This window comes from Streptomyces sp. NPDC046876 (assembly GCF_040645035.1).
GTDB lineage: Bacteria > Actinomycetota > Actinomycetes > Streptomycetales > Streptomycetaceae > Streptomyces.
In genome coordinates this window covers 1-56836 of sequence record NZ_JBEYXK010000031.1, presented here as the reverse complement: position 1 = coordinate 56836, position 56836 = coordinate 1, and the positions used below count along the sequence as shown (strand labels likewise).

Here is a 56836-nt window from a genome sequence, read left to right as displayed (position 1 = left end):
ATGTGCTGCTCGGGGTGCGGGGTGCCCGGGACGATGACGATGTCCGGGCGGGTCACCTCGTCCAGGCCCTTGTCGGCCACCAGGGAGAGCTGGTCGGTGTCGTTGCGCACGGGGCCGGGGTGCTCGGCGACGAACACGGTCTCCGCGCCGGGGAGGCGGCCGAGGGTTTCGTAGGGGCCGATGGCGTCGAGTGTGGTGAGGCCGTTGTAGAGCAGGACGGCGATCTGCATGTCTCCTCCGGAGCGGGTCGGGTTGGACGGGTGGCGGGGTGCGTGGGTGCACGTTTGTCTGCGGCGCCGTTGCGGGGGCGCTGCCCCCGGGTCCCCGCGCCTCAAACGCCGGCGGGGCTGGATCGGCCGAAGCGGCGGCGGTATTCCGTGGGGGGTTGGCCCAGGGCTTTGACGAAGGCGCGGCGGAGGGCTTCCGGGGTGCCGTAGCCGCAGGCCCGGGCGATCTGGGCCACGCCCTCGGCGCTGTCCTCCAGCAGCCGCCGGGCGTGCTCCACCCGGACGCGCTCCACGTACCGGCCCGGTGTCACACCGGTCTCGGCCTGGAAGGCGCGGGCGAAGTGGCGGGGCGAGAGCCGTGCGCGGGCGGCCAGGGCCTCCACGCTCAGGTCCGCGCCGGGGTGTTCGGTGATCCAGTGCTGGACCTCGCGCAGCGGCTCGCGCCGGGCCGTCTGGGCCGCCAGCTGGGCGCTGAACTGCGCCTGGTTGCCGGGGCGCCTCAGGAAGACGACCAGCTGGCGGGCGATCTTCAGGGCGAGCTCGCGGCCGTGGTCCTCCTCCACCAGGGCCAGGGCGAGGTCGATGCCCGCCGTGACGCCGGCGGAGGTGGACACCGGGCCGTCCCGGACGTAGATCGGGTCCCGTTCGATGGTGACGCGCGGATACCTCTGGGCCATGCGGTCGCACATGCCCCAGTGCGTCGTGGCGCGGCGGCCGTCGAGGAGGCCGGCCTCGGCGAGGATCAGCCCGCCCGTGCACACGGACACCAGCCGCTGCGCTCCACCCCCGTGGGTGCGCAGCCAGTCGGTGAGCCGCGGCTCGAAGTCCCCCGTGAAGCGGCCGCCGGGCACGATCAGGGTCGTCGCCGGGCCGGGGCGCTCGCTCTCCAGGTCCCCGTCCGGGACCAGGGTGAGCCCGCTGCAGGTGCGGACCGGGGCGCCGCCCGGTGAGGCCGTGCGGATGGTGTAGCCCGCCTCGCCGGGGAAGCGGGACACCGCGGCGAAGACCTCCACGGGACCGCTCACGTCCAGGCTCTGGAGCCCGTCGTAGAGGACGACGAGCACGTTTCGCGACGACATGACCCCATGGTGTGAGAGCGGGCGGATGGCTGCAATGACGGGGATCCCACCTTTACTGCCATGGCGCGGGGGCGCGGATAGGATTTGCGGACCATGACTGCAACCCTCGTCGCCAAGAACCTGACCGCCGCGCACGGCGAGCGCACCCTCTTCGCCGATCTGGACCTGGTCGTCGCGCCGGGCGACGTCATCGGCCTCGTCGGCGTGAACGGCGCCGGGAAGTCCACCCTGCTGCGCCTGCTCGCCGGCCTGGACACCGCCGAGAGCGGCGAGCTGCGCCTGTCCCCGCCCGGGGCGGCCGTCGGCCATCTGCCGCAGGAGCCGGAGCGCCGCCCGGAGGAGTCCGTACGGGACTTCCTGACCCGGCGCACCGGTGTGGCCGCCGCCCAGGCGGCGCTGGACGCGGCGACGCAGGGACTGGTGGACGGCACACCGGGCGCGGACGACGCGTACGCCACGGCGCTGGACCACTGGCTGAACCTGGGCGGCGCCGACCTCGACGAGCGGGCCCAGGAGGTCGCCGACGAGCTCGGCCTCGCCGTGAGCCTGGACATGCCCATGACCGGTCTCTCGGGCGGGCAGGCGGCCCGCGCGGGCCTCGCCTCGCTGCTGCTGTCCCGCTACGACGTGTTCCTGCTCGACGAGCCGACCAACGACCTCGACCTGGACGGGCTGGAGCGCCTGGAGCGCTTCGTCACCGGCCTGCGGGCGGGTACCGTCGTGATCAGCCACGACCGCGAGTTCCTCGCGCGGACCGTCACCAAGGTGCTCGAACTCGACCTGGCCCAGCAGCAGATCAACCTGTACGGCGGCGGCTACGAGTCGTACCTCGAGGAGCGGGAGCGGGCCCGCTCGCACGCCCGCGAGGAGTACGAGGAGTACGCCGACAAGCGCGCCGCCCTCGAGGGCCGGGCCCTGATGCAGCGCAACTGGATGGACAAGGGCGTGCGCAACGCCCGCCGCAAGGCCACCGACAACGACAAGATCGGCCGCAAGCTGCGCGGCGAGTCGAGCGAGAAGCAGGCCGCCAAGGCCCGCCAGACGCAGCGCGCCATCGAGCGGCTGGAGGTCGTCGAGGAGCCCCGCAAGGAGTGGGAGCTGCGGATGGAGATCGCGGCGGCCCCGCGGTCCGGGTCCGTGGTGGCCACCCTGCGCGAGGCGGCCGTCAAGCGCGGGGAGTTCTCCTTCGGCCCGGCGAGCCTGCAGATCGACTGGGCGGACCGGGTGGCGATCACCGGTGCCAACGGCGCGGGCAAGTCGACCCTGTTGGCGCTGCTGCTGGGCCGGCTGGCCCCGGACTCCGGTGCGGCATCGCTCGGTTCGGGCGTGCTGGTCGGCGAGGTGGACCAGGCACGCGGCCTGTTCCTCGGCGAGGAATCGCTGCTGGAGGCGTTCTGCGCGGCGGTCCCGGACACCGAGCCGGCCGACGTGCGGACCCTGCTGGCGAAGTTCGGCCTGAAGGCGGCGCACGTACTGCGCCCGGCGGCCACGCTCTCCCCCGGCGAGCGCACCCGGGCGGCCCTGGCGCTGCTCCAGGGCCGCGGGGTGAACCTGCTGGTGCTGGACGAGCCGACCAACCACCTGGACCTGCCGGCGATCGAGCAGTTGGAATCGGCCCTGGAGGCGTACGAGGGCACGCTGCTGCTCGTCACGCACGACCGGCGGATGCTGGACGCGGTCCGGGTGACCCGCCGCCTGCAGGTCGCCGACGGCAAGGTCGTCGAGCTCTAGCGGCCGTTACAGCCCGGCGGGCGGGCGGCGGGTGCGGGCCATCCTGCGGGCCACGAAGCCGCGCGGCAGGTGCCGGGCGGCCAGGGCGTACGCCTGGTAGCGCCGGCCGGTGATGCTGACCGGGCGGCGCAGGGCCAGGTCGCGCAGGGCCTTGGCGACGACGTCCTCCGGCTCCAGCCACACCGCCTCGCGCAGGGAGCTGACGTCCATGCCGGCGCGGGCCTGGAACTCGGTGCGGGTGAAGCCGGGCACCACCGCGAGCACCCGGACCCCGTACGGGGCCATGTCGACCCGCAGGGACTCGCTGAACGCGGTGACCCAGGCCTTGGCGGCCCCGTACGTGCCGGTCGGCAGCAGTCCGGCCACCGAGGACACGTTCAGCACGGCCCCGCGGCGCCGCTCGCGCAGCCCCGGCAGCACGGCGTGGGTGAGCCGCAGCGGGACCCTGACGAGCAGGTCGAGCATCCGCTCCTCGTCCTCGACGGGGCTGTAGGGGAACGGTGCGGGCAGGCCGAAACCGGCGTTGTTGACCAGGACGTCCACGGGCCGGGCCGGATCGGCGAGCCGCTCGGCGACCTCGCCGCAGCCGTCCTCGTCCAACAGGTCGGCGGGCAGCACCTCGCAGGCCGTGGCGAACTCCCGGCCCAGCTCGCGGGCCACGGCGTGCAGGCGGTCCTTGTCGCGGGCGACGAGGACGAGGTCGCAGCCCCTGGCCGCGAAGCCGCGGGCGAAGGCCGCACCGAGGCCGGCACTGGCCCCGGTGATCAGAACGGTGGTCAAGGCGGCGTCACTTCCCGGAGTCGTGGTGGTTCGGCAGGGCGAAGGCGATGGTCGCCGGCGAGGCATAGGCCCGGGCCACGTCGACGAGGAAGCGGGCCTCGTCCTCCAGCGCGCCGTCCTCGCCGGCGGTCTGCACCGCGGCCGGCAGCTCCCAGGCGGAGGCCTGCCCGGGCTGCTGCTGCCCGGGCAGCCCGGCGAGCTTCGCCGCGCGCGCCTCCTTCAGTACGCAGGCCAGCTCGGCCGCTGTGCGCCGCTGCTCGGGGATCCCGCTCAGGCCGATGTGGTTGCGGGCGCGTTCGGGGATGCCGGGGGCGACGTACTCGCCGAGGATCAGGATCGCGTCGCGGGTCTCGATGACCTTGCGGTACACCAGCAGGTTGCGCGGGAACGGCGGCCACAGCAGCTCCAGGAACCGGCCCGCCCGGGGCTTGGTGAGGGCGACGTGCGGGACGGCGCGGACCAGGTCGTGCCACAGCGGCCACAGCCGCCAGGCGGTGGCGATGTCCGCAGTGCTGCGGCGCAGGGCGAACACGGTCGGCACCAGGATCGCGGCGGCGCGCAGCAGCCCGTGCAGGTTCATCATCAGGGGCAGGGCGGGCATGGCCCAGGTGCTGCCGAACAGCGCCTTGAAGAGGTAGGCGATCCAGAACAGCCCGGCCAGGGCGGTCCCGAGGCCGAACAGCAGCAGGCCGGCCGCGAGGCCGCGGCTCTCGGTGCGGCGGCTGTAGCGCCAGCACAGGAAGACGCAGGTGGTGTTGGCGAGCGTGTGCGCGGCGATCAGGAACAGCCAGTAGGCGAGGGAGGGGACCGGGTCGCCGTGCGGGGGCATGGTGTGCGTGCCGTGCCGCGGCGCCCCCATGTCGAGGACGACGAGGACGGTCAGCCAGGCCACCGTGCCCATCCAGGCGGCGAGTTGGAGGGTGCGGCCGCGGGTGGTGGCGGCGACGAAGTAGACGACGGCACCGGCGGACAGCACGCCGATGAGGTTGCGGACGAGGCCGACGGTGTGCGCGTACGTCTGGTCGCGCATCGCGTACGTGACGACGGCGGGCAGGTTCAGGGTCATCGCGGCGGCCGCGGTGGCCACGGCGAGCCACAGGCCTCGCTGCTGCGGGGAGCGCAGGGCGCCGGGGGCACGCAGCAGGACCGCGATCCACAGGCAGACGACGCTGGGCACGGCGAGCCGGTCGCCGAGTGCCAGGAGCTCAGCGGCCACGGTTGCCCCACTCGTACCCCATGGCAGACTCCAGCCGGGCGAGGGTGCCGCTCGCTTCGGCGGCCGCCTGCGGGCAGGGGGCGGCCGTGCGGATGCGGATCATACTGGCGAGCATCTCCGCCTCCTGCTCCTGGCGGGTGGTGTAGTTGGTGCGTCCGAGGACGACGGGGACCTGGCCGTCGTTGTCCTCGCCCTCCAGCGAGTGGTGGCCGAACAGGATGTGCCCGAGCTCGTGGAGCACGATGTGCTCGCGGTGCAGCGGGGTGGTCTGGGCCTCGTAGAAGACGTAGTCGACCCCGGCGGTCCCCACCCACAGGCCGCAGACCCCGGACTCCGCCGCCTCCTTGGGGAGCGGGTGCAGCCGGATGGGGCGGCCCCGCTGTTCGGCTATGCGGGCGCACAGCGCGTCGAGGGAGAACGGATGGGTCAGATCCAGATGGCCGAGAATCTTCTCGCACCTTTTGCGGAGGCCGAGTTGCGAGTGGCGCATGTGATCCCTCTTCGGACCCTTTCGCGGGCAGCGTCGGTAGGCATGAGCAGGCATGGGCATGACGTCCTGTGCCATCAAGAAGGCCTCGGAGGAGTGCGGTCCTGAGGGGAAACGGAAGCCCGTCCGCCTGACGACGAACGGGCGTTCCACCATGCCTACCGATCTTCTGCGGCAATTGGCAAGACAAGACCCCAGGTGGGGGCCCTATTCGGCCAAACCTGCCGACCTCCCGCGCGCGTTGTGGTGACGAGGAACCGCCGCCCCCGTGGTCACCGCCGCTCCCGGCGCCGCTACCGCTTGCGGCGGTTCTCGGGGGTGCCGGTGAGGCCTGCTCGGCGGAGGGCGTCGGCCATGGCGCTGTTCGCGGGTGCGGGGGCGCCGCCGGCCTGGCCCTGGCGTCGGGCGCCCTCGCCCTGGCCGCCCTGGCCGCCCTGGCCGCCCTGGCCGCGGGCCTGGCCGCGGTTCTGGCCGCTCTGGTTGCCGCGCTGCTGCGGGGGCCGACCGCCGCCGCGGCGGTCCTGGCGGTCCTCGCGCTGGCGCGGTGCAGCGGCGCCGCCCGCGCGGCCGGCCTCGTCCTCCAGGCGCAGGGTGAGGGAGATCCGCTTGCGCGGGATGTCCACGTCCAGCACCTTCACGCGGACGATGTCGCCGGGCTTGACCACCTCGCGCGGATCCTTGACGAAGTTCTTCGACAGCGCGGAGACGTGCGCCAGGCCGTCCTGGTGGACGCCGATGTCGATGAAGGCGCCGAAGGCGGCCACGTTGGTGACGACGCCCTCCAGGATCATGCCGGGGGCCAGGTCGCCGATCTTCTCGACGCCCTCCTTGAACGCGGCCGTCCTGAACGCGGGGCGCGGGTCGCGGCCCGGCTTCTCCAGCTCGCGCAGGATGTCCGTCACGGTCGGCAGGCCGAAGGCCTCGGTGACGAACTGCTCCGGCTTCAGGGAGCGCAGCGTGCCGGTGTTGCCGATGAGGGCCGCGACCTCGCTGCCGACGGTCTTGGCCATGGTGCGGACGACCGGGTACGCCTCGGGGTGCACGCTGGAGAAGTCCAGCGGGTCGTCGCCGCCGCGGATCCGCAGGAAGCCCGCGCACTGCTCGTACGCCTTCGGGCCGAGCCGGGCCACGTCCTTGAGCGCCTTGCGGCTGCGGAAGGGGCCGTTGGCGTCACGGTGGGCCACGATGTTCTCGGCGAGGCCGCCGCTGATGCCGGAGACCCGCGCGAGCAGCGGCGCGGAGGCGGTGTTGACGTCGACGCCGACGCCGTTGACGCAGTCCTCGACCACCGCGTCGAGGGAGCGCGAGAGCTTCACCTCGGACAGGTCGTGCTGGTACTGCCCGACACCGATCGACTTGGGGTCGATCTTGACGAGTTCGGCGAGCGGGTCCTGCAGGCGCCGGGCGATCGAGACCGCACCGCGCAGCGACACGTCGAGGTCGGGGAGCTCCTGCGAGGCGAAGGCGGAGGCCGAGTACACGGAGGCGCCCGCCTCGGAGACCATCACCTTGGTCAGCTTCAGCTCGGGGTGGCGGGAGATCAGCTCTCCGGCGAGCTTGTCCGTCTCACGGGAGGCGGTGCCGTTGCCGATGGCGACGAGCTCGACCGCGTGCTCCTCGGCCAGGCGGGCGAGTTTGGCGAGGGCCTCGTCCCACCGGTTGGCCGGAACGTGCGGGTGGATCACGTCGGTGGCCACGACCTTGCCGGTGGCGTCCACGACGGCGACCTTCACACCGGTGCGGAAGCCCGGGTCCAGGCCGAGCGTTGCGCGGGTGCCGGCGGGGGCCGCGAGCAGCAGGTCGCGCAGGTTCGCCGCGAAGACCCGTACGGCCTCGTCCTCGGCGGCGGAGCGCAGCCGCATCCGCAGGTCGATCCCCAGGTGCACCTGGATCTTCGTGCGCCAGGCCCAGCGGACCGTGTCGGCCAGCCACTTGTCGCCGGGCCGGCCGCGGTCGGCGACCCCGAAGCGCCGGGCGATCATGCCCTCGTACGAGGAGGGGCCGGGCGCGGCCGCGTCCTCGGGGGCCTCCGGCTCCAGGGTGAGGTCGAGGACGTCCTCCTTCTCGCCGCGCAGCATGGCGAGGACGCGGTGCGAGGGCAGCGCGGTGAACGGCTCGGCGAAGTCGAAGTAGTCGGCGAACTTGGCGCCTGCCTCCTCCTTGCCCTCGCGGACCTTCGCGGCGAGCCGGCCGCGGCCCCACATGCGCTCGCGCAGCTCGCCGATGAGGTCGGCGTCCTCGCCGAAGCGCTCGGTGAGGATGGCGCGGGCGCCCTCCAGGGCGGCGGCCGGGTCGGCCACGCCCTTGTCGGCGTCGACGAACGCGGCCGCGGCGGCGGCCGGCTCCACCGACGGGTCGGCGAGCAGGCCGTCGGCGAGCGGCTCCAGGCCGGCCTCGCGGGCGATCTGGGCCTTGGTGCGCCGCTTGGGCTTGAACGGGAGGTAGATGTCCTCCAGCCGGGCCTTGGTGTCGGCCGCGTTGATCCGGGCCTCCAGCTCGGCGTCGAGCTTGCCCTGCTCCCGCACCGACTCCAGGATGGCCGCGCGCCGGTCCTCCAGCTCGCGCAGATACCGCAGCCGCTCCTCGAGGGTGCGCAGCTGGGCGTCGTCGAGCATCTCGGTCGCTTCCTTGCGGTAGCGCGCGATGAACGGGACGGTGGAGCCGCCGTCGAGCAGCTCGACTGCGGCCTTGACCTGCCGCTCCCGTACGCCGAGTTCCTCGGCGATCCTGCCTTCGATGGACGTCGTCACGATCGGTCCCGCCTGCCTTCGTTGTGCACTGGACGGCTGCCCATTGTGGCAGGTGGCGGTGACGGCGTACGGGAGCCCCGCGCCGGTCGGCGGTCCGGCCGTCAGGCCGCCTTGCCGAAGGCGTCGGAGGGGAAGGCGCCCGCGGCGACGGCCGTCGCGACGAAGCCGCCGCCGAGCTCGGCGAGACGGGCCAGGCCCCGGGCGCCGAGGTGCTCGTACGGGGCCGCGTCGAGGCGGTCGGTCTCGGTCTCCAGGCGCTCGCGCACCGCCTTGCCCTCGGCGGTGAGCTCGCCGGCGGCGTCGAGGATGCCGCGCGAGCGCAGCCGCTCGACGGCGGCGTCCAGGTCGGACTGCTCCCAGCCGCGGATGGCCTTGATCCACTTGGCGGTCATGCCGCGGCCCGTGGCGGAGTGGCTGACCAGGGCCTCCAGCGGGTCGAGGCCGGCGAGCAGGAGGGCGGCGACGTGGCCGTCGCCGCGGTGCTCGCGCAGCAGGGTGGTGGCGTACCACAGGCGCAGGTGCGCCTCCTCGGGCACGGGCAGGTCGGCGTGGGCGGAGTAGAGGGTGCGGGCGTGCCGGGTACAGGCCTCGGTGGCGCGCAGGGCCAGCTCGGCGGCCTCGGCGAGCTCGGCGGACTTCACGGTCTCCTCGCCGAGGAGGCGGCGCAGGGTGCGGTCGGCGGCGCGCAGGCGGGCGGCGACGGCCTGCTCGGGCGTGATGGTGTCCCAGACGGCGGGCAGGTGCCGGGCCAGGAAGTCGTGGCGGTAGTTGTAGAAGGTGGCGGTCACCGTGCCGGCGCCGACGGCCCCCAGGGCGGCCGCGCGGGAGGCGAGGGTCGCGGTGGAGCGGTCCGTGACGCCGAGGGCGGCGAACTCCTCCGGGAGCTCCGGCGAGAAGTACACGGTCGAGTGGAGCGGGTTGATCGCGGCGTGCCACGCGTGGCGGGCGGCGTGCTCGGGAAGCGTCATGCCGGCCAGGTTACCGACTGCTCAGTATGTAGAACAGGCCGGATCCCGCCGGGCCACCTCGGCAGCCCTCGGCAGCCCTCAGCGGCCGCTCGGCGGCCCGCAGCGCCCCGCCCGGAGCGCGCTTTCCGGCCGTTCTCCCGCGCGGCCCCGGCCCGGAGGCGGCCGGTCCGCTGCCCCGGATGCGGCTTCTGCGGGCAATGGTCACGGGGGCTCCCCGCCCCCGGCCCCCTCCGGCCGGCGGCCCGCACGCCCCGGTCCTGCCCCACCGGCCCGTGGCGGCCGGGCACCCGTGTGACGGCCGAATGGCGATCGTGTGACAGCAGGGACCATGGACATGACGTGGGAGGCGGGGGGTGAATACGGTCGAACGGAACCGTCTCCTCTACCCCTTGGAGCCTTCGTGTACCGCAAAGTCATCGCCCCGAGCGTGCTCGCCGCCTCCCTTCTGCTGGTGATCCCGGCGTCGGCTGCGGGCTCGGCCGCGGGCGCGCCGGGTATCGGCGACTCCTACTACCCGGCCAGCGGCAACGGCGGATACGACGTGTCCCACTACGACCTGCGGCTGAAGTACGAGCCGAAGACGGACCTGCTGGAGGGCACCGCGACCCTGCTGGCCACCGCCAAGCAGGACCTGTCCCGCTTCAACCTGGACTTCGGGCTGAAGGTCAGCGAGATCCGGGTCAACGGCGCCAAGGCCAAGTTCGCCGCCTCCGGTGCGCACGAGCTCGAGGTGACCCCCGCCCAGGCGCTGCAGAAGGACCGCCCGGCGACCGTCGTCGTCAAGTACGCCGGAAAGCCCTCGGAGTTCAAGGTGGACGGCTGGTCTGCCTGGCAGCGCACCCCGGACGGCGGCGTCGCCGCGCAGGAGCCCGACTCGGCGGTCTGGTGGTTCCCGAGCAACGACCACCCGCTCGACAAGGCCACTTTCGACGTCTCCATCAGCGTCCCGGACGGCACGCAGGCCATCAGCAACGGCGTCCTGCAGTCGCAGAGTTCGCGGCTGGGCTGGACCCGCTACAACTGGCGCTCCAACAAGCCGCAGGCCACGTACCTGGCCACCCTCGCCATCGGCAAGTTCGACATCACCACCGACAAGACGGCGAACGGGCTGCCCATCGTCAACGCATACAGCAAGGACCTCGGCGACAACGCGGGCGCGGCGCGCGCGAGCGTGGAGCGGACCGGCGAGGTCGTCGAGTGGGAGGAGTCCGTCTTCGGGCCGTACCCGTTCAACGCGCTGGGCGGGTACGTGCCCAACGTGCCGAGCGGCTTCGCGCTGGAGACCCAGACCCGCCCGTTCTACAGCCCCCGCCAGTTCGCGAACGGCGCGAACGTCTCGGTCGTCGTGCACGAGCTGGCCCACCAGTGGTTCGGCGACAGCGTCTCCGTCGACAACTGGAAGGACATCTGGATCAACGAGGGCTTCGCCCGCTACAGCCAGTGGCTGTGGTCGGAGAAGGAGGGCGAGGGCACCGCGCAGGAGCTCGCGGACTGGGCGTACCAGCTGCGGCCGGCGGAGGACCCCTTCTGGCAGGTCAAGCCGGGTGACCCGGGCCCGGACAACCAGTTCCACGGGGCCGTGTACGACCGCGGCGCGATCGCCCTGCAGGCGCTGCGCAACGAGGTCGGCGACGAAACGTTCTTCCGGATCCTCAAGGGCTGGCCGACCGAGCGGGCCTACGGCAACGCCAAGGTCGGGGACTTCGTCCGGTACGCGGAGAAGATCTCGAACAAGCCCCTGGCGCAGTTGTTCGAGACCTGGCTCTACACCCCCGGCAAGCCGGCCTTCGCCCCGCCGGCCGCCGCGAACGGCAAGGCCCGCTCCCTGCAGGCCCCGGCCGCCGAGCCGGTGGAGCCCAAGTCCTGGAAGAAGATCGCCGAGACGAACGCGATCCACGACAGCGAGCACGCCCGCGGCCACGGGCACTGACCCAGGCATTGACTCAGACGCGGGCCCGGCCGGCGGACCGGGCCCGCGTCCTGTGCCCCGCGCCGGCGTCCGCCGTTCCCCTTACGAGGCGCCGGCGCGCCACCGGGACCGCGCCTGCCGGGCGATCGGCAGGTACCGCAGCCGCTCCGGCAGCAGCGGTACGAGCAGCCGCACGGCCGTGCTGAAGCGGCGCAGCCGGCGCTCCTGGGCCTCGGTCCACTCCAGGCCGATCGCGGCCCGGGCGTCGGGCGGCATGTAGCCGACGGTGACGAACGCCCGGAAGTGCAGGAACGCCGCCCGCAGCACCGGCCACGCCAGCCGCAGCAGCAGCCGTACGGGCAGGGAGCCGCCCGCGGGCCGCGGCAGCGGCACGTCCGTGGCGACCAGCTCGCGGGCGACCTTCGTCGGCTCGATCTCCTCGGCCAGCATCCGCCGGTAGTACGGCCAGTACTCCTCGATGCTCTGCGGCATGTCGCGGTCGTGGAGGCCCAGGATCCGGCCCACCTGGAGCCATTCCCGGTACAGCTGCCGCTCCTGCGCGGGGGTGAAGCGGCGCAGCAGGTAGCGCCCGGCGTAGAGGTAGATCGGGAATCCGGTGGCGTGGACCCAGGCGTAGCAGGCCGGGTCGAGGGAGTGGTAGCGCCGGCCGCGCGTGTCGATGCCCTGGATCTCCTTGTGCAGGCGGCGGACCCGGCGGCCCTCCTCGGCGGCCCGCTCCCCGCCGTACACCCACAGCTGGACCGAGCGCAGCGAGCGCTCGCCGCGCCCCCACGGGTCGGTGCGGAACACCGAGTGCTCGTCGACGCCGGCGCCGATGGCGGGGTGGGCGACCTGCAGGGTGAAGGCGGCGGGCAGCATCAGCAGCGCCCGGATGTCGCCGGAGATGGTCCACAGCACCCCGCCGGGGGCGGGCGGCCGCGGCTCGCCCCGGCGCGCGGCCGCCCCCGCCCGCCCGTGTTCCCGCTCGGCCGGCTGCCGTGTGGTGCTCATGTGGATCCCCCTGGACGTGGTGCTCTGTTCATCCAGTATGCCCGGAAGATCACCGTCGGCAGAGGACGGGGACGGCGGACGGCGGACGGCGGACGGCGGAGGTGATCAGTGCGGCGGAAATCCGCTGGAACCCCGGGCGGCCGCGGTGCTGTCATGGCCCGCATGCGAGCTGACATCCCCGTGGTGGACCGAGGGCAGTACCCGCAGGCGGTGACGCCGTGGGAGCAGGAGGCGTGGCGCACGGCGGTGTTCGACTGGGCCGGGCGGGAGCTGGCCGCGCACGGGCTGCACGAGAGCGGCCCGCGCGCGGTGCGGCTGCGGCCGTGGTCGGTGCTGGTGCGGCTCACCGTCGAAGGAGACGGTGGAGGCAACGGCGCGGCCGTGTGGTTCAAGGCCAATCCGCCCGCGAGCGCCTTCGAGGCCGGGCTGGCCGAGGCCCTGGCCGGGTGGGTGCCCGAGCACGTGCTGCGGCCGCTCGCGGTCGACCAGGGGCGCGGCTGGTCGCTGCTGCCCGACGGCGGCCCCCTGTTCCGGGAGGTGCTCGACCGCGGGCCCGCCGACCCGGGCGCCTGGGAGGAGCCGCTGCGACGGTACGCGGCGATGCAGCGCGCGCTGACCCCGTACGCCGGGCGGATCGAGGCCCTCGGCGTCCCGGCCGCGCACACCGCCGCCCTGCCGGAGGTCTTCGACCGGCTCCTCGACGCGAACACGGTGCTGGAGCCCGGCCCGCGCAGGGCGCTGCACGCGCTGCGGCCCCGGCTGGCGGACTGGTGCGCCGAGCTCGCGGGCACCGGCATCGCCGACACCCTCGACCACGCGGACCTGCACGAGAGCCAGCTGTTCGCGCCGCGGCCGGACCGCTTCACCTTCTTCGACTGGGGCGACGCGGCCCTCTCGCACCCGTTCTGCAGCCTGCTGGTCCCGGCCCGGGCGGCCCGCGAGCGGTACGGGCCCGGGGTGCTGCCCCGGCTGCGCGACGCCTACCTGGAGCCGTGGACGGGCGCGGGCGCCACCGCCGCGGAGCTGCGGCGCGCGGTGTCGCTGGCGTACCGGCTGGGGGCCCTGGGCCGGGCCTGCTCCTGGGGCCGGGTCTTCCCGGGGCCGGGCGGCGGCGACTCGACGGGTGACGACTCCACCGGGGGTACGGACAGCGCCCGTTGGCTCCTGGAGCTGCTGACGGAACCCGCCCTGTAGGTCGCCGTACGACGATCCGCGCCCGATGTCCTCGGGCCGGACAGAAAGTCTTGTCCCGGGTGTTACCCAGAGGTAACCGCGGCTGCTTGGATGTGCGGGTCGATCTCCCCCACCGCTGATGGAGAGCCCATGCCGCACACCAAGCCCAGCCGTCGCCGCACCGCCGCGGCGGCCGTCGCTTCGGTCGCCGCCGCCGCGCTGGCCGCCACCACCGCGCCCTCGGCCCAGGCCGCCGAGAGCACGACGGCGCCCCGGCTCAGCGTCCTGACGTACAACGTGTTCCTGATGAGCAAGAACCTCTACCCCAACTGGGGTCAGGACCACCGGGCTTCGGAGATCCCCAAGGCGTCCTTCTTCCAGGGCAAGGACGTGGTCGTGCTCCAGGAGGCCTTCGACAACGGGGCGTCGGACGCGCTGAAGTCCAACGCCTCGGCGCAGTACCCGTACCAGACCCCGGTCGTCGGCCGCAGCAAGAGCGGCTGGGACGCCACGGGCGGCTCCTACTCCTCCACCACCCCCGAGGACGGCGGCGTCACGATCCTCAGCAAGTGGCCGATCGTCCGCAAGGAGCAGTTCGTCTACAAGGACGCCTGCGGCGCCGACTGGTGGTCCAACAAGGGCTTCGCCTACGTCGTCCTGGACGTGAACGGCACGAAGGTGCACGTGGTCGGCACGCACGCCCAGTCCACCGACTCCGGCTGCGCCGCGGGCGAGGCGGCCGAGATGCGGGCCCGGCAGTTCAGGGCGATAGACGCCTTCCTGGACGCCAAGAACATCCCGGCGAACGAGCAGGTCATCGTCGCGGGCGACATGAACGTCGACTCCCGCACCCCCGAGTACGCCTCCATGCTCGCCAATGCCGACCTCGCCGGCGCCGACACGCGCACGGGCCACCCGTACTCCTTCGACACGGCCCTCAACTCGATCGCGAACTACCGCTACCCGACGGACCCGCGCGAGGACCTGGACTACGTCCTGTACCGCAAGGGCAACGCCCGCCCGGCGGGCTGGGAGAACAACGTGGTCAAGGAGGACGCGGCGCCCTGGACGGTCTCCAGCTGGGGCACCTCCTACACCTACACCAACCTCAGCGACCACTACCCGGTGATCGGCCGCTGAGCCCCGGGCGCCTCCGGCGGGCCGCCCGCCCGCCGGAGGCGCCGTTCCCGGACTACGGGGCTTCGTACGGCTCCTCGTACAGCCCGTCGATCAGCTCCCCGTACTTCTCCCGCACCACCCGGCGGCGCAGCTTCAGCGAGGGCGTCAGCTCGCCCGACTCCGGGCCCCACTCCTCGGTCAGCAGCCGGTACCGCTTGATCTGCTCGGTGCGGTTGAGCCGGGCGTTGGCCGCCTCGACGGCGCGGGCGACCTCCTCCCGCACGGCCGGATGGCGGCCGAGCTCGGCGAGCGAGCCGGTCTCGATGCCGCGGGCCGCCGCCCAGGCCGGGGCCAGCTCGGCGTCGAGGACCAGCAGGGCGACGAGGTACGAGCGGCCGTCGCCGTGCACGAGGGCCTGCCCGATCAGCGGGTGCTCCTTGACGGTGTTCTCCACCAGCGCGGGCGAGACGTTCTTGCCGTTCGAGGTGATGATCAGCTCCTTCTTGCGGTCCGTCAGCCAGAGGAACCCGTCCTCGTCGAGGCGGCCGACGTCCCCGGTCGGAAACCAGCCCTCGGCGTCGTGCGCGCCCTCCACCGAGCCGTCGGGCCGCAGGTAGCCGCCGAAGACGGTCTCACCGCGGGCGAGGATCTCCCCGTCCGCGGCGAGCCGCAGTTCGAGCCCCTCGATCGGCCGGCCGACCGAGCCGAGGCGGAAGGCGTCGGGGCTGTTGACGGTGCACACGCCGGAGGTCTCGGTGAGCCCCCAGGCGTCCATGATGGTGATCCCCCAGCCCGCCCAGAAGCGCACCACGTCGATCGGCATCGGCGCGGTGGCGCTGGCCGTCCACACCAGGCGGTCCAGCCCGGCCAGGCCCAGCAGCGGGTCCAGGACCCGTTCCTTGGCCCGCGCGTACGAGGCCTCCAGCGCGGCGGGCACCGCCTCGCCCCGCTCCCGGTGGCCGGCGCGGGCCCGGGCGAGGCCGTTCGCCCCCTCGATGGCCTCGCGCTGCTGCGCCGGCAGTTGCGCGAGCACCGCCCGTACGGACGCGGCGAGCTTCTCCCACACGCGCGGCACCCCGAAGAACTGGACCGGGTGCAGCTCGCGGACGGCGAGCGCGACGGCGGCCGGGTCGGCGACCAGCCGGACGTGCGCGGCCCGCAGCAGCGGCAGGTAGATGCCGAGGATCCGCTCGGCGATGTGTGCGAACGGCAGGTAGCAGATGTGCTCGGCGTGCTCGGGCAGCTCCACGCGCCGGTCGAGGCGGACCGACTGCAGCAGGATGTTGCGGTGGGTGAGGCGGACGCCCTTGGGGTCGCCGGTGGTGCCCGAGGTGTAGACGACGGTCAGCGGATCCCCGGGCCGGGTCTCCTGCCAGGCCTTCTCGAAGGCCTCGGCGCGGTGCAGCCGCGCCCCGCTCGCGTAGAGGGAGGCGTACGTGCCGTGCCGGCCGGCCTCGGCGGCCTCCGCGACCACGACCCGCTCGAGCGGCACGCCCGGATCGTCGAGCAGCGGCTCCCAGCGGGCCAGCTCGCGGGCGCCCTCGACCAGGGCGGTGCGGGCGCGGCTGTGGCGGGCGATGTGGGCTATCTGCTCGGGCGCGGAGGTCCCGTACACCGTGACGGGGACGGCGCCCAGGTGGACCAGGGCGAGGTCGGTCAGCCAGTGCTCGGGCCGGTTCCCCATCATGATCAGGACGTGCTCGCCGCGCTCGACGCCGAGGGCCGCGTACCCGGCGGCGAGGACGGCGACGCGGCGGCGGACCTCGCCCCAGCCGAGGGTCGTCCAGTCGGCGGAGCCGGGGCCGGTGCGCCACGAGAGGGCGGGGAGATCGCCGTACTCGGCGGCGTTGCGGGCCAGCAGGGCGGGGAGGGTGAGCTCTTCGGGTCGTCCGGGCAGTCGCAGATTCGTGGTCATGGGCACTCCTGGCCGTTTCACATCGTTGGTGCGACAGCAATACTGTTGAACCGCGGTACTGGAACGGGACGTGCTGTTCGGAGAGCGAGGCGACAGACCATGACCAACCGGGTGCCCGAGCCCTCGCTCACCGTCGACGAGCTCGCCGCCCGGGCGGGGGTCACCGTCCGCACCGTACGGTTCTACAGCACCCGCGGCCTTTTGCCCCCTCCCGTGATCGGACCGCGCAGGGTGGGCCGCTACGGGCCCGAGCACCTGTCCCGGCTCGCGCTGATCGAGGAACTCCAGCACCAGGGCATGACCTTGTCGGCGATCGAGCGCTACCTCGACGCGCTGCCCGACGACCTGAGCGCGCACGACCTGGCGATCCACCGGGCGCTGGTGGCGACCTGGGCGCCGGACTCGGCGGAGGAGGCGTCGCGCGAGGAGCTGGAGAAGCGGGCCGGGCGGGCGCTGTCGGACACCGACCTGCGCCGGCTCGCGGCGATGAACGTGATCGCGCCGGGGGGCGGGGCCGGGGGCTTCCGGGTGGACCTGTCCCTGCTGCGGCTGGGGGTGGCGCTGCTGGACGTGCCGATCTCCCACGAGACGATCCTGGCGGCGCGCCGGGTGATGCTGGAGCACGCGCGGGCGACGGCGCACGAGCTGACGCGGCTGTTCCGCGACGAGGTGTGGGGCCCGTTCACGGAAGGGGAGGACGACCCGGAGCGGGTGGAGTCCATGAAGGCGCTGTCGGCCCATATGCAGCCCATGGTGGTGCAGGCCCTGGTGACGGCCTTCCAGCGGTCGCTGCGGGAGGAGCTGAAGGCGGCCTTCACCGGCGGGGAATGAGTCCCTGCCCAACCCCGGTGGGCAGCAGGTAGTTTCGGGGTCATGGCACTGATCCACAGAACCACGATCACCCCGACCAAACTCGAACTCCTCGCCGCCTGGCTCCCGGCGCAGCCCTGGTACGCGGCCACGGGCAGCGCCCCGGAACCGGTCAAGGCCGGCGGGTTCCGGCTCGACGACCCGGAGGGCGAGGTGGGCATCGAGTTCATGGTCGTCACCGACGCCTCCGCCGGTGCGCCCGTGGCCTACCTCGTGCCGATGACCTACCGCGGGGCGCCGCTGGAGGGCGCCGAGGCGGGGCTGGTGGGCACCACGGAGCACGGCGTGCTGGGCAAGCGCTGGGTGTACGACGCCACGCACGACCCCGTGGCCGTCGAGCAGCTCCTCGCCCTGCTGCGCGGCGAGGCCGTACCCCAGGCGCAGAGCCTCACCGACACGCCCGACCCGTCGGTCACCGTGGAGGGTAAGTCCACGGTGCGCCCCGCCGCCCCGGTCCGCCCGCGGCCCACCCACACGCCGCAGGGCACCGAGGTCCTGGCCGACGGGCTGCCGGCGCCCCTGTCGCTGACCCGGGTCCTCCGACCGGGCGGTGCGCAGGACGGCGAGGCCTCGGTGACCGCCGTCTGGACCCTCCCCGACGGCACGGAACACCGCGGCGTCTTCGCCACCCTGCCCTGATTCCAGCCTGCGCGGCGTTTGAGCGCACCGGGCGCGGAGCGCCCGGAACGGGAGCGGGGGCCCAGCCCCACACCGCCGCCCGCCCGGCGCAGTGCCGGGCGGGCGGGGGGCAAGGCTGCCGAAACGGGCGGCGACGGGGCCGCCCGGTCAGTCGGCGTACGTCTCGCCGCGCTCGGCCTTGGCGACCAGCGAGGCCGGCGGCAGGAACCGGTCCCCGTACTCCGCGGCCAGTTCCTGCGCCCGGGCGACGAACCCCGGCAGGCCGCCCTCGTAGCCGTTGATGTACTGGATGACACCACCGGTCCAGGCCGGGAAGCCGATGCCCATGATGGAGCCGATGTTGGCGTCGGCGATGGAGGTCAGGACGCCCTCGTCGAGGCAGCGAACGGTGTCCAGCGCCTCGGAGAAGAGCATCCGCTCCTTCATGTCCTCGAACGGGATCCCGGCCTCCGGCTTGGCGAAGTGCTCGCGCAGGCCCGGCCAGATCCGGGCCCGCTTGCCCGTCTCGTCGTACTCGTAGAAGCCGGCGCCGCCGCTGCGCCCCGGGCGGCCGAACTCGTCGACCATCCGGTCGATGACCGTGTCCGCAGGGTGCGGGGTCCACGAGCCGCCCTCGGCCTCGACGGCCTTGCGGGTCTCGTTGCGGATCTTGCGCGGGAGGGTGAGGGTCAGCTCGTCCATCAGGGACAGGACCTTGGCCGGGTAGCCGGCCTGGGCCGCGGCCTGCTCGATGGAGGCGGGCTCGAGGCCCTCGCCGACCATGGCGACGCCCTCGTTGATGAACTGCCCGATGACGCGCGAGGTGAAGAAGCCGCGGGAGTCGTTGACCACGATCGGGGTCTTGTTGATCTGCCGGACCAGGTCGAAGGCGCGGGCGATGGCCTCGTCCCCGGTGGCCCGGCCCTTGACGATCTCCACCAGCGGCATCTTGTCGACGGGCGAGAAGAAGTGCAGGCCGATGAAGTCGGCGGGCCGCTCGACGCCCTCGGCCAGCCCGGTGATGGGCAGGGTGGAGGTGTTGGAGCACAGCAGCGCGTCGGGCGCGACGACGTCCTGGACCTCCTGGAACACCTTGTGCTTGAGGGCGGTGTCCTCGAAGACGGCCTCGATCACGGCGTCGCAGCCCGCCAGGTCGGCGACGTCGGCCGTCGGCGTGATCCGGGCGAGCAGCTCGGCCCGCTTGGCCTCGGTCGTACGGCCGCGGGAGAGCGCCTTGTCGAGGAGCTTCTCCGAGTACGCCTTGCCCTTGGCGGCGGCCTCGGCGGTGACGTCCTTGAGGACGACCTCGATGCCCGCGCGGGCGCAGGAGTACGCGATGCCCGCGCCCATCATCCCGGCACCGAGGACGGCGACCTTGCGGACCTTGCGGGGCTCGATGCCCTGGGGGCGGCTGCGGCCGGCGTTGACGGCCTGGAGGTCGAAGAAGAACGCCTGGATCATGTTCTTGGCGGTCTGGCCGGTGACCAGCTCGGTGAAGTAGCGGGCCTCGATGGTCAGCGCCGTCTCGAAGTCCACCTGGGCGCCCTCGACGGCGCAGGCCAGGATGTTGCGCGGCGCCGGGTACGGGGCCCCGTTCAGCTGCTTCTTCAGGTTCGCGGGGAACGCCGGCAGGTTCGCGGCGAACTTCGGGTTCGCCGGGGTCCCGCCGGGGATGCGGTAGCCGGGGACGTCCCAGGGCTGCTTGGACTCGGGGTTGGCGTCGATGAACGCCCGCGCCTTGGCCAGCATCTCCTCGGGGGTGGCGGCCAGTTCGTGGACCAGGCCGTTGTCGAGGGCGCGCTGCGGGTTGTACTGGGTGCCCTGGAGCAGGACCTTCAGCAGCGCGTCGGCGATGCCCATGAGGCGGACGGTGCGGGTGACGCCGCCGCCGGCCGGGAGCAGGCCGAGGGTGACCTCGGGCAGGCCGATCTTCGATCCGGGGGCGTCGAGGGCGATGCGGTGGTGGGAGGCGAGGGCGATCTCGTAGCCGCCGCCGAGGGCCGCGCCGTTGATGGCGGCGACGACGGGCTTGCCGAGGGTCTCGATGCGGCGCAGCGAGCTCTTGATCGCGGTGCCGGTGTCGAAGGCGAGCTGCGCGTGCTCGGGGCGCAGCCCGATCATGTCCTTGAGGTCGCCGCCCGCGAAGAAGGTCTTCTTGGCGGAGGTGTAGATGATGCCGCGGATGGAGTCCTTCTCGGCCTCGGCGCGGTCGGCGATGGCCGCGATGGAGTCCTTGAAGGCCTGGTTCATGGTGTTGGCGGACTGGTTGGGGTCGTCGAGGACCAGGGTGACGATGCCGGTCTCGTCCTGTTCCCAGCGGATCGTGGTGGACTCGCTCATGTTCGCTACTTCCGTGTCGGCCGTGTCGGAGGGGATCAGGGGGTGCAGGACGGTTCAGAGGCGCTCGACGACGGTGGCGACGCCCATGCCGCCGCCGACGCAGAGGGTCACGAGCCCGTAGCGCTTGTCCTGGCGCTCCAGTTCGTCGACGACGGTGCCGAGGATCATCGCGCCGGTGGCGCCGAGCGGGTGGCCGAGGGCGATGGCGCCGCCGTTGACGTTGACCTTGTCGAGGGAGACGCCCATGTCCTTGACGAAGCGCAGGACGACGCCGGCGAAGGCCTCGTTGATCTCGATCAGGTCGATGTCGTCGATGGTCAGCCCGGCCTTGGCCAGGGCCTTGCGGGTGGCCGGGGCGGGTCCGGTGAGCATGATGGTGGGCTCGGAGCCGGACACCGCGGCCGAGACGATCCGGGCGCGCGGGGTCAGGCCGTTCCGCTCGCCCGCCTCGCGGGAGCCGATCGCGACGAGCGAGGCGCCGTCGACGATGCCGGAGGAGTTGCCCGCGTGGTGGACGTGGTCGATCTTCTCCACCCAGTGGTACTTCTGCAGGGCGACGGCGTCGAAGCCGCCGAGCTCACCGATGTCCGCGAAGGACGGCTTGAGCCCCGCGAGGGTGTCGGCGGTGGTGCCCGGGCGGATGAACTCGTCGTGGTCCAGGACGACCAGGCCGTTGCGGTCGGTGACCGGGACCACGGACCGGGCGAAGCGGCCCTCCTTCACGGCTGTTGCGGCGCGCTCCTGGGACAGGGCGGCGTACTCGTCGACGTCGCGGCGGGAGAAGCCCTCGATCGTGGCGATCAGGTCGGCGCCGATGCCCTGCGGGACGAAGTTGACGTCCCAGTTGGTCATCGGGTCGTTGAACCAGGCGCCGCCGTCGGAGGCCATCGGGACGCGGGACATGGACTCCACGCCGCCCGCGAGGACCAGGTCCTCCCAGCCGGAGCGCACCTTGGCCGCGGCCATGTTGACGGCTTCCAGGCCGGAGGCGCAGAAGCGGTTCTCCTGTACGCCGGCCACGGTGTCCGGGAGCCCGGCGGCGATGGCGGCGATGCGGGCGATGTCGGAGCCCTGGTCGCCGACCGGGCCGACGACGCCGAGGACGATGTCGTCGATGGTGGCCGGGTCCAGGCCGGGGTTGCGCTCGCGCAGGGCGTCGATGAGGCCGACGACCAGGTCGATCGGCTTGGTTCCGTGGAGGGAGCCGGTGGCCTTGCCGCGGCCGCGCGGCGTGCGGATCGCGTCGTATACGTACGCTTCGGTGCTCACTGGTCAAGCCTTTCGAGGGGAGGTTAGCCGAGCAGGGAACGACCGATGATCTCCTTCATGATCTCGGTCGTGCCGCCGTAGATGGTCTGGATGCGGCCGTCGGTGAAGGCCTTCGCGACCCGGTATTCGGTCATGTACCCGTAGCCGCCGTGGAGTTGCAGGCAGCGGTCGGCGACCCGCTTCTGCAGCTCGGTCGCCCACCACTTGGCCATCGAGGCGTGGACGTGGTCGAGGAGCCCGTCGGAATGGTCGGTGATGCAGCGGTCGACGAAGGTGCGGGTGACGGCGCACTCGGTGGCCATCTCCGCGATCTCGAACCGGATGTGCTGCAGCTTGGCCAGCGGCCGCCCGAAGGCCTCGCGCTCCTTGACGTACCGGGTGGTGATCTCCAGCAGGTGCTCGGCGCCGGCGATGGCGGCCATCGCGATGCCCATCCGCTCCTGCGCGAGGTGGTTCATCAGGTGGACGAAGGCGCCGTTCAGCTCGCCGAGCAGGTTCTCCTTCGGGACGCGGACGTCGCGGAAGAACAGCTCTGCGGTGTCCTGGGCCTTCTGGCCGATCTTGTCGAGGTTGCGGCCGCGTTCGAAGCCCTCCGCCCCCCGCTCGACGACGAGCAGCGACAGGCCGTGCGCCCCGCCCTCCGGCGTGGTCTTCGCGACGACGATCACGAGGTCGGCGAGGATGCCGTTGGAGATGAAGGTCTTGGAGCCGTTGAGCAGCCAGTGGTCGCCGCGGTCCTCGGCGGTGGTGCGGATGCCCTGCAGGTCGCTGCCGGCGCCCGGCTCGGTCATCGCTATCGCCGTGATCGTCTCGCCGGAGCAGAAGCCGGGCAGCCAGCGGCGCTTCTGCTCCTCGGTGGCCAGGTTGACCAGGTACGGGCCGATGATGTCGTTGTGCAGGCCGATGGCCAGCCCGGGCGCGCCGGCCCGGGTGAACTCCTCGGCGATCACGGCGGCGTAGCGGAAGTCGCTGTTCCCGCCGCCGCCGTACTCCTCCGGGACGGCCAGGCCCAGCAGGCCCTGCCGGCCGGCGGCGCGCCAGGCCTCGCGGCTGACGATGCCGTCCTTCTCCCACTGCTCGTAGTGCGGCAGCACCTCCTTGGCGAGGAAGGTGCGCACGGTCTCGCGGAACGCCTCGTGGTCGGCGTCGAAGATGCGGCGTTGCAACGGGGCCCCCTAGAGCCAGCTCTTGACGGTTTCGATCAGCCGGGCCGGCTCGGGGCCGACGGGCGTGATGTTGAGCATGGTGACGCCGGCCTCCCGGAAGGCCTCGATGCGCTCGCGCACGTACCCGGCGGGCCCGCACAGCGTCATGAGCTCGCAGAACTCCTCCGGTACGGCGGCCGCCGCATCGCGCTTGCGGCCGGAGAGGTAGAGCTCCTGGATCTTCCGCGCCTCCTCCTCGTAGCCGTAGGCGACGGCGAGGTCGTTGTAGAAGTTCTTGCCGACCGCGCCCATCCCGCCCACGTACAGGGCGATCTGCGGACGCGCCAGGTCCCGTGCGGCGGCCGCGTCCTCTCCGATGGCCAGCAGGCCGCCGGCCACCGTCTGCAGCGGGCCGAGCGCCGGGTCGCGGCGCGCGGCGCCCTCGGCGAGCGGGCCGCCCCACACGGCGGCGGCCTTCTCCGGGATGAACAGCGTCGGCAGCCAGCCGTCGGCGATCTCGGCGGTCATCGCGACGTTCGCCGGGCCGAGGGAGGCGATGTACACGGGCAGGTCCGGGCGGACGGGCCGGGTGAGGATCTTCAGCGGCTTGCCGTGGCGGCCGCCCTTCTCCGGCGGCAGCGGCATGTCGGTGATGCCGTGGTGGTCGATGGTCTCGCGGCGCCAGATCCGCCGGCACAGCTCGACCGTCTCGCGGGTCCGCCCGAGCGGCCTGTCGTACGGCTTGCCGTGCCAGCCCTCGACGACCTGCGGGCCGGAGGCGCCAAGGCCCAGCATGGCGCGGCCGCCGGAGAGGGCGTCGAGCCCGGCCCCCGTCTGGGCGATGAGGGCGGGCGTGCGGGAGTAGACGTTGACGATGGCCGAGCCGATCTTCATCCGCTCGGTGCGGGCCGCGAGGTAGCCCATGATCGTCGGGGAGTCGAAGCCCCAGGCCTCGGCGACCCAGACGGCGTCGAGGCCGGCCGCCTCCAGCGCCGCCGCCTGGTCGGCGGCCCGGCGCGGGTCGCCGGCGTAGTCGAGCAGCATGGACAGTTCCATCAGGCGCCCTCTCCCTTCCCGGTCAGGCCCGGAACGTCCCAGTCGCGGGCCACGGATGCGGTGTCCGCCCCGGGCTGCGCGGGGCCGCTGCGCAATGAGGCGGGGGTCGCGGAGAACCGGGGGGCGGGGGCGGGCTGGGTGATCCCGCCGAAGTCGGTGAAGGTGTCCCGGGCGGCGAGGTGCGGGTGCTGCGGCGCCTCGCGCAGGGAGAGCACGGGTGCCACGCAGGCGTCGCTGCCCTCGAAGACGACCGTCCACTCGGCGCGCGTACGGGACTTGAAGCGGGCGGCGACGGCCTCGCGGAGCTCGCCCCAGCGGGCCGGGTCCTTGCGGGCGGGGGCCCGGTCGGCGATGCCGAGGAGCGCGGTGAAGGTGTCGTAGAACTGCTGCTCGAGCGCGCCGACGGCCATGTACCCGCCGTCGGAGGTCTCGTAGGTGCCGTAGAAGGGGCAGCCGCCGTCGAGGAGGTTGGTCCCGCGCCGGTCCTGCCAGCCGCCGGCCGCCATCATCCCGTGGATCATGGCGGTGAGGTGGGCGGCGCCGTCGACGATGGCCGCGTCGACGACCTGTCCGGCGCCGCCGGGGGTGCGGGCGTGCTGGAGCGCGGCCAGGACGCCGATGACGAGGTAGAGGGAGCCGCCCGCGTAGTCCCCGACGAGGTTGGCGGGGACGGCCGGGGGCCCGTCCGGGGTGCCGATCATGCCGAGGGCGCCGGTGACGGCGATGTACGCGATGTCGTGGCCGGCGGTGGGGGCGAGCGGGCCGTCCTGGCCCCAGCCGGTCATCCGCCCGTACACCAGGCGCGGGTTGCGGGCGTGGCAGTCGGCCGGGCCGACGCCGAGGCGCTCGGCGACGCCGGGGCGGAAGCCCTCGATGAGGACGTCGGCCCGCTCGACGAGGTCCAGCACGAGGCCCGGCCCCTCGGGGGACTTCAGGTCGACCAGGACGGAGCGCTTGTTGCGGTTGGTGACGTCGTACGCGGGGTCGATCGCGAGGCCGCCCCCGCCGGGGCGGTCCACCCGTACGACGTCCGCCCCCAGGTCGGCGAGGAGCATGGCGGCGAACGGGCCCGGGCCGATGCCCGCCAGTTCGACGACCCGCACGCCCGCGAGCGGACCGGCTCCTGTCACTGCCATCGAGCCCCCAGCGTCCCGTGTGGAGTGTGTGACACAACTGATGTAACACCAGCGATGCTAGGAACGTGTTCCACGCAGCACAAGAGCAAGCGCTTAGCCGTTTGACTCGATCCGCGCGTCGAGCTCCTTGAGGTGCCGCTTGAGGGCGACCGTCCGGTAGCTCTCCTCCACCCACTCGCACAGCACCTCGGCCGACGGCGCCCCCTTCTCCCCCAGCGGCACGGACACCCAGCCGGAGCGCCCCAGGCCGTAGCCGGTCGGCGCCGCGCCGGGAGCCGTCATGGCGTGGCCGTGCAGCGCCTCGTCCTTGAGCTTGACCGACAGCCCGGGAGGCTGGGGGCCGTCGGCGTTGCCCAGGAAGACGAAGATCTTCTTGTTGACCTTCACGACGCAGTCCTCGGGACCCCACGGGAACTCCTCCACCGCCTCCGGCAGCCCCCGGGCAAACTCCCGCACCGCCTCCCACTTGCGCACCGCAGCCTTCACGGAAGACCTCCACTCAGCACAGGTCACGCCCGCTCATCTCGGACAGGCCGGTCCTCACGCTAGCCCCGGCGACCGGCGCCCGCGGGGCAACCGGACCGAAGCCCTCCGCCGTTTGCCCCCCGACCTGGGGAAACCCGCGTGAGCGATGTCGGCGGGGCTATGTACTCTGAGCGGGCTTCAGCCCTTGATCAAGGGCTCAACAACTTTCATCTGGGGGGGCTCGGTGTCCTACCGCCGACTCGCAGCATCCGCCGCCGTACTCGCGGCCGGCGTCTCTCTCATCCCGGGCATGGCCCACGCGGCCGACCCGTCCACGGGCCAGGCCAAGCCGCACGGGGTCGCCAAGCCGGACCTGGCCAAGGTCGCGCGCTCGGAGTCGACCACCTTCGACAGCCCGGCCGACCGCTCGGTCAAGCCGGCCCCGGCGGACGGCAAGGGCAAGGCCGCCGCGCCGCTGACCGCCGACACCGCCGCCGACATCACGGTGGGCCTGAAGGCCTTCACCATCAGCGCGCACGGCCTGGAGGTGGACACCACCGCCAACGGCACCACCAACCCGGTCTCCATCGGCTTCGACTGGGGCGACGGCACCACCGGCCAGGACAGCGGCACCGGCGGCCAGACCACCACCACGCCGCACCAGTACGCCAAGCCCGGCGGGTACACGATCAAGGTCACGGTCACGGACCAGGTCACGCAGGCCTCGTCCGTCAACCAGATCGCCGTCTGGACCTCGGGCTCGCACTACACCCCGTACGGCCCGACCCGCCTGCTCGACACCCGCAACGGCACCGGCGCCCCGCAGGGCAAGGTGCCCGCCTACACCGCGACGCAGCTGAAGATCGCCGGCAACGGCGCCATCCCGTCGAACGTGACCGCCGTGGTCCTCAACCTCACCGTCACCAACGCGACCAGCGGCGGCCACATCACCGCCTACCCCAACGGCAGCGACCGTCCGACCACGTCGAACGTGAACTTCGCCCCCGGACAGACCGTGCCGAACCTGGTCATCGTGCCCGTCAAGAACGGCTACGTGGACCTCTACAACGGCGGCTGGGAGTCGGTCGACCTCATCGCCGACGTCACCGGGTACTTCACCAAGTCCGCCTCCAGCGGCTACACCCCGCTGACGCCGCAGCGCCTGGTCGACACGCGCATCGGCCAGGGCACCTCCAAGGGCCAGGTCCCGGGCTACGGCACCTTCACCACGCAGGTCGCCGGCACGGGTTACGTCTCGCCCGGCGCCACCGCCGTCGCGCTGAACGTCACGGTCACCAACCCCAAGAGCGACGGCCACCTCACCGTCTTCCCGAGCGGCCAGTCCGCCCCGACGGCGTCCAACCTGAACTTCACCACGGGGCAGACCGTCGCCAACTCGGTGATCGTCCCCGTCGGCCCCGACGGCAAGATCAGCGTCCGCAACGGCGCCTGGAACCCGACCGACGTCATCGTCGACGTCGTCGGCTACTACAGCAAGGACAGCACGAACGCGTTCGTCCCGGTCAAGCCGTCCCGCCTGCTCGACACCCGCGACGGCAACACCTGGGCCTACGGTCCGCTGGAGGGCCGCGGCTACATCTACATGCCGCTCTCCGACGGCCTGCCCCACACCAAGGGCTTCGTGCTGAACAGCACGGTGACCAACACCAAGGACAGCGGCTACCTCGCCGTCACGCCGGACCCGAACTCGCTGTACGACTACAAGAACGGCACGGAGGTCTGGCCGCCCACGCCGACCTCGTCCAACCTGAACTGGACCCCGGGCAAGACCGTCCCGAACCTGGTCCAGGCCGCCACCGGCCCGTCCGGAATCATCGACTTCTGGAACCAGAGCGACGGCAACCTCGACCTCATCGTCGACATCTTCGGCGTCTACGAGGACAACTGAGCCACCGGCCACCCACACCGGTAGGCCCTGAGCGCATCGCCCCGGGGACGGCCTTCGCGGCCGCCCCCGGGGCGATTCCGGTTTCGGGAAGATAACGCAGGTGGGGGCCAGTGTTGCGCCGTTCCGACCCTGGGTACTCTGAGCGCACTTTCAGCCCTGACAAGGGGCTCACGAACCGTTTGGGGGGCTCGGTGTCATACCGGCGACTCGCAGCATCCGCAGCCGTACTCGCGGCCGGCGTCTCTCTCATACCGGGCATGGCCCACGCGACCGGCCCGGCCACCGGCGGTTCCGGCGGCGTCAGCCAGCCCGACCTCACCCAGGCCGAGGCGGACACCTCCACCACCTTCACCAGCCCGGCCGGTGACTCGGTCCAGCAGCCGCTGCCGACGGCCCAGGACAAGGCCGCCGACGCGCCCCAGACCGCGCCGCAGACCGCGCCCGCGACGGCCGCCGACAACCCCACCCTCGCGGTGGCGCTGTCCGCCGCCTCGGTCACCGCGCACGGCTTCAAGCTGGACAGCTCCATCACCAGCGCGTCGACCCCGCTCGACGTCACCGTCGCCTGGGGCGACGGGACCACCACCGCCGCCACGGCCTCCGGCACGCAGGTCGTCTCCTCGGAGCACACGTACGCGGAGCTCGGCACCTACACGGTCAAGGTCACCGTCGCGGACAAGGCCGCGGGCACCGAGGTCACCAACGAGCTCAAGGTCACCACCGAGGGCTCCGACTACACCCCCTACGGCCCGACCCGCCTGCTCGACACCCGCAACGGCACCGGCGCGGCCAAGGCCAAGGTCGGCCCGTACAGCTCCGCCCACGTGAAGATCGGCGGCAACGGCGGCATCCCGGCCGGCGTGACCGCGGTGGTCCTCAACGTCACCGTCACCAACACCACCAGCGGCGGCCACATCACGGCCTTCGCCGACGGCGACGACAAGCCCACCACGTCGAACGTGAACTTCGCCCCCGGACAGACCGTCCCGAACCTGGTCATCGTGCCGGTCGGCGCCAACGGCTACGTCAACCTCTACAACGGCGGCTGGGAGTCGGTCGACCTCATCGCCGACGTCACCGGCTACTTCACGCAGTCCGCGTCCAGCGGCTACACCTCCCTCCCGCCGGAACGTTTCGTCGACACCCGCTCCGGCCTCGGCAGCGCCAAGGGCCAGCTCGGCGGACAGAACTCCTTCGGCGTCCAGATCACCGGCAAGGGCCAGGTACCCGCCTCCGGCGTCACCGCCGTGGCCCTCAACGTCACGGTCACCAACCCCAAGGAAGCCGGCCACCTCACCGTCTACCCGAGCGGCCAGCAGGCCCCGACCGCCTCGAACCTGAACTTCACCGCCGGCCAGACCATCGCCAACTCGGTGATCGTCCCCGTCGGGCCCGACGGCCGCATCAACATCCGCAACGGCGCCTGGGCCGGCCTCGACGTCATCGTCGACGTCGTCGGCTACTACAGCCCCGCCTCCAAGGCCGCGTACCTGCCCTTCGCACCGGAACGGCTCATCGACACCCGCGACACCGCCGTCTGGGACGGCCCGCTGGGCGGCCGCGACTACATCTACCTGCCGATCGCCCCCGGCGAGCCCGGCGTCAAGGGCTTCGTGCTCAACGCCACGGTGACCAACACCAAGGACACCGGCTACCTCGCCGTCACCCCGGACCCCAACTCCATGGACGAGTACGACACCGGCAACGCGGCCTGGCCGATTCCGCCCACCTCCTCCACCCTGAACTGGACGACGGGCAAGACCGTCCCGAACCTGGTGCAGGCGAGCACCGGCTCCCACGGCATCATCGACTTCTGGAACCAGAGCGACGGCAACCTCGACCTCGTCGTCGACGTCTTCGGCGTCTACGAGGACAACTGAACCACCGGTTCCGAACCAGAGGTTCCGAACACCAGAGGGTGCACCACTGAACCACAGCGCCCCGGGAACGGTTGCCCCCGCAGCCGCTTCCCGGGGCGCTGCCCCGTATCCATCCGTACGCCACGGGCAAGCGAGGAGCCACGATGACCGCACCGACCCCGCTCAGAACGCCGGCCGCGCAGGAACGCCCCTACGACGTCGTACTCTTCGGCGCGACCGGGTTCGTGGGAGCACTGACCGCCGCCTACCTCGCAGCCCACGCCCCCGCCGGCTGCCGCTGGGCCCTCGCCGGCCGCGACCGAGGCAAGCTGGAACGCCTGCGAGACGACCTCGCCGCCCTCGACCCCGCCTGCGCCCACCTCCCGCTGCTGCAGGCCGACTCATCGGACCCGGCCGCCGTACGCGAGCTCGCCGCCTCCACGCGCGTCCTCGCCACCACGGTGGGCCCGTACGTCCTGCACGGCACGGAGCTCGTCGCCGCCTGCGCCGAGGCCGGCACCGACTACGTCGACCTCACCGGCGAACCCGAGTTCGTGGACCGCACGTACGTCGAGCACGACGCCCGGGCCCGCGAGACCGGCGCGCGCCTCGTGCACGCCTGCGGATTCGACTCCATCCCGGCCGACCTGGGCGCGTACTTCACCGTGGGACAGCTGCCGCAGGGGGTGCCGCTGCGCGTCGACGGGTTCATGCGGTCCAACGCCATGTTCTCGGGCGGCACCCTGGCCTCCGTCCTCACCGCCCTCGGCCGCGGCCCGCAGACCCTGGCCGCGGCGCACGCCCGCCGGCTGCACGAGCCCCGGCGGCCGGGGCGCCGCGTCCGGGGACCGCTCGGCGCGCCGCGCTTCAGCCGCGAGACCGGCACCTGGGCGCTGCCGCTGCCCTCCCTGGACCCGCGCATCGTGACCCGGTCGGCGGCCGCACTGGAGCGCTACGGCCCCGACTTCCGCTACCGGCAGTACGCCTCCGTCAAGCACCTCCCGATGGCCGTGGGCGGCACGGCGGCGGTGGGCGCGACCGCCGTGCTGGCGCAGCTGCCGCCCGTGCGGCGGTGGCTGACCGGCCTGTGGGAGCCGGGCCGGGGGCCCGACGCCGAACGGCGGGCGCGCAGCTGGTTCACCGTCCGCTTCGTCGGCGAGGGCGGCGGCCGCCGGGTGTACACCGAGGTGTCGGGCGGCGACCCGGGCTACGGCGAGACCGCCAAGATGCTGGCCGAGTCGGCGCTCTGCCTCGCGTACGACGCCCTGCCCGAGCGGGCCGGCCAGCTCACCACGGCGGTGGCGATGGGCGACGCCCTGCTGGACCGGCTCCAGAAGGCGGGGATCCGGTTCCGGGTGGCACAGGTGCGGTGACGGCTTGAGCCGAGGCTAGGACGCCTCGCGCAGGGCCCGCCGGCACAGGGAGTCGGAATGCCGGGTGGTCTCCGGGATCCGAAAACGCGGGCTCAGCGCGAGGGCGTGGGCGCAGGCGTTGTCGAGCGAGATCCGGTGGCCGACGGAGACGTACACCGGCTTGATCCCGTCCTGGGTCCGCAGCGCCCGCCCGACGACGGCGCCGTCGGCCGCCAGCAGCGCGGCGGCGTCGCCGCGCCGGGCGCCCGGTTCCTCGTAGGTGAAGGTGAACGGGTTCTTCGCGACGCCCATGCTCGGCAGCCCGGTGACCACCCCGAGGTGGCAGGCCAGCCCGAAGCCGCGGGGATGGGCGAGGCCGTAGCCGTCGCAGACGACCAGGTCGGGGGCGGCGGTCAGCGCGTCGAGGGCGGCGAGGACGGTGGGGAGCTCCCGGAAGGCGAGCAGCCCGGGCACGTACGGGAAGCTGACGTGCCCGACGGCGGTGCGCTCCTCGACCACCTCGAGGGTCGCGGCGTCGAGGACGACCGCCGCGGCGGCGACGAGGTCCCGCTCGTCGTCGTACGCGACGTCCACACCGGCGACGAGCCCGCGCCCCGGCGCCGGACCGGGCTCGTCGAGGACGAGCAGATCGCGCAGTTCGTCTTGTATCGCCCGGGCCTCGGCCTCGCTGGCGGGGATCTTCACACTCGTCATGATGGTCCGAGAGTAACCTGACGATCATGTTCGTCATGGAGCTCACGTACACCGCCCCGATCGAAGACGTCGAGGAGGTGCTGGACGCCCACATCGCCTGGCTGGACAGCTACTACGCCGCGGGCGTCTTCCTCGCCTCGGGCCGCAAGGTCCCCCGCGAGGGGGGCGTCATCCTGGCCGCGGGCGTCTCCCGAGCGGAGGTGGAACGCATCGCGGAGGAGGACCCCTTCACCACCGCGGGCGTCTGCAGCTACCGCATCACGGAGTTCATCGCGACGAAGACGTCGGGCGACCTGGCGGCGGTGAGGGAAACGCTGGCGTAGCGGGCGGGGGCGGACTGCTGGACGGGGACCTGGGGTGAGGGGGTCACGGTGGGGCGGGGTCGGGGAGTGTCCGGGGGCGTCCCGGCCGCCCATTGTCCTTTCGGTTCGCGCCGGCCTGTCAAGGGCGCTCCCTGCGGTCGCGTCGCTTCGCGATGGCCTACGGCCACCCTTGACAGGCCGGCGCGAACCGAAATGCCAAAGAGCTGCCGGGAAGCCCCCGAAGGATGGCCAGGGGGTCAAGTCCAGCCCCAGCCCTCGTCAGAGAGACCACTCCGGGTCCCGAGGTGCAGAATCCTTCCTCCCAGGACCACCCACCATGCCCGGGACCGGGCATACGGGAAGCCGAGCCCCAACCCCGAATCCGGCCGCCCTCCGAGGCCAAAGGGCTCCAACCTGCACGAGACATCCAGGAGATGACCGTCAGGAGCGGGGAGACGCCCCAGATCGCTACGCGCTCCTCTTTTCTCGGCGTCCGACGGCCGTCCGGGGCTGGTAGCGCAGCAGATCGCTACGTGGTCCCTGACGTCTCAGCGGCGAACGGCCGTCCGGGGCCCCTCATCGGCCACCGGGGGTCGGACCATCGGCGCCAGCCCAGGGAGTGGTGGGATCGGCCACACACCAGTGAGCGGGGACGGTCAGCGGAGGGGGCTACGGCGGGGACGATAAAAATCTCCGTGCGGTCAACCCTCCACTCGTGGGCGGCTTATGAGCGACCCCAGACCGTCCGCAGTCGCCAAGTCCCGGGCAGCGCGTAGCGATCTATTGCGCCTACCAGCCCCGGACGGCCGTCGGACGCCGAGAAAAGAGGAGCGCGTAGCGATCTGGGGCGTCTCCCCGCTCCTGGCGGTCATCTCATTGAAGTCTGGTGCGGGTTGGAGCCCCTCGGCTGCGGAGATGCGTCTCAGGCGGGCCTTGGGGGCTCGGCTACCCGCATGCCCGGCGCCGGGCGGGGTGGTGATGTGGGGGAGGAAGGATTCTGCACATCGGAACCCGGACTGCCCTCTCTGGCGAGGGCGATTGCCGGATTGTTCCCCCTGGCCATCCTTCGGGGGCTTCCCGGCAGCTCTTTGGCGTTTCGGTTCGTGTCGGGCTGTCAAGGGTGGCCGTAGGCCATCGCGAAGCGACGCGACCGCAGGGAGCGCCCTTGACAGGCCGGCGCGAACCGAAAGGACAATGGGCGGCCGGGACGCCCCCGGACACTCCCCGACCCCGGTCCACCGTGACCCCGTCACCCACCGCACCGTCCAGCGGCCTGTTTCAGGGTGCGCTGCCGTCCGCGCCCGGGCCCCGCGGCCCCGCGCCGCCGAGCGGGCTTCCCCCCTCCGGCCCCCGACCGACGGACCGCCACCGGTCCGCTACACCCCACCACTCCACCACCCCACCGCCCATCCGGAGCACCCATGCACCCCACCCCCCGCCCCGCCACCCCCGCCGACATTCCCGAGCTCATCCGGCTGCGGGCCGTCGCGCTCGCTGCGCTCGGTGTCGAGCCCGGGGGTGATGATGCGGCCTGGCGGGACGTGGCCCGGGGGTGGTTCCTCGAGCGGATCGAAGAGCGCTCCGACGTGCACTGCCTCGTCGTCGGCGGGGAACCGGGGGAGCCCCTCTTCGCCACCGGGATGGCCTGGGTGACGTACCACCTGCCCCGCCCCCAGTACACGGACGGACGGCGCGGCTACCTCGACGGCATCGTCACCGACGATGCCGCCCGTGGGCAGGGCCACGCCCGCCGGATCGTCGACGGGCTCGTCGCGTGGCTGAACGACAACGGGATCCACTACATCCAGCTGCACGCCAGCTCCGCCGGCGAGCCCGTCTACAAGGCGGCGGGCTTCGTGCCCGGCCACTTCCCCGGCATGGACCTGTTCACGACGCCGACCGACTGATCACCCCCGACCGGCTACCACCGCACCTCCAACCGCCCCACCCTCCCCTTCTCCCCCGCCGCCCAGCAGCCCCCGTCCCCCGCGCAGTCGACCGTGTCGAACGACCCCGGCTCCAGCCCCCGCCAGCTGCGCCCCCCGTCGGTGGTGACATCGGTTCCGGTGGGCCCCACCGCGAGGGCCACGGCCGAGCCGCCGGTGTGCGGGAGCCAGGCCGCCCCCGAGCGGTAGGCGGGCGGCGGGGTGGCGGCAGGGCTCCAGCTGCGGCCGGCGTCGGCCGAGACGGCGGCGGCCTGCGGGGAGGGCTGGCCGGTGCGGTAGTCGCCGCCGACCGCGAGGCCCGCCGTACGGTCGCGGAAGGCGAGGGCGAAGACGCCCCGGGCGGGGTCGCCCGCCGGGATGCCGGACTCGGTGGCCTGCCAGGTGCGGCCGCGGTCCGCCGAGTGCAGGATCCGGGCGACCGGGCCGCCGCCGGTGGCCAGCCATGCGTCGCGCGGCCCGGAGCTCACCAGGCACTGGCCGCTCGCCGCGAAGCCCGCCTCGCCGGGCAGCGCCTCCGGCATGCCCGTGCTCGGCAGCACCTGCCAGCTGCGGCCGCCGTCGTCGGTCGACAGGATGCGGAACCTGCCGTCCACCGGGTCGCTCACCGCCAGCCCGTGGCGGGAGTCGAAGAAGGTCAGACAGTCGTAGAAGGCGCGCGGGTCGGGGTTGCGGTACGCCTCGGTCCAGGTCCTGCCGCCGTCCTCGGTGCGCAGCACCCGCGAGGCCTCGCCCTCCCCGATGGAGAGGGCGACCGCGCGCCGCGCGTCGAAGGCCTCGATGTCGCGCAGTTCCAGGCCGTCCGCGGCCGCGCCCGGCGGGGAGACGTCCTGCCAGCTGCGGCCGCCGTCCACGGTGCGCAGCACCGTGCCCTTGGAGCCGGCCACCCAGGCCGTGCTGCGGCTGACCGCGGCGAGCCCGCGGAAGCGGGCGTCCTTGCCGGTCGCCTTGAGGGCCCAACCCACGCCTGCACCCCCGGCCCCGGCCCCGCCCCCGCTCCCGCTCCCCGCGCCCGAGCCGTCACCCCGTAATTCCTGTCCGAATTCCCGCCCCGCGCCGCCGCCGTCGGCCGCCTGTGCCGGGGCCGCCAGCCCACCCATCGCCAAGGCTGCCGCGAACATGCCAACTCCCAGAAGTCTCATGGCGCCGGAAGCTAATGCACCCCGGATTCGCCGTCCAGGGTGCGTCCCGGCCGCCGCGTTCCTACCGTGGCCCCATGCCGCCTACACAGCCCAAGGCCTACCGGGGCAAGCAGATCACCGTCACGTACGACACGAGCCGCTGCCTGCACGCCGCCGAGTGCGTACGCGGCCTGCCCGAGGTGTTCGATTCGGGAAAGCGCCCCTGGGTGCAGCCGGACGGCGCCGATCCGGAGCGGGTCGCGGAGGTGGTCCGGCGCTGCCCGTCGGGCGCGCTCCAGTACCGGCCGGCCGACGGGCGGGCCGACGGGCGGGCAGCCGGGTCGGCCGAGCCGCCGGACCGGCCGACCACGGTCGTGCGGTCCGCCGCCGGCCAGCTCGTGGTCCGCGGCGAGCTGCGCGTGACGACCGCGGACGGGACGGTCCGCAGCGAGACGAGGGCCGTCCTTTGCGCCTGTGGAGTGAGCGGGAATCAGCCGTTCTGCGATCACTCGGGAGCCTGCGGCGCGGACTGAGGAGCCTGCGACCCATCCCCTCGACGGTCACTCTGTGCGATCAAACGGACGCGTTCCAGCCAATCGGTGACGCAACTCACGTCATCGGGCGTGCACGGATTTGCCGATTGCGGCGTCTATCCGGTTGCCGGGTTTCACCCCACACCCGGCTGCAGATCCGCCGCAAGGGAGCGAGCCTTGATCACTGTTATCGAGCAGGCCGTGCAGGCACGTCTGGTAGCCACCGCGCCGAAGGTGGAGACCGTACCCGTCACTCTCTGCTACGACCGCGCGGATCCGTTCGCCGTGCGCATGGCCTTCCCCGCTCCCGCCACCCTGGAGGGCATCGAGGTCTCCTGGACCTTCGCCCGCGAGCTGCTGGAGTCCGGGCTCGACCGCCCGACCGGCCACGGTGACGTGCGGGTGCGGCCGTACGACGCCGACCGGACCACGATCGAGTTCCACGCGCCCGAGGGGGTGGCGATCGTCCTGATGGCGACGGCCGAGCTGCACCGGTTCCTGGAGCGGGCCGCGGAGGTCGTCCCCCCGGGCCTGGAGCACCTGTACCTCGACATGGACCACAGCCTGGCCGAGCTGATGCGCTATCCCCACTGACCCGACGGCACGGCATTAATCGCTTGCGGGCGGCTCCGGCCGCCCGTAGCTTCGTCGGCGCCCCATCCCCGCCGAAACGGAGCAGGACATTGCTCTTCTGAGGTCCGAGACAGCGACCGACGCAGGCCGCAGCGCGCCCACCGGGCCGAGCGTGCAGCGCGAACACCGCGCCCCTCACGCCCCGCGCCCCTCACGCCCCCGCGCCCCACTCTCTCGCGTCGCCCTCGGCTGTCTCCCCCTGTTGCACGCACACTCACGCAACGTGGAGGCCTCCATGAGTAACGTTTCCTCTTTCATCACCTGCACCGCCCTCTCCTTCGACTGGCCCGACGGCACCCCCGTCTTCGACGGGTTCCACTGGGCCGTGGGCCCCGGACGTACGGGCCTGATCGGGCTCAACGGCAGCGGCAAGTCCACCCTCCTCAAACTCATCACCGGGGAACTCCAGCCTGCCGACGGCCAGTTGGCCGTGGCGGGCACCCTGGGCTACCTGCCGCAGAACGTCACCCTCGACACCGCCCTGCGGGTGGACGAGGCGCTCGGCATCCGCGCGACCCGCGCCGCCCTGCACGCCATCGAGGCGGGCGAGGCGACCGAGGAGAACTTCGCCGCCGTCGGGGACGACTGGGACGTCGAGGAGCGGGCCCTGGCCACCCTCGAGCAGGTCGGCCTCGGGCGGATCGGGCGGGCCGGACTGGACCGCACCGTCGGCGAACTCTCCGGCGGCGAGGGCGTCCTGCTGCGGCTGGCGGCCCTGCTGCTGGCGCGCCCCGACGTCCTGCTGCTGGACGAGCCGACGAACAACCTGGACCTGCGCGCCCGGCGCCGCCTGTACGCGGCGGTCGAGTCCTGGTCCGGGGTGATGCTGCTGGTCAGCCACGACCGGGAGCTGCTGGAGCGGGTCGACCAGATCGCCGACCTGCACGACGGCGAAGTCCGCTGGTACGGAGGCAACTTCACCGCCTACGAGGAGCAGCTCGCCGCGGAGCAGGAGGCGGCCGAGCGGCTCGTCCGGGTCGCGGAGGCCGACGTACAGCGCCAGAAGCGGGAGTTGGCGGACGCCCACATGAAGCTGGCGCGGCGCAAGCGGTACGGCCAGAAGATGTACGACTCCAAGCGTGAGCCGAAGATCGTCATGAACTCCCGCAAGCGGGCGGCGCAGGAGTCCGCCGGCAAGCACCGCATCCTGCACACCGAGAAGCTGGCGCAGGCGAAGGAGCGCCTGGACCACGCGGTGGAGGCGGTACGGGACGATGACGAGATCCGGATCGAGCTGCCGGCGACCCAGGTCCCGCCGGGGCGCCGGGTGCTCACCCTGAGCGGTGTGCAAACGGCCCACGGGGCCGGGATGCCGGGCGAGTGGGAGGTGCGCGGGCCGGAGCGGATCGCGCTGGTGGGCCGCAACGGGTCGGGCAAGACCACCCTGCTGCGCACGATCGCGGGGCTGCTCGAGCCGGAGTCGGGCGAGGTGTTCCGGCACGTGCCGGCGCGGTTCCTGCCTCAGCGGCTCGATGTGCTCGACGAGGAGCTGTCGGTGGTGGAGAACGTGGCCCGGTTCGCCCCGCACGCCTCGAACAACCTGGTCCGGGCGCGCCTCGCGCACTTCCTGTTCCGGGGTGCGCGGGCGGACCGGCCGGCCGGCACGCTGTCGGGCGGGGAGCGGTTCCGGGCGGCGCTGGCGGCGCTGCTGCTGGCGGAGCCGGCTCCGCAGCTGCTGATGCTGGACGAGCCGACGAACAACCTGGACCTGGCGAGCGTGCGGCAGCTGTCGGGGGCGCTGGACGCGTACGAGGGCGCGCTGCTGGTGGCGAGCCACGACGTGCCGTTCCTGGAGTCGATCGGGATCACGCGCTGGCTGCTGCTCGACGGGGAGGTCCGCCCGACCACGGCCGAGGAGGTACGGGAGACCCTCTGGCTCGCCGAGTGAGGCCGCCGGGCCCTTAAAGCCGCTCCGCCTAGAGGGGCGGCGGCGGAAGTAACGCCCAGGCCTTGGTGCCGCCCACCGGGGTGAGGACGGGGGTGAGTCCCCAGTCCCCGCCGCAGGCCTCGACGGCGGCGGCCAGCAGCCACATCCTGCGGCAGCGCCTCGCCCGGCACTCCTCGCTCGCCTCGGGCGAGGAGTGCGCGGGGTGCTGGTCGTAGAGGACGACGCGCAGGGCGCCGAACTGCCAGCGGACGCCGAGCATGACCTCTTTGCCGGGGGTGAACCGGTCGGCGCAGGTGACGAGTTCGGAGGCGGCCAGCTCGGCGGTGTCGCTCAGGTCGGCGAGGCCGTGCCGGGTGAGCAGCGGCCGCAGGGCCGCCCGGGCCCGGCCGGCGCCGCCGGCTCCGCCGGGCAGCGCCATGGAGTAGTTCAGCTTCTGCGCTTCGTACGGAACCCGCCGAGTCTCGTGGTCCGGCCGCAGGCCACGGAGAGTCCCCGTCATCGTGCTGCTCCAGTTCTGGGTGCGCATGGGTCGGAAGCGGCGCGTGGGGGTGGCCGGTCGCTGCGGTTCGCCGCGTGTGAGACGTGCGCTACCGACCGTAGCGCAGGCAGGGCCACACTGCTGCCGCTTGTGCGACGACATGATGATTTCTCGTGCCATTCCCGGATCCGGCTCCGTCGCTCCGCGACGTCAAGGCGGGCGGCGCCGGACCACCTCCCGGCGTGACATTCCCCCCGGCACCTGCCCCGGGCATGCCCGCCAACTGCATAGATAACCGGACGTAACCAGGCATATGAACGGGAGGGGCTTGGCGGCCCCTCACGGTCCGCTTAACCTACGGGGTCGTAGGCTACGGCACCGTAAGTAATTCGCTTTGTCCCCAGGAGCACCCGTGACGATCACCTCTCCCCACCTCGGCAGCTCTCGGGCGTGGACCGACGCCAAGCTGCTGTACGCGCTGGAAGAAGTGGTCGAGAAGGAGCTCAACCGCCACCTGAAGGTCACCAAGGACTGGATGCCCCACGAGTACGTCCCGTGGAGCGACGGCCGGAACTTCCCGGGGTTCTTCGAGGACGGCGAGGCCTGGGACCCCCAGCAGTCCAAGGTCACCGACATCGGCAAGATCGCCCTGGTGGTGAACCTGCTGACCGAGGACAACCTGCCCAGCTACCACCACGAGATCGCGACGCTGTTCGGCCGCAACGGCGCCTGGGGCACCTGGGTGCACCGCTGGACCGCCGAGGAGGGCCGCCACGGCATCGTGATGCGCGACTACCTGCTGGCCTCGCGCGCCGTGGACCCGGACAAGCTCGAGGCGTTCCGCATGCAGCACATGTCGGAGGGCTTCGAGTCCGACAACCGCCACTCGATGCTGCACTCGGTGGCGTACGTGGCCTTCCAGGAGCTGGCGACCCGCATCTCGCACCGCAACACCGGCCACCAGTCCGGCGACCCGGTCTGCGACCGCATGCTGGCCCGCATCGCGCAGGACGAGAACCTGCACATGATCTTCTACCGCAACCTGCTGGGCGCGGCCTTCGAGCTCGCCCCCGACCTGACGATGCAGGCGGTGCGCGATGTCGTCGTGAACTTCCGGATGCCGGGGCACGGCATGCCCGGCTTCGAGCGGATGGCCGCGCAGATGGCCATCGGCGGGGTCTACAACCTGCGCATCCACCACGACGACGTGCTGAGCCCGGTGATCCGCTTCCTGAAGATCATGAGCATCGACGGCCTCGGCCCGGAGGGGCAGCAGGCGCAGGACGAGCTGGGCATGTTCATGGACGGGCTGGACACCGAGGCCCGCAAGTTCGACGAGCGCCTGGCCGCCCGCGCGGCCCGCATGGCGGCCCGCAAGGGCTGACCGGGCCGCGGCCCCCTCGCCGCCCAGGTCCGGCTTCGGCCCGGCCCGGGCCCGGTGCGCCCGCGGGGCTCAGCGGCGCGCGCGCAGGGCCTGGCGCTCGGCCTCGGACAGCCCGCCCCACACCCCGAAACGCTCGTCGTTGGCGAGGGCGTACTCCAGGCATCCGGCGCGCCCCTCGCACGCCCCGCACAGCCGCTTCGCGTCCCGCAGGGACGAGCCCGGCTCCGGGAAGAAGAAGCCCGGGCCCGTCTGCGCGCAGAGGGCGAGCTCGTACCAGGCGGTGCCCGCCGTGGCGGCGGTGGTGGCGGTTGCGGTGGTGTTCATCGACATGCCGGTGATCCTGGCCGCCGGTGATGGACGTCTTCTCAACGACTGATCAACACGCGTTCACGGCCCTGTCGCGGGGGCGCTGGCTATGACGGCGAACCGCGCCCCGTAGGGGTCCGCCAGCTTCGCGAAGCGGCCCACGCCCTCCATGAAGACCGGCGTCAGCCGGACCTTGCCGCCCGTCTCCTCGGCCTTGGCCGCCGTGGCGTCGCAGTCGACGACCTCGAAGTACGGGGTCCAGTAGGGGCGTTCGGCGTCCTCGACCGGGTCCGCCGCGATCGGGACGAGGCCGCCGAAGGCCTCCTCCTCCCCCGCGCCGGCGGGTTTGACCATCGTGTACGAGCCGCCCTCGAACGGCATCTCGTTTATCTCCCAGCCGAAGACGGAGCGGTAGAACTCCGCCGCCGCGGCCACATCGCCCGTGTACAGCTCGGTCCAGCACATCGAGCCGACCTCGGTCACGGCGTCCAGGCCCTTGTTGCGCCGGGGCTGCCAGGTCGCGAACACCACGCCCGCCGGGTCGGTGAAGATCGCCATCCTGCCGAGGTCCATGACGTCCGTCGGCTCGAACACCACGGCGCCGCCGGCCTTGGCCACGGCAGCCGCCGTGGCGTCCGCGTCGGGACTCTGGAAATACACCGTCCAGGCCGAGGGCCCCTGCTCGGCCGTGACGGCCATACCGCCCGCGACCGTCTTCTCGCCCAGGTGGAACACCCCGTACCCGCCGACCTCCTCACCGCCCGGGCGGTAGTCCCAGCCGAACAGCCCGCTGTAGAAGGCGGCCGCGCCGTCCGTGTCGGGTGTGCCGAGGTCCACCCAGTTCGGAGAGCCGGTCTTGTAGTCCGTCGTGAGCATGGCCCGTACTCCTTCCGTCCTCCCTTCCGAGCATGGCATCCGCCACTGACAGCGGCCCGCTCCACAGGGTGAACGACCGTGCGTTCGGTAACATGGCGCCATGGCTGACGGACGCGTGGAGCGCGGCAACCAGACCCGGCGGACCGTGCTCGCGCGGACGATGGACCTCGCCTCGACCGAAGGCCTCGAAGGGCTGTCCCTCGGCCGGATCGCCGCCGACCTGGGGCTGAGCAAGAGCGGCGTGTTCGCCCTCTTCGGCTCCAAGGAGGAGCTCCAGATCGCCACCGTCCGCGCCGCCGTGGCCGTGTTCTCCCGGCAGGTCGTGGCCCCCGTGCAGGAGGAGCCGGCCGGCCTGGCCAAGGTGTGGCGGCTGTGCGAGCGGTGGATGGACTACTCCTGGGACCGGGTCTTCCCCGGCGGGTGCTTCTTCTACTCGGCCGCCGCGGAGTTCGACTCGCGCCCCGGCCCCGTACGCGACGAGATCGCCCGGGCGCGCGCCGCCTGGGCGCACTACCTGGAGCAGCAACTGCGCGAGGCCTCCCTGGCCGGGGCCTTCCGCGAGGAGGCCGAGCCGGTGGACGTGCCGCAGCTGGCGTTCGAGGTCATCGCGCTGATCGAGCTGGCCAACTCGGACTCCCTGCTGCACGACGACCCGACGTGCTACGAGCGGGCCGGCCGGGGCATCCTCGGCCGGCTGCGCGCGGTGGCGGCCGCTCCGGGCGAGCTGCCCGAGCGGCCGCCGGCCTTCAGCGTCCCTGCCTGACGCCGCTCTCCGCACGCTTCGGCGTCTGCGTGCCCTTCGGGGTGCGCACCCGCATCGAGCAGCCGGCGAACGCCGCGGCCAGCGAGGCGAGCGCCGCCATCAGGAAGACGTCGCGCCAGTTGTCCCCCTTCCCGGTCAGCACGGCGGCGGTGCCCGCGATGCCGAGCGCGCCGCCCAGCTGCCGGGCCGTCATCAGCAGCCCGGTGCCGGCGGCGAACCGCTCGGGCGGCAGAGAGGCGGAAGCCGCCGTGGAGAGCGCGGTCAGCACCAGGCCGATGCCGAGGCCGCCCAGCAGACCGGCCGGCAGGAAGACCTGTGCGTACGCGGTGGACTCGTCGAGCCACCCCCACAGCAGCCCGGCGCCCGCGGCGAACAGCAGCGAGCCGGCGGTGACGGCCGCCCACTGCAGGCGGGCGGGCACGCGGCGGCCGACGGCGAGCGCACCGCCCATGGCGAGGACGGCGCCGGGCGTGATCCCGAAACCGGCCTCCAGGGCCGAGTAGTTCCAGCGGGCGATCAGGTACGAGGGCCCGATCAGCAGCCACGCGTACATGGCGGCACCGAACAGCAGCGCCCCGAGGTTGGCCCGGGCGAAGACCGGGTCGCGCCACAGGTCGCGGTCGACGGCCGGGGCGGGGTGGCGGCGCGAGCGGTGCAGGGCCAGGGCGGCGAGCAGGGCCCCGCCGCAGCCGAGCCCGAGCACGGCGGGGTCGGTCCAGCCCCAGTCGCGCCCCTGGGACAGCCCGGCCACGACGCCGCCGATCCCGAGGGTGAGCGCGGCGGTCCCGACGGGGTCGGGCAGGCGGCGCACCGCGGGCGCCCGGCGCGGGACGGTCCGGGCGGCGGACCACCAGACGGCCAGCCCGAGCGGCACGTTGATCAGGAAGATGGCCCGCCAGTCCCACACCTCGACGAGCAGGCCGCCGAGGCTGGGCCCGACGGCGGCGGCGAGCCCGCCCGCCGCGCCCCACACACCGAGGGCGGCGGCCCGCCGCGCGGGCGGGGTGTGGGCCAGGACGAGGCCGAGCGCGGCCGGGATCATGCCGGCGGCTGCCGCACCCTGGAGGGCGCGGGCCAGGATCAGCAGGTCCGAGGACGGGGCGAGGCTCGCCGCGAGCGAGGTGACGCTGAAGGCGAGGACCGAGCCGAGGAAGAGCACGTGCCGGCCGAGGGTGTCGGCGAGGCGGCCGGCGGCGGCGAGCAGCGCGGCGAACACGACCGTGTAGGCGCTGACCACCCAGGTCAGGTGGGCCAGTGACACCTCGGGGAAGGCGCGCCGCAGGTCGGGGAAGGCGACGTTGACGACGGTGGCGTCGAGGAAGGCGAGGAAGGTGACGGCGCAGGCGAGCAGCAGGACCCGCCGCCCGGTGGCAGCATCCTGGGCGTTCCGGGCGCCCTGAACCTCCTGGGCCTCCCGCGCGTCCTGCGCGACCCCGGCGGAAGCGGCCCCGGGCCCGGCGGCGCTCATCGGACCACCGCCGAAGCGGCCACGGCCGACAGCTCGGCCGGACTCTGCGCGGCGACCTGCGCGGCGGCCTGCGGGGCATCCTGCTCGGGGGTCCCCTCCGCCAGGAAGGCGGCCGCCGCGGCGATGACGCCGGGGTCGGCGAGGATGCGCCGGTGGCCGAGTCCGGTCGTCTCGATCAGCCGGGCCCGGTCCCCGTAGGCGGCCGCGATGCCGCGGGACTGCTCGGGGGCGGCGACGTCGTCGTCCGCGTCGTGGACGAGGAGGATCCGCGCCGGGATCTCCTCGGGCCGCAGGCGGGCGTCGAAACGGTCCCGGATACCGGGCTCGCCGGCGAAGAGGCGGTGCTCGACGTGGTGGCGCAGGGCGCGTTCGACGGCGGGCCGCAGCCGCATGCTGCGGCGGAACTCCCTGAGCAGGTACTCGAATTCCCCGACACCGCCGATGGCCACGATCCGCTCGGCCGGAATGCCCTCGCGCAGCGCGAAGAACGTGGAGAGCACGCCGAAGGAGTGGGCGACGACGCCGGAGAAGCCGCCGTGTTCGGCGTGCAGCAGGCGGATGATGGCGCGCTGTCGGCGCAGGTGGGTGGCCCGGCCGCCGGATGCGCCGTGCCCGGGAGCGTCGAACGCGACGACGCTGTGGCCCGCGGCCCGCAGCGCCGCGACGAAGCCGGCGAGGCGCGAGGTGCGCGAGGTCCAGCCGTGGACCAGGAGGACGGGTCTGCCGCCCTCGCCCCAGCGGTACGTGGTGACGGGTATGCCCTCGACGGTCAGCCGGCCGGTGGTGGCCCCGGCCATCACGCCGGCCTCCTCGGGGCGGACTGCAGGGCGGCCCAGAGGCCGGACGAACAGCGCGAACGCCGCCCGTCCAACGAGGCCCGGGGCGAGCCGGGCGGTGGTGTTGAGGGTCGTGCTCAGGAGTGAAGCCATGGGGTGCATGCCCGGTTCTCCGGATCTCCTCAGATGGCGGCCGGACAGGCACCGGCCCCGAACGCCGAGATGCTAGCACGACCGTTCGTGTTGTTTTTGGCTGAAGTGCCGATGGCGTTACTGTCAGACACCCCCACTCACTCCGCGGCGTCGCCCCGCTCGCCCCGCTCGCCCCGCTCGCCCCGCTCGCCCCGCTCGTCCTGCTCGTCCTGCTTGGCCCGGCTCGGTTGGACTCGTTTCGGCTCGCCCGGCATCTTCGGGTAGTCCGGCGGGTAAGGCATGTCGCCGAGGCCCTGGTCGCGCTCCTGCCGCTCGGCGAGTTCGAGGGCGGCCTCCAGGCCGAAGGCGTGTTCGTCCATGTCCGCGTGCAGGTCGCCGAGCTCGGCGTACCGCGCGGGCATGGTGGTGATGTCGAAGTCGCGCGGCTCCGCGGAGTCGAGCTCGTCCCAGCGCAGGGGCGCTGAGACCGGTGCCTGCGGCCGCGGGCGCACGGAGTAGGCGGAGGCGATGGTGCGGTCGCGGGCGGTCTGGTTGTAGTCGACGAAGATCCGCTCGCCGCGCTCCTCCTTCCACCACTTCGTGGTGACCTTGCCCGGCATCCGGACTTCCAGCTCCCGGCCGATCGCGATCGCGCACTGCCGGACCTCGGTGAAGGTCCAGCGCGGCTCGATCGGCACGAAGACGTGCAGGCCGCGCCCGCCCGAGGTCTTCGGCCAACCGCGCAGGCCCAGTTCCTCGAGCACGTCGCGCAGTTCATGGGCGGCGACGACCGCGTGGCGGTAGTCGGTGCCCGGCTGCGGGTCGAGGTCGATGCGCAGCTCGTCCGGTCGGTCGGTGTCCGTGCGCCGCACGGGCCACGGGTGGAAGGTGAGACAGCCCAGGTTGGCGGCCCACAGCACGGCGGCCGGCTCGGTCGGGCAGATCTCGTCGGCCGTGCGCCCGCTGGGGAAGGCGATGTGGGCGGTCGGGATCCAGTCGGGCAGGGACTTGGGGGCGCGCTTCTGGAAGAAGGACTCGCCCTCCACCCCGTCGGGGTAGCGCTCCAGGGTCGTGGGGCGGTTGCGCAGGGCGCGCGTGATGCCGTCGGCGACCGCCAGGTAGTACTGCGCCACGTCCAGCTTGGTGAGGCCCCGCTGCGGGAAGTACACCTTGTCCGGGTTGGACAGCCGTACCGTTCGCCCGCCCGCGTCCAGCTCGATCGCATTCCCGGATGCACCCATGTGCGCCACGGTAGGCGGGCCCGGCCTGGCTCGCATACCGGGCGGAGCCGGACATACCGCCGCAGAATCGATGGCATGGATCTGCCCGTGATGCCACCCGTGAAGCCGATGCTCGCCAAGTCGGTGTCGAAGATCCCGCCGGGCATGCAGTACGAGGCCAAATGGGACGGCTTCCGCGCCATCGTCCACCGCGACGGCGACGAGGTGGAGATCGGCAGCCGGACGGGCAAGACCCTGACCCGGTACTTCCCCGAGCTGGTGGCCGCGCTGAAGGACAACCTCCCGGCCCGCTGCGTCGTCGACGGCGAGATCGTGATCGTCAACGGCGGCCGCCTGGACTTCGACCAGCTCACCGAACGCATCCACCCGGCCGGCTCGCGCGTGAACCTGCTGGCCGGGACGACCCCCGCCAGCTTCGTCGCCTTCGACCTGCTCGCGCTCGGCGACGAGGCGCTCCTCGACGCCCCGCTCGCCGACCGCCGCACCGCCCTCACCCGCGCCCTGTCCACCGCTCGGCCCCCCGTTCACCTCGCGCCCGCGACCACCGACCCCGCCGTGGCGCAGGAGTGGTTCGATCAGTTCGAGGGCGCCGGGCTCGACGGGGTGATCGCCAAACCCCTCGATCTGCCCTACCGGCCCGATGCCCGCGTCATGTTCAAGATCAAGCACGAGCGTACGGCCGACGTCGTCGTCGCGGGTTTCCGTTTCCACAAGAGCGGTCCGATTGTCGGATCGCTGCTCCTGGGCCTGTACGACGCCCGCGGCGCGCTCCAGCACGTCGGCGTCTGCGCCGCCTTCCCCATGAGGCGCCGCGCCGAACTCGTCGAGGAACTCGAACCGCTGCGCATGGCGGACGCCGCCGGCCACCCCTGGGCCGCCTGGGCCGAGGAGGCGGCCCACGAGAGCGCCCGCCTGCCCGGCGCACAGAGCCGCTGGACCGGCAAGAAGGACCTGTCCTGGGTGCCGCTGCGCCCCGAACGCGTCTGCGAGGTCGCCTACGACCACATGGAGGGCGACCGCTTCCGCCACACCGCGCAGTTCCGCCGCTGGCGGCCCGACCGGGTGCCCGAGAGTTGTACGTACGCCCAGCTGGAGGAGGTCGTCGGCTACGACCTGGCCGAGGTGCTCGGGACGCCCGCCTGAAGCCGCTCAGCCCGCGATCAGCTTCTCCCACCGCGCCCGGTCGGGCCCCACCGCGTTCGGCACGTAGTCGGGCCGCGCCTCCAGCCACCGCGCCACCCGGGCCCGTATCCCCGGGTCCGCATAGGCCCGCTCCGGCGGCTCGGCCAGATGCCGCACCCGGGCCCGGGCCCGCATCACCTCGGGGTCCTCCAGCGCGCAGTCGAACAGCGCGGCCACCTCCCGCGCGGTCCCGGTCCGCGCGACCCGCGTCGCGAACCGCTCCCCGATGGCGCCGTCCGCGACCACCTGGAAGTCGAACCACGGCTTCAGGGTGCGCACGGCCCACGCGTGGTGGTCGGCCGCGAAACGCACCGAGCCCGGGTCGCGGCGTACCGTACGGGCCACCCGGAGCGCGGCCCACAGGGCGAGCGAGATGCCCTGCCCCAGCGTGGGATTGGTGTGGGTGATCGCATCGCCGACGGGCACCAGCCCGGCCACCACCGGCCCGCGGTCGTCGACCGGGGCGCTCCACCGGTTGTCCAGGCCGGCCGTCGCGAGCACCCCGGACAGCGGCTCGGCGCCCAGGTCCAGCCAGGCGGCCCCGGGCGGGAAGGCGCGGGCGGCCCTCTCGAAGACCTCGGGATCGCGCAGCGCCGCACGGGTGCTGTCGCGGGTGTGGACGAACAGCGTCACGGCGAACAACCGGTTGTCGGCGGGGAAGACCGCGCACCCGGCGAAGGCCCCGCCGGTCACCGTCCACGGCCGGCGCGGCCCCTCCTCCATCCCGTCGGGCAGCCGGTACCAGCGGCAGAAGTACGCAAGCCCCGTGCGGTGCCGTTCGACGACCGGCGGCCGGCAGCCCGCCGCGGCCAGCCACCGCTCGACGCCCCCGCGCCGCCCGCCCGCGTCCACGACGAGGTCCCCCGGGTAGCCGCCGTGCTGCGTGGCCACCCCGGTGACGCGGACCGGGTCCGAGCCCGGCTCCGTCATCAGCCCGGTCACCGGCTCCCCGTGGCGCAGGACGGCTCCCGGCTCGCCGCGCAGCGCCGTGGCCAGCGCGCTCTCCAGCACGATGCGGCGGGCCAGGAGCATCACGAGGCGCTCGTCGCCGGGCTGCGCGGGCGGCCGTACGGCGAACCAGTCGAGCTCGTGGCGTTCGCGGGCGCCGAGCCGGAGCATCTCCGCGTACACGTCGGGCAGTTCGTCCCGCAGGAGGGTGCGGGCCGCGCCGAGGAGGGCGTGCGGCTGGATCGCCTGCGGGACGCCCGGCCGCTGCCAGCCGAAGAAATCACGGTCGAGGGACGTGCCCGGAGCGCGCGTGTCGCGCTCGAACAGCTCGACGGTGTGCCCGTGCCGCGCCGTGAGCAGCGCGGTCGCGAGCCCGCCCACTCCCCCGCCGATGACCAGCACGTGTGCCATGCGCGCCCCCCTGATCCCCGTGTCCCCGGAGCCCCCGCCCCGGCCCCGGCCCGCTCCCCGTACGCCCGCCGGACCGCTCAGAGCCTGCGCGGCGGGACCCCGGCCGAAACCCGCACGCCCGTCCGGGCGCTCACGGCCGGTCGCCCCGCGCGCGGTACGCCTCGAGGGCGCGCCGCGTCCCCTCCTCGACGAGCTCGGTGTTGATGGCCACCGCGGCCCGTGCGCCCGCCGCGGCCGCGGCGGCCAGCTGGTCCGTCGGGCTCGTCACGTTCCCCGCGGCCCACACCCCCGCCAGGGCCGTCGCCCCGGTGGCCGGATCCGCCTCCAGGCACGTCCCGACCGCCACCCCGTCGCGCGCGACGACCACCACGGGCAGCCCCAGGCTCGCCGCCACCCCGGCGCGCGCGGTGAACCGCGGCGCCACCACCAGCGCCCGGCACTCCACGGCTCCGCCGCCCGCGAGCCGCACCCCGCACGGCCCGCCGTCCCCGTCGCCGGCCGCCAGAGCGACCACCTCGCCGTCCACCACCGCGACGCCCAGGGCCGCGAGCAGCTCCCGCTCCCCCTCGCTGAGCCGCCACGTATGGGTCAGCAGCGTCACCCGGTCGCTCCAGTTCCGCCACAGCTGCGCCTGGTGCACGGCGAGCGGGCCGGTGGCCAGCACGGCGAGCGGCTGGTCGCGGACCTCCCAGCCGTGGCAGTACGGGCAGTTCAGCACGGAGCGCCCCCAGTGCTCGCGCAGCCCCGCCACCTCGGGCAGTTCGTCCACGACCCCGGTGGCGAGCAGCAGCCGGCGGGCCCGCACCGCCGAGCCGTCCGCGCACCGCACCAGGAAGGCGCCGTCGGCCGTACGGTCGGCGGCGAGGGCCGTCCCGGCCGCGCCGGAGCGGATCCGGCCGCCGTACGCCGCCACCTCCGCCCGCCCGGTGGCGAGCAGCTCCGCCGGCGCCGCCCCGTCGCGGCCCAGGTAGCCGTGCAGGTGCGCGGCGGGGGCGCCCCGCGGGCTGCCGGAGTCGAGCACGAGCACCGAACGTCGGGCCCGGGCCAGGGTCAGGGCCCCGGCGAGCCCGGCGGCCCCGCCGCCCACGACCACCACGTCGAAGGAGGTGTCCGAGATGCCGTCCATCGCGTCGCTCATGCAGCCGTCCTTACCATCGTCCTTACGATCCTCCGTACGGGTGAGGATCGGCCCACGGGCCGCCGGGCCCCGAACGCCGTTGCCGAACCGGCAAAATGGCCCCTGTCCGAGCCGGCCCCGCCGGCCGACCGCGACGAGGGAAGAGGAACTCCCGCATGACCCCCAAGCCGCCCGCACCGTCCGAGCGCCCCGAGCGGGCCGTCCCGCAGCCCCATGCCGTCGTCGGCGTCGGGCTCGTCGTCGCCGATGCCGAGGGACGGGTGCTCCTCGGCCAGGCGCACGACGGCCGCTGGGAGCTGCCCGGCGGGAAGGTCGACCCCGGGGAGGGCTTCGAGCAGGCCGCAGCCCGGGAGCTCGGCGAGGAAACGGATCTGCGGGTGGCCCCGGCGGACGTCCGGATCCTCGGCGTCCAGATCGACGCGAAGTCCGGGCTGACCCGGCTGACGGCGGCCGCGGTGACCACCGCGGCCGAGGGCACGCCCAAGGTCACCGAACCGCACAAGATCCTCCGCTGGCAGTGGTTCGCGCCGGCCGACATCCCGTCCGCCCTGTACGCGCCGTCGGCCGCGGTGCTGCGCACGTGGCGCCCCGAGCTCACGCCGACCCTGCCGCCCGTGCCTTCGTACGACTATCTGACGGCAACCGAAGGCCCGGCGACCGGCGGCGACGAGTAGCCGGAGCTACACCCCGGCCGGGGCCCTCGGCGCGAAGGTGCCCTCGCGGAGGTCCTCCGCCAGCAGCCGCTTGGCGAGGGCGTCGGTCGCCGCGCGCAGTTCTGCGCCGCCCGGGCGGCCGCGGTCCTTCTCCAGCTCGTCGCCCAGCCAGCGGGCCCATGCGGCCGAGATGACAGCGGCCTCCCGCTCCCCCGCCGGGGTCAGCGCCAGGAAGTTGCCCTCGCGGGTCAGATAGCCCTCGTCGACCATCCGCTCGAAGACGGGCAGCAGGACCTCGGGGGGCAGGTGCCGGCGCGAGGCGATGAGTCCGAGGCTGGCGTAGCCGATCGTGCGGGTCGCCAGCTCGACCTGCATCACGGCCCACGCCCCGGCGATGTCCAGCCGGGTGTCCGAGCCGTGCACGAGCTGCCGGGCCGTGTCGGCCCCCATGTTCCGGACGAGTTTGCCGACGGCCAGCTCCAGCAGCTTGGCCGAGTCGCCGGAGGCGGTGACCGGGGAGCCGAACCCGTCGCCCATGTCCGTGGATGCGGCGCGGGCGGTGTCGCGCAGGGTGACCTGTTTGAGGAAGAGCGCGACGACGAACCCGACGAGGGCGACCGGCACCGTCCACAGGAACACGGTGTGCAGGGCGTCCGCGTAGGCGTCGATGATGTACGGGGCTTGGTCCGGCGGGAGTCCGTGGACCCCCTGGGGGCTCTGCGCGGCGGCCCCGAGCCGCGCGGGGTCGGCTCCCGTGGCGCGGGCCGCGTCCTGGACGGCCCGGTCCAGCTGCGGGCCGAGGCTGTTGGCGTAGATGGTGCCGAAGACCGCCGCGCCGAACGAGCCGCCGAGCGTACGGAAGAAGGTGACGCCGGAGGTGGCGGTGCCGAGGTCGGCGTATTCGACGGTGTTCTGCACGGCGATCGTGAGCACCTGCATGCTCAGGCCGATGCCCATGCCGAGCACGAACATGTAGAGGGATTCCAGCCAGGCACTGGTGCCCGGCTGCATGCGGGACAGCAGATACAGCCCGATGGCCATGACGAGGTTGCCGATGATCGGGAAGATCCGGTAGCGGCCGGTCCTTCCGGTGACGCTGCCGCTGAGGATCGAGCAGAGCAGCAGGCCGAAGACCAGCGGCAGCGTGCGGACCCCGGACCAGGTGGCCGAGTCGCCGTCCACGTACTGCAGGTACGTCGGCAGGAAGGTCATGGCGCCGAGCATGGCGAAGCCGACGATGAAGCTGAGCACCGAGCAGACCCTGAAGACGGGGTTGGCGAACAGCCGCATCGGCAGCATCGGTTCGGCCGCGCGCGTCTCGACCAGGCAGAACAGGGCGAGGGCCGCGGCGCCGCCCGCGAACAGGGCGATGATGGTCGGCGAGCTCCATGCGTACTTGTTGCCGCCCCAGCTGGTGGCGAGGACCACCGCGCCGGAACCGACGGCGACGAGGGCGATGCCCAGGTAGTCGATACGGGGCCGGCCCTCGGCCCGTACCACGGGGATGGTGCGGGCGGCGGCGATCACCACGAGGATCGCGATGGGCACGTTGACGTAGAAGGCCCAGCGCCAGCTCAGCTGGTCGGTGAAGATCCCGCCGAGGAGGGGGCCGATGACGGTCGCGACGCCGAAGACGGCGCCGATCGCGCCCTGGTACTTGCCGCGTTCGCGCAGCGGCACGACGTCGGCGATCAGCGCCATGGCGGTGACCATCAGGCCGCCGGCGCCCACGCCCTGCACTCCGCGCCAGACGATGAGCAGCGTCATGTTGCCGGCCAGGCCGCACAGGAACGAGCCGGAGATGAACACGATCGCCGAGATCTGGAAGACGAGCTTGCGGCCGAAGAGGTCGCCGAACTTGCCCACCAGGGCGGTGGAGATGGTCTCGGCGAGCAGATAGGACGTGACGACCCAGGACATGTGGTCGCCGCCGCCGAGGTCCGCCACGATCGTGGGCAGAGCGGTGCCCACGATCGTCTGGTCGAGCGCCGCGAGCAGCACGCCCAGCATGATCGTGCCGAAGATGACGTTGCGCCGCCGCAGGTCCAGCTGGGGCGGCGCCGCGGCGGCCGCGGGTGCAGTGGTCACACCACGCACTCTCACAGGGCCGCCGCCGCGGCGCATGCGGCGCTGGGCCGTCCGGGCGAGGCCGGGCGGGGATCAGCGCAGGTAGGCCAGGCCCGGGTGCTGCGCGGCGTACGCGTCGAGCAGGCGGCGGGCCACCGCGACGGAGTCGACCAGCGGGTGCAGCGCGAAGGCCTTCACGGCGTCGGCGCGCGAGCCGCTCGCCGCGGCCGCCAGAACCTCGCGCTCGACCGCCTTGACGGAGGTCACCAGACCGGCCGCGTGCAGGGGCAGCGGGTCGACGGCGACCGGGTGGGCGCCGTTGGCGTCGACGAGGCAGGGCACCTCGATGACCGCATCGGCGTCGAGCACGGACAGCGTGGAGCGGTTGCGGACGTTCAGGATGAGGGTGGTGCGCTCGTCGCGGGCGATGGCCCGCATCAGGGCGAGGGCGACCTTCTCGTAGCCGCCGGACTCCAGGTCGCTGTCGTCCCGCTCGCCGGCGCTGGCCGCCTCGCGGTTCTCGGCCATGTACGTGGCCTCGCGCTCGGCGCGGGTCCGGTCCCAGGCGGCCAGGGCCGCACCGGCGGGCAGGCCGGGCCGGCCGGCCTCGGCGTAGAAGCCGCGCTGCTGGTCGCGCAGGAACGCGCCGCGGGTCTGCTCGGCCTGCGTATAGGCCCGTACGGTGTCACGGTTGAAGTAGTAGTAGTGCAGGTACTCGTTCGGGATGGCGCCGAGCGAGCGCAGCCAGTCGGCGCCGAAGAGCCGGCCCTCCGCGAAGGACTCCAGCGCCGCGGTGTCGGCCAGCAGATCGGGCAACCGGTCGCGGCCGCCGATGTGCAGGCCCCGCAGCCAGCCCAGGTGGTTGAGGCCGACGTAGTCGATCCACGCGTCCTGCGGACGGGCGCCCAGCAGCCGGGCCACGCGGCGGCCGAGGCCGACCGGGGAGTCGCAGATGCCGATCACCCGGTCGCCGAGCACCTCCGCCATGGCCTCGGTGACCAGCCCCGCAGGGTTGGTGAAGTTGATGACCCACGCCTCCGGGGCCACCCGGGCCACGGCGCGGGCGATCTCCCGGGCCACCGGCACGGTCCGCAGGCCGTACGCGATCCCGCCCGCGCCCACCGTCTCCTGGCCCAGCACTCCCTCGGCCAGGGCGACCCGCTCGTCGGCGGCGCGCCCTTCGAGGCCGCCGACGCGGACGGCGGAGAAGACGAAGTCGGCGCCGCGCAGGGCCTCGTCGAGATCGGTGGTGACGGCCACGACCGGGGCGGGCGCGACCGGGACGGGCCCGGCCTGGGCGGGCGCGACCGGGGCGGCCGCGGCCGGGGCGGCCGCCGCCGCCTGGTCCGCGAGGACCCGGGCCATGGCCGTGAGCCGGGCACGGTCCTCGTCGTACAGCGTCACATGGGACACCCGCCCCTCGGCCCGGTCGCCGAGCAGCGCTCCGTACACGAGCGGTACCCGGAATCCGCCCCCGCCGAGGATGGTCAGCCGCACGCTCCTACCGCCCTTCGTCCGCGCCGGGGCCGGTGCCACGACCGGTGCCACATTCCGTGCCACGATCCGTGACATCCGGTCTCCGGCACACGAGTGAGGGCTCCAGTGTCCCCTGCCGGGCCGCGGGGGTGCTCAGTCCTCCAGCGCCGGCACGGCGCGCAGCCGGGGGCCCTGGTGGCGCGGGGCGCCCGAACGGCTGACCGGTCCTGCCGCGGCGCCCTGCGGCGCCGACAGGATCATGGTGATCCGGGTGAGCCCCATCGCGTCGAGCATACGGCTCGATTCGGCCACCAGCCGGCAGCGGACGAGCCCCTTCGCCGGGTCCCAGTGGCGCACCGTGCGCACCGCGCCGTCGCGCTCGGCGGCCTCGGCCCCGTGCGTGGCGAGCCAGTGCGGCACGCCGTAGCGGTAGGCCGCCTCCATGAAGGGGTCGCGGGCCACCTCCTGGCGGATGCTGGTCAGCGCCTCGTCCTGCGGGGCGGCCTCCAGCGCGGCCGCGAACTGGGCCAGCAGCGGAACGCACCAGGCCGGCTCGTGGTCCTCCAGCACGGCCGCCGCGTCCGGGTGGAACAGCACGAAGCGCAGGAAGTTGTCGTCGGGAAGGGCCGTCGGGTGCGGGCGCACCGACTGGAAGAGCTTGTCGAACGCCGAGTTGGTGAGCGCCACGTCCCAGCGGTGGTCGACCAGGAAGCTGGGGTAGGGCACGGCCTCCATGAGGGCGGCGTAGTCGCACAGGTAGTCGCGCTGGGCCGGGTCCTCGGGCAGCCGGTTCTCCTCGGCCGCCCGCCAGGTCGACGGGGGGTCCCGGTCGACCATGACGCGGAACAGCCAGAAGCACTGACGCTCACTCATCTCCAGGGCCTCGGCCAAGGCGAGCAGCTTGCGGTCGGTCCACTCCTTGACCAGACCGCGTTCCCAATTGCCGTACGCACGCACACTGATGCGCAGGCGCGCGGCGACGTCCTCCTGGCTGAGGCCCAGCTCCTCGCGGCGCTGGCGCAAAATCTCCTTGCGTCGCTCCGACCGCACTGCGCCGCGTGCGGACTCCTCGCCCGCCAGGCACTCCTCACCGGCTCGGGCGAGGCCATCGGACGGGCCCACCGCTGCGAGATGTAGCACCGAGAGCTCCCCCTCCTCACGGTCTGGATCTTCAATTTCCTCTGGCGATCCTGCTACCGACTTCATTCGAGTGTCAACTATCGTGGCAATTCCAGCCTCTTGACAGCTCATTCCCGCCACAGCTGTGGCAAGTTCTGGCCCTGCGGCGGCGGAACGGCTAGATTCCAAAAGCCGACCATGTGCCCGTACCGACTCGCCGCGATCTAGGAGAACCACTGGTGACAGACGGCTTCCCGGCTCCCGTCGCGGTGGCCAACCCGTCCCTGGCAGCCACCGTCACGCGCGTCGCAGAACTCGCGGGCAAAATGGGCCGCGACCTGAACAAGGTCTTCGACCTGCGCCGCCTCTCCGAGGCCTCCGGTGTGCCCGCCGACGTGGTCAAGAGCCTGCTGGACGGCCGGCCGGCCGGCGAACCCTGTCTGCAGGCCCGCTTCCTCCAGCGCCTCGACCTGCTCCGGCGCACCAGGCTGAAACCCAACGGCCGCCGCTACACCCAGCAGGAGATCGCCGACGGCGCGGGCATGTCCCGCCAGCAGGCCGGCGCCCTGATCAACGGCGACCGCCGGCCCACCATGGAGCACTGCGACGCGATCCAGCGCTTCTTCGGCGTCCACGCCGGCTTCCTCACCGCCCACGACTCCGACGCCCTCACCGACGCCCTCCTGCGCACCGAGCAGCAGCTCCTCCAGGACTACGCGATCCGCTCGCGCGAAACCGTACCCGCCCCGGCGGCTTCGATCGGCGACCCGCTGGCAAGACTCCTGCAGAACCACGGTGTCCGGGGCATCGCCTGGCGCGCCGCCCAACTGCCCAGTGACAAGCACCGCGACAAGGTGACGGAATGGCTGGACATGCTCCTCGAAAGCGTCAAACCGAACGAATCCTGACCCAGTCGAGAGTCTGGGTCTGATCCTTGAGTCCTGATCCGGATCCGCGCCGACGGGGAGAACGGTGAGCATAGGCAGAGAGCAGCGCCGGTTGTGCGGCGAACTGGTGGCCGGCCTCCGGCTGCCCGCGCCCGTGGAACCCGCGGACCTCTACGCCGCCCTCTGCGAGGGCATGAGCAAACACCGCGGCCGCCGGGTGGACTTCCGGATGGCCTCCTTCCCGCCCGGGACGGCCAGCGGCCTGTGGCTCGACATGGCGGACCGCGATCTCGTGGTCATCGAGGAACGCACCGCACCGGACCACCAACTCGTCATCCTGGGCCACGAACTGTGGCACATGAAGGCCGGCCACTGCAGCCACCACGTCGACGGAGCCGCCGTCGCCGCCCGACTGCTGTCCGACGAGGCCGACATCGGCGAAACCGTCCGCCGCGTCGCCGCACGCACGCGCGCGGACGTCCAGGAGGAAACCGAGGCCGAAACCTTCGGCCTGCTGCTCGGCAGCCGCTGCCGCACCTGGCTCGCGGGCTCCGCGAGCCACCGCGCACCCGCGCAGCGCGACCAGCTGGCAGGCCGCATCGAGGCCTCGCTCGGATACCGGGGGCACAGGAACGACCGTTGAACGGCCAGGACTACTACATACCGGCAGCCGCGCTGGGCGTCGCACTCGCCTTCAAGCTGCCGGCCCTGCGCCACAACTGGCGGGACCCGCTGCTGCGCTCGGTCTGCTCGCTGTTGATCCTGGCCGGATCGGTCTTCACCTTCGCCGCTCCCCCCACCATCGCGGCGGTCAACCGCTGGACCGGCGTCAGCAACTTCTCCGCCCCCCTCGTCTACTGCCTCATCACCCTGTTCAGCGCCGCCTGCCTGGTGCTGATAGTGAACTGGCGCGGCGGCCCGCCCGAGCAGACCCGGCGCATCTCGCGCCGCTGGATCGTCGGCTACGGCGGAGTCGCGGCCGTTCTAGTCGTGCTCTTCGTCCTGGGCGAGGCCCCGGTCGAGCGGCTGCGCGACTTCGACACGTACTACGCCAGCACGCCCTACATCCAGGTGGTGATCGGCCTCTACCTGACGGCCCACCTGGTCGCCGCCGTCGTCATGGTCGCGATGTGCTGGCGCTGGTCCCTCCAGGTGCGCGGCTGGCTGCGGACCGGCCTGATGATCATCGTCATCGGCTACGTCTTCAACCTCAGCTACGACGCCACCAAGATCTCCGCGGTGGTCGCCCGCTGGATCGGGCACGACCTCGACGACCTGAGCACGTACGTGGCCCCACCGCTCGCCTCCGTCGGCGCACTGATCAGCGCCATCGGCTTCGTCCTGCCCCTGGTGTGCCAGCGGCTGTCCGACACCTGGAAGACGTGGACCACGTACCGGCGCCTCGGCCCCCTGTGGGCCGAGGTCCAGCCGTGCACCCCGAGCGGCACGCCGTGCGTGAGGATGCCGTGGTGGTCGCCGCTCGAGCTGCGGATGATCCAGCGGGAGTCGGACATCCACGACGCGTTCCTGCAGCTGGGCCCGTACTTCGACGACCGCCATCGGGACCGCGCGTACGAGCTGGCCCGCGCGAGCGGCTCGGACGAGGAGACGGCCCGCGCGGTGGCCGAGGCGGTCATGCTCACCGCCGCGGTCCGCGCCCGCACGGCAGACCCCGACGGCGCGGTCATCGTCTCGAGCGACGAGAACCCGACCGACATCCCGCAAGCACCGCGAGACCTCCTCCGCATCTCCCACGCCCTGCGCACGTCCCCCCTGGTAGCAGCCCTCCGCCAGACGGCAACGCTGTCGGGGCGGGCGGGGGGGTGAGGGGGTGGGGTGGTGAGGGGGGTGGCCTGGGGCGGGGCTGGATGGTCGGACGGGGCCGAGGGGCGGGGTCACGGTGGGGCGGGGTCGGGGAGTGTCCGGGGGCGTCCCGGCCGCCCATTGTCCTTTCGGTGCGGGCCGGCGCGTCAAGGGCGCTCCTTCGTCGCGTCGCTTCGCGATGGCCTTCGG

The 56836-nt window shown here is 73.1% G+C and carries 49 protein-coding genes (1 of these 49 cut by a window edge); 21 read left to right on the top strand and 28 right to left on the bottom strand.

Annotated features, from left to right (window positions below):
• On the bottom strand, window positions 1-230 hold the start of the coding sequence (locus ABZ924_RS18795; protein ID WP_361910544.1) for a DJ-1/PfpI family protein. 406 nt of this gene lie to the left of the window's left edge; only the first 230 of its 636 coding nucleotides appear in the window; its start codon is at window positions 228-230; the stop codon falls past the left edge of the window.
• A 101-nt stretch (window positions 231-331) separates the two neighbouring features.
• Window positions 332-1306 (bottom strand): GlxA family transcriptional regulator, encoded by a 975-nt coding sequence (locus tag ABZ924_RS18790; protein WP_361910541.1) that lies wholly within the window; start codon window positions 1304-1306, stop codon window positions 332-334.
• A gap of 93 nt (window positions 1307-1399) precedes the next feature.
• Here ABZ924_RS18790 and ABZ924_RS18785 point away from each other — a divergent pair, with 93 nt between their 5' ends.
• Window positions 1400-3037 carry an ABC-F family ATP-binding cassette domain-containing protein gene (locus tag ABZ924_RS18785; protein ID WP_361910538.1) on the top strand — a complete coding sequence of 546 codons (1638 nt, stop codon included), beginning with the start codon at window positions 1400-1402 and terminating at the stop codon, window positions 3035-3037.
• 6 nt (window positions 3038-3043) lie between these two features.
• Here the strand turns inward: ABZ924_RS18785 and ABZ924_RS18780 are convergent, their stop codons facing one another.
• From ABZ924_RS18780 to ABZ924_RS18760, 5 genes are all read right to left on the bottom strand, one after another.
• Complete coding sequence (locus ABZ924_RS18780) at window positions 3044-3817, bottom strand: SDR family oxidoreductase (protein ID WP_361910535.1); 774 nt, start codon at window positions 3815-3817, stop codon at window positions 3044-3046.
• 7 nt (window positions 3818-3824) lie between these two features.
• Complete coding sequence (locus tag ABZ924_RS18775) at window positions 3825-5033, bottom strand: MAB_1171c family putative transporter (protein ID WP_361910532.1); 1209 nt, start codon at window positions 5031-5033, stop codon at window positions 3825-3827.
• Complete coding sequence (locus ABZ924_RS18770; RefSeq protein WP_361910529.1) at window positions 5023-5523, bottom strand: hypothetical protein; 501 nt, start codon at window positions 5521-5523, stop codon at window positions 5023-5025. The genes ABZ924_RS18775 and ABZ924_RS18770 overlap by 11 nt, the downstream gene beginning before the upstream one ends.
• 290 nt (window positions 5524-5813) lie before the next feature.
• Window positions 5814-8270 carry a Tex family protein gene (locus ABZ924_RS18765; protein ID WP_361910526.1) on the bottom strand — a complete coding sequence of 819 codons (2457 nt, stop codon included), beginning with the start codon at window positions 8268-8270 and terminating at the stop codon, window positions 5814-5816.
• A gap of 101 nt (window positions 8271-8371) precedes the next feature.
• On the bottom strand, window positions 8372-9238 hold the full coding sequence (locus tag ABZ924_RS18760; RefSeq protein ID WP_361910523.1) for a hypothetical protein: 867 nt from the start codon (window positions 9236-9238) through the stop codon (window positions 8372-8374).
• A gap of 400 nt (window positions 9239-9638) precedes the next feature.
• On the opposite strand from ABZ924_RS18760, the gene ABZ924_RS18755 reads away from it, so the two are divergent.
• The gene (locus ABZ924_RS18755; RefSeq protein WP_361910520.1) at window positions 9639-11168 is read left to right on the top strand and encodes a M1 family metallopeptidase; all 1530 of its coding nucleotides are present in this window, start codon (window positions 9639-9641) and stop codon (window positions 11166-11168) included.
• A gap of 81 nt (window positions 11169-11249) precedes the next feature.
• Here ABZ924_RS18755 and ABZ924_RS18750 read toward each other — a convergent pair whose 3' ends face one another.
• Window positions 11250-12158, bottom strand: coding sequence for an oxygenase MpaB family protein (locus ABZ924_RS18750; protein ID WP_361910517.1), 909 nt, complete (start codon window positions 12156-12158; stop codon window positions 11250-11252).
• Between the two features lie 162 nt (window positions 12159-12320).
• Between ABZ924_RS18750 and ABZ924_RS18745 the strand changes: the two genes are divergently transcribed.
• Window positions 12321-13352, top strand: coding sequence for an aminoglycoside phosphotransferase family protein (locus tag ABZ924_RS18745; protein WP_361910515.1), 1032 nt, complete (start codon window positions 12321-12323; stop codon window positions 13350-13352).
• Window positions 13353-13481: 129 nt separating this feature from the next.
• A complete protein-coding gene (gene sph / locus ABZ924_RS18740; RefSeq protein WP_361910512.1) occupies window positions 13482-14471 on the top strand; it encodes a sphingomyelin phosphodiesterase in 990 nt (329 codons plus the stop codon).
• A gap of 52 nt (window positions 14472-14523) precedes the next feature.
• Here sph and ABZ924_RS18735 read toward each other — a convergent pair whose 3' ends face one another.
• Window positions 14524-16365: an AMP-dependent synthetase/ligase gene (locus ABZ924_RS18735; protein ID WP_361910510.1), complete on the bottom strand. Its 1842-nt coding sequence runs from the start codon at window positions 16363-16365 to the stop codon at window positions 14524-14526.
• Window positions 16366-16464: 99 nt separating this feature from the next.
• On the opposite strand from ABZ924_RS18735, the gene ABZ924_RS18730 reads away from it, so the two are divergent.
• Together ABZ924_RS18730 and ABZ924_RS18725 are read left to right on the top strand one after the other, a co-directional pair.
• On the top strand, window positions 16465-17196 hold the full coding sequence (locus ABZ924_RS18730; protein ID WP_361910507.1) for a MerR family transcriptional regulator: 732 nt from the start codon (window positions 16465-16467) through the stop codon (window positions 17194-17196).
• Between the two features lie 42 nt (window positions 17197-17238).
• Window positions 17239-17874 (top strand): 1,4-alpha-glucan branching protein, encoded by a 636-nt coding sequence (locus ABZ924_RS18725; RefSeq protein ID WP_361910504.1) that lies wholly within the window; start codon window positions 17239-17241, stop codon window positions 17872-17874.
• A gap of 147 nt (window positions 17875-18021) precedes the next feature.
• Here ABZ924_RS18725 and ABZ924_RS18720 read toward each other — a convergent pair whose 3' ends face one another.
• From ABZ924_RS18720 to ABZ924_RS18695, 6 genes are all read right to left on the bottom strand, one after another.
• Window positions 18022-20193, bottom strand: a complete 2172-nt coding sequence (locus tag ABZ924_RS18720; RefSeq protein WP_361910501.1) for a 3-hydroxyacyl-CoA dehydrogenase NAD-binding domain-containing protein — start codon at window positions 20191-20193, stop codon at window positions 18022-18024.
• A 54-nt stretch (window positions 20194-20247) separates the two neighbouring features.
• Window positions 20248-21462, bottom strand: a complete 1215-nt coding sequence (locus ABZ924_RS18715) for an acetyl-CoA C-acetyltransferase (RefSeq protein ID WP_361910498.1) — start codon at window positions 21460-21462, stop codon at window positions 20248-20250.
• 23 nt (window positions 21463-21485) lie between these two features.
• The gene (locus ABZ924_RS18710) at window positions 21486-22628 is read right to left on the bottom strand and encodes an acyl-CoA dehydrogenase family protein (RefSeq protein WP_361910495.1); all 1143 of its coding nucleotides are present in this window, start codon (window positions 22626-22628) and stop codon (window positions 21486-21488) included.
• Between the two features lie 9 nt (window positions 22629-22637).
• Window positions 22638-23663 (bottom strand): LLM class F420-dependent oxidoreductase, encoded by a 1026-nt coding sequence (locus ABZ924_RS18705; protein WP_361910493.1) that lies wholly within the window; start codon window positions 23661-23663, stop codon window positions 22638-22640.
• A complete protein-coding gene (locus ABZ924_RS18700; protein WP_361910490.1) occupies window positions 23663-24799 on the bottom strand; it encodes a CaiB/BaiF CoA-transferase family protein in 1137 nt (378 codons plus the stop codon). Before ABZ924_RS18700 ends, ABZ924_RS18705 begins: the two co-directional genes overlap by 1 nt.
• Before the next feature lie 93 nt (window positions 24800-24892).
• Entirely contained in the window at window positions 24893-25285 is a 393-nt protein-coding gene (locus tag ABZ924_RS18695; protein WP_361910487.1) for an MmcQ/YjbR family DNA-binding protein, read from the bottom strand.
• A gap of 289 nt (window positions 25286-25574) precedes the next feature.
• On the opposite strand from ABZ924_RS18695, the gene ABZ924_RS18690 reads away from it, so the two are divergent.
• The 3 genes from ABZ924_RS18690 (at window position 25575) to ABZ924_RS18680 (ending at window position 30405) form a co-directional block, all read left to right on the top strand.
• On the top strand, window positions 25575-27173 hold the full coding sequence (locus ABZ924_RS18690) for a hypothetical protein (RefSeq protein ID WP_361910484.1): 1599 nt from the start codon (window positions 25575-25577) through the stop codon (window positions 27171-27173).
• A 257-nt stretch (window positions 27174-27430) separates the two neighbouring features.
• Entirely contained in the window at window positions 27431-29053 is a 1623-nt protein-coding gene (locus ABZ924_RS18685; protein WP_361910482.1) for a hypothetical protein, read from the top strand.
• A 143-nt stretch (window positions 29054-29196) separates the two neighbouring features.
• A complete protein-coding gene (locus ABZ924_RS18680; RefSeq protein WP_361910480.1) occupies window positions 29197-30405 on the top strand; it encodes a saccharopine dehydrogenase NADP-binding domain-containing protein in 1209 nt (402 codons plus the stop codon).
• A gap of 15 nt (window positions 30406-30420) precedes the next feature.
• Here ABZ924_RS18680 and ABZ924_RS18675 read toward each other — a convergent pair whose 3' ends face one another.
• Window positions 30421-31098: an endonuclease V gene (locus ABZ924_RS18675; RefSeq protein WP_361910477.1), complete on the bottom strand. Its 678-nt coding sequence runs from the start codon at window positions 31096-31098 to the stop codon at window positions 30421-30423.
• A gap of 26 nt (window positions 31099-31124) precedes the next feature.
• Here ABZ924_RS18675 and ABZ924_RS18670 point away from each other — a divergent pair, with 26 nt between their 5' ends.
• Together ABZ924_RS18670 and ABZ924_RS18665 are read left to right on the top strand one after the other, a co-directional pair.
• The gene (locus ABZ924_RS18670; RefSeq protein WP_361910474.1) at window positions 31125-31421 is read left to right on the top strand and encodes a YciI family protein; all 297 of its coding nucleotides are present in this window, start codon (window positions 31125-31127) and stop codon (window positions 31419-31421) included.
• Between the two features lie 1400 nt (window positions 31422-32821).
• A complete protein-coding gene (locus ABZ924_RS18665; RefSeq protein WP_361910471.1) occupies window positions 32822-33307 on the top strand; it encodes a GNAT family N-acetyltransferase in 486 nt (161 codons plus the stop codon).
• 14 nt (window positions 33308-33321) lie between these two features.
• Here ABZ924_RS18665 and ABZ924_RS18660 read toward each other — a convergent pair whose 3' ends face one another.
• On the bottom strand, window positions 33322-34308 hold the full coding sequence (locus tag ABZ924_RS18660) for an oxidoreductase (RefSeq protein WP_361910468.1): 987 nt from the start codon (window positions 34306-34308) through the stop codon (window positions 33322-33324).
• A 251-nt stretch (window positions 34309-34559) separates the two neighbouring features.
• Here ABZ924_RS18660 and ABZ924_RS18655 point away from each other — a divergent pair, with 251 nt between their 5' ends.
• From ABZ924_RS18655 to ABZ924_RS18645, 3 genes are all read left to right on the top strand, one after another.
• Window positions 34560-34997: a (4Fe-4S)-binding protein gene (locus ABZ924_RS18655; RefSeq protein WP_361910466.1), complete on the top strand. Its 438-nt coding sequence runs from the start codon at window positions 34560-34562 to the stop codon at window positions 34995-34997.
• 177 nt (window positions 34998-35174) lie between these two features.
• On the top strand, window positions 35175-35591 hold the full coding sequence (locus ABZ924_RS18650) for an SsgA family sporulation/cell division regulator (protein WP_361910463.1): 417 nt from the start codon (window positions 35175-35177) through the stop codon (window positions 35589-35591).
• A gap of 274 nt (window positions 35592-35865) precedes the next feature.
• Entirely contained in the window at window positions 35866-37518 is a 1653-nt protein-coding gene (locus ABZ924_RS18645) for an ABC-F family ATP-binding cassette domain-containing protein (protein ID WP_361910460.1), read from the top strand.
• A 28-nt stretch (window positions 37519-37546) separates the two neighbouring features.
• Here ABZ924_RS18645 and ABZ924_RS18640 read toward each other — a convergent pair whose 3' ends face one another.
• Entirely contained in the window at window positions 37547-38017 is a 471-nt protein-coding gene (locus ABZ924_RS18640; RefSeq protein WP_361910457.1) for an ATP-binding protein, read from the bottom strand.
• Window positions 38018-38408: 391 nt separating this feature from the next.
• On the opposite strand from ABZ924_RS18640, the gene ABZ924_RS18635 reads away from it, so the two are divergent.
• On the top strand, window positions 38409-39380 hold the full coding sequence (locus ABZ924_RS18635; protein WP_361910454.1) for an acyl-ACP desaturase: 972 nt from the start codon (window positions 38409-38411) through the stop codon (window positions 39378-39380).
• Window positions 39381-39449: 69 nt separating this feature from the next.
• Here the strand turns inward: ABZ924_RS18635 and ABZ924_RS18630 are convergent, their stop codons facing one another.
• Complete coding sequence (locus tag ABZ924_RS18630) at window positions 39450-39704, bottom strand: WhiB family transcriptional regulator (RefSeq protein ID WP_361910585.1); 255 nt, start codon at window positions 39702-39704, stop codon at window positions 39450-39452.
• 63 nt (window positions 39705-39767) lie between these two features.
• Entirely contained in the window at window positions 39768-40562 is a 795-nt protein-coding gene (locus ABZ924_RS18625; RefSeq protein WP_361910452.1) for a VOC family protein, read from the bottom strand.
• Between the two features lie 100 nt (window positions 40563-40662).
• On the opposite strand from ABZ924_RS18625, the gene ABZ924_RS18620 reads away from it, so the two are divergent.
• Window positions 40663-41325 carry a TetR/AcrR family transcriptional regulator gene (locus ABZ924_RS18620; protein WP_361910449.1) on the top strand — a complete coding sequence of 221 codons (663 nt, stop codon included), beginning with the start codon at window positions 40663-40665 and terminating at the stop codon, window positions 41323-41325.
• On the opposite strand, the gene ABZ924_RS18615 is transcribed toward ABZ924_RS18620, so the two are convergent.
• The 3 genes from ABZ924_RS18615 to ligD form a co-directional block, all read right to left on the bottom strand.
• Entirely contained in the window at window positions 41309-42793 is a 1485-nt protein-coding gene (locus tag ABZ924_RS18615) for a DHA2 family efflux MFS transporter permease subunit (protein ID WP_361910446.1), read from the bottom strand. The genes ABZ924_RS18620 and ABZ924_RS18615 overlap by 17 nt on opposite strands.
• Entirely contained in the window at window positions 42790-43722 is a 933-nt protein-coding gene (locus ABZ924_RS18610) for an alpha/beta fold hydrolase (protein WP_361910443.1), read from the bottom strand. The genes ABZ924_RS18615 and ABZ924_RS18610 overlap by 4 nt, the downstream gene beginning before the upstream one ends.
• 137 nt (window positions 43723-43859) lie before the next feature.
• On the bottom strand, window positions 43860-44942 hold the full coding sequence (gene ligD, locus ABZ924_RS18605; RefSeq protein WP_361910440.1) for a non-homologous end-joining DNA ligase: 1083 nt from the start codon (window positions 44940-44942) through the stop codon (window positions 43860-43862).
• Window positions 44943-45017: 75 nt separating this feature from the next.
• On the opposite strand from ligD, the gene ABZ924_RS18600 reads away from it, so the two are divergent.
• A complete protein-coding gene (locus tag ABZ924_RS18600) occupies window positions 45018-46085 on the top strand; it encodes an ATP-dependent DNA ligase (RefSeq protein WP_361910437.1) in 1068 nt (355 codons plus the stop codon).
• A gap of 6 nt (window positions 46086-46091) precedes the next feature.
• Here ABZ924_RS18600 and ABZ924_RS18595 read toward each other — a convergent pair whose 3' ends face one another.
• A complete protein-coding gene (locus tag ABZ924_RS18595) occupies window positions 46092-47483 on the bottom strand; it encodes an FAD-dependent oxidoreductase (RefSeq protein WP_361910434.1) in 1392 nt (463 codons plus the stop codon).
• Window positions 47484-47613: 130 nt separating this feature from the next.
• Window positions 47614-48621 carry an FAD-dependent oxidoreductase gene (locus tag ABZ924_RS18590; RefSeq protein ID WP_361910431.1) on the bottom strand — a complete coding sequence of 336 codons (1008 nt, stop codon included), beginning with the start codon at window positions 48619-48621 and terminating at the stop codon, window positions 47614-47616.
• A gap of 155 nt (window positions 48622-48776) precedes the next feature.
• On the opposite strand from ABZ924_RS18590, the gene ABZ924_RS18585 reads away from it, so the two are divergent.
• Window positions 48777-49295, top strand: a complete 519-nt coding sequence (locus ABZ924_RS18585) for an NUDIX hydrolase (RefSeq protein WP_361910428.1) — start codon at window positions 48777-48779, stop codon at window positions 49293-49295.
• 6 nt (window positions 49296-49301) lie between these two features.
• Here the strand turns inward: ABZ924_RS18585 and ABZ924_RS18580 are convergent, their stop codons facing one another.
• The 3 genes from ABZ924_RS18580 to ABZ924_RS18570 form a co-directional block, all read right to left on the bottom strand.
• Window positions 49302-51398, bottom strand: a complete 2097-nt coding sequence (locus tag ABZ924_RS18580) for an MDR family MFS transporter (protein WP_361910425.1) — start codon at window positions 51396-51398, stop codon at window positions 49302-49304.
• Window positions 51399-51434: 36 nt separating this feature from the next.
• Window positions 51435-52838, bottom strand: coding sequence for a 6-phospho-beta-glucosidase (locus ABZ924_RS18575; protein WP_361910422.1), 1404 nt, complete (start codon window positions 52836-52838; stop codon window positions 51435-51437).
• Window positions 52839-52970: 132 nt separating this feature from the next.
• Window positions 52971-53957, bottom strand: coding sequence for a helix-turn-helix domain-containing protein (locus tag ABZ924_RS18570; protein WP_361910419.1), 987 nt, complete (start codon window positions 53955-53957; stop codon window positions 52971-52973).
• Window positions 53958-54175: 218 nt separating this feature from the next.
• Between ABZ924_RS18570 and ABZ924_RS18565 the strand changes: the two genes are divergently transcribed.
• The 3 genes from ABZ924_RS18565 to ABZ924_RS18555 all read left to right on the top strand — a co-directional run bounded on the left by ABZ924_RS18565 (window position 54176) and on the right by ABZ924_RS18555 (window position 56650).
• Window positions 54176-54844, top strand: coding sequence for a helix-turn-helix domain-containing protein (locus tag ABZ924_RS18565; protein ID WP_361910416.1), 669 nt, complete (start codon window positions 54176-54178; stop codon window positions 54842-54844).
• Between the two features lie 64 nt (window positions 54845-54908).
• On the top strand, window positions 54909-55466 hold the full coding sequence (locus ABZ924_RS18560) for a toxin-antitoxin system, toxin component (protein WP_361910413.1): 558 nt from the start codon (window positions 54909-54911) through the stop codon (window positions 55464-55466).
• Window positions 55463-56650, top strand: coding sequence for an MAB_1171c family putative transporter (locus tag ABZ924_RS18555; RefSeq protein ID WP_361910410.1), 1188 nt, complete (start codon window positions 55463-55465; stop codon window positions 56648-56650). The genes ABZ924_RS18560 and ABZ924_RS18555 overlap by 4 nt, the downstream gene beginning before the upstream one ends.
• Window positions 56651-56836 lie beyond the last annotated feature (186 nt).

Bases quoted from the DNA above. Each gene is read 5' to 3' on its own strand.
- ABZ924_RS18665 (WP_361910471.1), top strand. From the start codon at position 32,822: ATGCACCCCACCCCCCGCCCCGCCACCCCCGCCGACATTCCCGAGCTC.
- ABZ924_RS18595 (WP_361910434.1), bottom strand. From the start codon at position 47,483: ATGGCACACGTGCTGGTCATCGGCGGGGGAGTGGGCGGGCTCGCGACC.
- ABZ924_RS18610 (WP_361910443.1), bottom strand. From the start codon at position 43,722: ATGGCTTCACTCCTGAGCACGACCCTCAACACCACCGCCCGGCTCGCC.
- ABZ924_RS18640 (WP_361910457.1), bottom strand. From the start codon at position 38,017: ATGACGGGGACTCTCCGTGGCCTGCGGCCGGACCACGAGACTCGGCGG.
- ABZ924_RS18600 (WP_361910437.1), top strand. From the start codon at position 45,018: ATGGATCTGCCCGTGATGCCACCCGTGAAGCCGATGCTCGCCAAGTCG.
- ABZ924_RS18785 (WP_361910538.1), top strand. From the start codon at position 1,400: ATGACTGCAACCCTCGTCGCCAAGAACCTGACCGCCGCGCACGGCGAG.
- ABZ924_RS18680 (WP_361910480.1), top strand. From the start codon at position 29,197: ATGACCGCACCGACCCCGCTCAGAACGCCGGCCGCGCAGGAACGCCCC.
- ABZ924_RS18730 (WP_361910507.1), top strand. From the start codon at position 16,465: ATGACCAACCGGGTGCCCGAGCCCTCGCTCACCGTCGACGAGCTCGCC.
- ABZ924_RS18655 (WP_361910466.1), top strand. From the start codon at position 34,560: ATGCCGCCTACACAGCCCAAGGCCTACCGGGGCAAGCAGATCACCGTC.
- sph (WP_361910512.1), top strand. From the start codon at position 13,482: ATGCCGCACACCAAGCCCAGCCGTCGCCGCACCGCCGCGGCGGCCGTC.
- ABZ924_RS18615 (WP_361910446.1), bottom strand. From the start codon at position 42,793: ATGAGCGCCGCCGGGCCCGGGGCCGCTTCCGCCGGGGTCGCGCAGGAC.
- ABZ924_RS18735 (WP_361910510.1), bottom strand. From the start codon at position 16,365: ATGACCACGAATCTGCGACTGCCCGGACGACCCGAAGAGCTCACCCTC.
- ABZ924_RS18585 (WP_361910428.1), top strand. From the start codon at position 48,777: ATGACCCCCAAGCCGCCCGCACCGTCCGAGCGCCCCGAGCGGGCCGTC.
- ABZ924_RS18700 (WP_361910490.1), bottom strand. From the start codon at position 24,799: ATGGCAGTGACAGGAGCCGGTCCGCTCGCGGGCGTGCGGGTCGTCGAA.
- ABZ924_RS18690 (WP_361910484.1), top strand. From the start codon at position 25,575: ATGGCCCACGCGGCCGACCCGTCCACGGGCCAGGCCAAGCCGCACGGG.
- ABZ924_RS18670 (WP_361910474.1), top strand. From the start codon at position 31,125: ATGTTCGTCATGGAGCTCACGTACACCGCCCCGATCGAAGACGTCGAG.
- ABZ924_RS18725 (WP_361910504.1), top strand. From the start codon at position 17,239: ATGGCACTGATCCACAGAACCACGATCACCCCGACCAAACTCGAACTC.
- ABZ924_RS18720 (WP_361910501.1), bottom strand. From the start codon at position 20,193: ATGAGCGAGTCCACCACGATCCGCTGGGAACAGGACGAGACCGGCATC.
- ABZ924_RS18630 (WP_361910585.1), bottom strand. From the start codon at position 39,704: ATGAACACCACCGCAACCGCCACCACCGCCGCCACGGCGGGCACCGCC.
- ABZ924_RS18705 (WP_361910493.1), bottom strand. From the start codon at position 23,663: ATGGAACTGTCCATGCTGCTCGACTACGCCGGCGACCCGCGCCGGGCC.
- ABZ924_RS18760 (WP_361910523.1), bottom strand. From the start codon at position 9,238: ATGACGCTTCCCGAGCACGCCGCCCGCCACGCGTGGCACGCCGCGATC.
- ABZ924_RS18590 (WP_361910431.1), bottom strand. From the start codon at position 48,621: ATGAGCGACGCGATGGACGGCATCTCGGACACCTCCTTCGACGTGGTG.
- ABZ924_RS18790 (WP_361910541.1), bottom strand. From the start codon at position 1,306: ATGTCGTCGCGAAACGTGCTCGTCGTCCTCTACGACGGGCTCCAGAGC.
- ABZ924_RS18745 (WP_361910515.1), top strand. From the start codon at position 12,321: ATGCGAGCTGACATCCCCGTGGTGGACCGAGGGCAGTACCCGCAGGCG.
- ABZ924_RS18675 (WP_361910477.1), bottom strand. From the start codon at position 31,098: ATGACGAGTGTGAAGATCCCCGCCAGCGAGGCCGAGGCCCGGGCGATA.
- ABZ924_RS18645 (WP_361910460.1), top strand. From the start codon at position 35,866: ATGAGTAACGTTTCCTCTTTCATCACCTGCACCGCCCTCTCCTTCGAC.
- ABZ924_RS18770 (WP_361910529.1), bottom strand. From the start codon at position 5,523: ATGCGCCACTCGCAACTCGGCCTCCGCAAAAGGTGCGAGAAGATTCTC.
- ABZ924_RS18625 (WP_361910452.1), bottom strand. From the start codon at position 40,562: ATGCTCACGACGGACTACAAGACCGGCTCTCCGAACTGGGTGGACCTC.
- ABZ924_RS18580 (WP_361910425.1), bottom strand. From the start codon at position 51,398: ATGCGCCGCGGCGGCGGCCCTGTGAGAGTGCGTGGTGTGACCACTGCA.
- ABZ924_RS18620 (WP_361910449.1), top strand. From the start codon at position 40,663: ATGGCTGACGGACGCGTGGAGCGCGGCAACCAGACCCGGCGGACCGTG.
- ABZ924_RS18750 (WP_361910517.1), bottom strand. From the start codon at position 12,158: ATGAGCACCACACGGCAGCCGGCCGAGCGGGAACACGGGCGGGCGGGG.
- ABZ924_RS18685 (WP_361910482.1), top strand. From the start codon at position 27,431: ATGGCCCACGCGACCGGCCCGGCCACCGGCGGTTCCGGCGGCGTCAGC.
- ligD (WP_361910440.1), bottom strand. From the start codon at position 44,942: ATGGGTGCATCCGGGAATGCGATCGAGCTGGACGCGGGCGGGCGAACG.